Raw genomic sequence first — 42,373 nt, 5'->3', positions numbered from 1 at the left:
CAGTCGCTCACTCAAAGCTGACAGGTTCTGAATAAATTCAAAAACCTGACTTACTTTAGTGTGAGACTCTTGATACTTTCGCTACTCCCGACTTCATTCCGAAGAACAAGGTCAGGCCGCGCCACCGCATCAAGCGCCCACACTTATCGGCTGTAAATTTTTAAAGATCGATCGCGAAGTTGCCGTTAGAACTGCTTGACTACCGGCTTCTTTCTGCGTTGCTGCGTCAGCAGCAGAGAAACGAGATTATGAAGACTGCCGGGCGATCTGTCAACAGGTTTTTTTACTTCGCTTAACCTGCCGCTTAACTTCGAACCGCCCGCAGACCCAGTCGCCACAAGGCTTTCGCCTGGGCTTCCCGTCTCCCCGCGCCTTCATCGAAAGCGCGAAAGACCGGAATTCTAGTCACGCAAGTGACATCTTGCAAGCGGTTTTTTGACGCCGCCGAAATTCGGAGAAACGCGTAAGCGCCTCCCCCTCAGGCGTGACGTTCCATCACGCGTTCGACGAGCTGTAGATAGTGATCGAGATCCGGCGTCGGCTTGCCCGCCACCTTGGCGAGATCGTCCCAGCGGCGCAGGCGCACCGCGTCTTCGGCGTGGGGACGCGCCGCGAAATCGCGCGCTTCGTCTGCATTAAAGATGCCGCCCTGCAATTCGAGGCTTCGTACCGAGTCGGCGGAAAGGCGGCCGAAATACGCTTCATCGACCGCACACAGGTAACGCTTGGCGTCGACGTGCAGGCGGATCGGTTCCAGCACGCTATCGGGCAACACGGGCCGCAGAAACGGCAGCGCATAGTACTGGTGTAGATCGTCGATGCCGCGCTCGGTCGGCGTTTCGCCCTGACGATTCAGCAGATGGCCCAGGTCGTGCAGAAACGCCGCCGCTGTCAACTCTTCGCTCGCGCCCTCTTCCTCCGCCAAGGCGCCGCTTTGCAGTGCGTGCTCCAGTTGCGTGACCGGTTCGCCGCTATAGGCCAGCGCGCCGTACGTCTCGAACAACCCACGAATATCCGCGAGGCTCAGTGCCATCTTTCGCTACTCCCTTGCAAACCCGTTACATACCTGGAAAAGGCGGCCGCCCCGAGCCGCCGCCCATCATTCCTGTTGTGCATCATCGCCGCAGGACAGGCGCATGCGTCTCGCCGACTCATCGGCGTCACGCGACGCGAGCGCGTTCAGGAGCGTCCGATGCCCCGCATACGAAGCGTCCATTGCGCGATGCAGCGGCAACGCGCAGCGCGGCGAGAGCCGCAGTTCCCGCACGGCCCTCTCGTAGGCCTCGCGCAACCTGGCATTGCCCGCCGCCTCGACGAGCACCGTTCGGAACGCATCGCGCTCGCTCACGAAGGCTTCGCCGTTCTCGGCGACCACCGCATCGCGCATTGCATTGAGCTGATCGCGCAATTGCGCGACCTGAGCCGCGTCGATGCGCGCCGCCAGCATCCGGCAAGCCGCTTCGCGCAGCGCGGCGCAAACCTCGGCCAACTCCTGCGCCTCCGTCACGCCGACACTGCGCACGAACACGCCCCGATGTTTCTCGTTGCGCACAAGGCCCGCCTGCTCCAGCGCGCGAAACGCTTCCCGAACCGGCCCGCGCGAAACGGCGAGACGCGCCGCCCAATCGGCTTCGTTGAGCTTGTCGCCGGGCGCGAGCTGACCGGCCGCGATACGCCGCTCGATCTCGTCGCGCACCAGCGCAGTCAGCGAATGCTGGCGCACCATGGCGAGCGGCGTCGTCTCGGGTGACGCGTCCGCCGCCGCATCCGCGCGGCTGTCGTTCATCTCTTGCACGTCCGGTCCTGCCCGTCTGTTGTGCGCCCGCGGCGCATCGAACCGCATGGCATCCATCCGTTCAGTCCGCACGCCGGCGCGGCACGCGCGCCGCGATGAGGAGCAGCGCCGCCAGCGAGACGATCAGCAGGATCAGCGAGAGCGCCGATGCCGGCAGGTAGTACCCACGCTCCACCGCGCCCACCACGACGATCGGCACCGTTGCGAAGCCTGGTGGATACACCGTGAGCGTCGCGCCCAGTTCGCCGAGCGACAGCGCGAAGCCCAGCGCCAGACTCGCGCGGATGGCCGGCACGAGCTGCGGCAGCACCACGCGGCGCAGCACCATCGAAGGCGGCGCGCCGAGACTCGCGGCCGCTTCGCGCAGCACGGTCAACTCGGGACGCAGCGCCGCCGAGGCGCATCGATAGCAGAACGGCAGCACGAGTGCGAGCTGCACGAACACGACAATCGCAGCCGAGCTCGACAAATCCACAGGCGCCTTGTGATAAGCGATCAACACCGCGAGGCCGAGCACCACGCTCGGCACGCCGTTGGGCACCATCGCAAGCGTATCGACGATTGCACCCAGGCCGCGCCGGTCGCGTCCTTCGAGCGCGAGCGCAAGCCACAACCCCAGCGCCGTGCCGAGCACCGCCACGCCGAAGCCGACTTCGAGACTCGTTGCGAGTGCATCGAAATCGCTCGAACCGAGCCGCTCGAACCAGCGCGTGCTGAAACCGTCGGGCAGGATCGTGCCGGACCAGTGCGACGCCACGCTCGAAAGCGCGACGACGATCACCGGCAACACGAATAACCAGAAACACAGCAGCGCCGCGAAGCCGAGCAGCACCGCGCTGACGATGCGCGCAACGAGGCTGCGCTCCACGGGCCGCGCACGAAGATGCTTGGGCGGCAGCGCGATGCGGTCCGAACCCGCCGCGGGATTAGTTGACATTGCGCGCGCCTCCATGACTGCGGCGATTCACGCGCCGATAAAGCGCATACAGGGAAAGCGACATCGCAAGCATGACCACCGCGCCGGCGGCGGCCGTCGGCAGATCGAGATCGACCGTGGCCGAGCTGTAGATCGCGACCGGCAGCGTGATGAGGTGCGCGCTGCCGAGCACGAGCAGAATGCCGAACTCGTTGAACGTGAGCAGGAAACAGAGGATCGTGCCCGCCGCGATGCCGGGCCACGCGAGCGGCAGGATCACGCGCAGGGCGACCATGCGGCTGTTCGCGCCGAGACTGCGTGCGGCTTCGATCAGCCGCATGTCGAGCAGTGCGAACGCGGCGAGCGTCGGGCGCACGACGAACGGCGCGTAGAACACCACCTCCGCGAGCACCACGCCGCCAATGCCGAACAGGAAGTCGAGCGGCGGCGCCTGCAAATGAAAGAGCCGTTGCAGCCCGATGCTCACCGAGCCCTGCGAGCCGTACAGGAAGATCAGCGTGAACGCGACGAGGAACGACGGGAACGCCACGAACAGTTCGAGAAAGCGCGTGACGAGGCTCGCGCCCGGAAACGGCTTGAAGAACAGCAGCGCAGCGAGTGCGACGCCGAGCACGGAAGCGAGACCCGCACTGAGGAACAGAATCCACAGCGTCGTGGCGATCACGCCGCGCGAATCGGGATTGCCGAAGAAGGTCGCGTAGGCGTGGAAACTCAAGCCGTGCGCGTCCGAAAGACTCAGCAGCACGAGCCGCACGAGCGGATACACGACGAGCGGCCCCAGCACGAACACGAGCAGAAACGCGATGTGCCACTGCGCGCGCCGTTCGCGGCGGCGCACGGCGGCTGCGTGCGCGTCGGCGCCAGGCAACTTGAGCGCGGAATCAGGGGTTGATAAGGACGACATCGTCAGCCTCGTAACGCAGGGACACACGCATGCCTTTCGCCGGCGTCATGCCGTGGCCGCGCTGCATGGTGACGAGCACCGGTTCGTTCGGCATCGCGTCGAGCAGGACCGGCACCGAGAGCACCGAGCCGTACCATTCGACCGATTCGATCGTGCCGTGCAGCGAGCCTTCGCCAAGCGGCACGATGCGCAGGCTTTCGGGGCGCAGGCACGCGAGCTTGTCGCGCACGTCGTGGCGCGCATCGCCCACCGGGAACGCGACGCCCGGCGGAAGCAGGTTCGCCGCGCCCAGATAACGGGCCACGTAGGCGTCGTTAGGCGTGTCGTAGAGTTCCTGCGGCGTGCCGAGTTGCGCGATGTGACCGTCGCGCATGAGCAGCGTGCGGTCGGAGAGCACGAGCGCGTCGTCCTGATCGTGCGTCACGCACACGATCGTGAGATCGGGCAGGCGCTCGTGCAGCGCCTTGAGTTCGGAGCGCACCGATGCGCGCAGATTGGCGTCGAGCGCCGACAGCGGTTCGTCGAGCAGGAGCACGTCCGGCTCGATCACGAGCGCACGCGCGAGCGCCACGCGCTGCTGCATGCCGCCCGAGAGCTGCGCGGGCATGACATGGCCCGCGTCGCCGAGCTGCACGAGCTTGAGCGCATCGGCCACGCGCCGCGCGATGTCGCGCGACGGCACGCGGCGCGCCTTGAGCCCGAACGCGACGTTCTCGAACACCGAGAGATGCGGAAAGAGCGCATAGCTCTGGAACAACAGACCCAGGTTGCGCTGATGCGGCGGCACGTGGGTCAGGTCGCGGCCCGCCACCGTGAGCGAGCCCGCGAGTCCATCGGCTTCGATGAACCCGGCGATGAAACGCAGCAAGGTCGTCTTGCCGCAGCCGCTGCGGCCCAGCACGGTCAACAATTCGCCGCGGCGGATCGTGAGCGACAGATCGTCGAGCACCGTGCGTGCGCCGAAGCGCACGCTCAGGTGGTCGATCTGCACACCCGCGGCGCCGGGCGCGTCCGTGGCATCGGTCAGTCCGGACACATCCGGCAGCGCGCGGGCCATGCCGGCCGGCGCGAGGCTTGCGGTATTCACCGGGTTCATCTCCTGCAAGTTGCTATGACTGACCGATTTACTTCGGCTTCACGACTTCAAGCTGCTTGCCCGACGAGCCGATCACTTCGTTCTTCCAGCGCGTCGTCCAGTCGGCCTTCTTCGCCATCACCTGGTTCCAGTCCACCGGAATCAGCTTTACGCCCTTGATGGCCTGCTTGACCGCTTCGCCGTTCTTGCCCGTAAGCGCCACGTCCGTACGGCCCGGAATCCCGAAGATGTCCGGCACCTTCGACTGAACGTCCGTCGACATCAGGTAGTCGATCAGCTTCTTGCCTTCGGCCTGGTTCGGGCCGTTCTTGATCAGGCCGATCGCGTACGGCAACTGGAACGTGGTGGGATGGCCGCCTGCGTCTGCTGCGAGGAAGATCGGCTTGAGCGAGAGGCCGCCGTTGGCTGCGTCGTCGAGGTCCATTTGCAGGTCACCGTTGGCCACCGAAATCTCGTTGCGCGAGAGCAGCACGTCGAGGTAGCCCGTGCCCTTGGTGTGGAACTTCGCGCTCTGTTCGAGCTTCTTGAGGTAGTCGAACGCCTTGTCTTCGCCCATCAGCGAGGTCGTGAGAATGATCACTGCCATGCCGTCGCCGGCCGTGGCCGGGTTCGAGTAGGCGACCTTGCCCGTGTAGTCCGGGTGCAGCAGGTCAGCAAACGTCTTGGGCTCGTTCTTCACGACTTCCGGGTTGATCGCGAACGAGAAGTAGTTGTTCACGAACGTCGCCCACGAACCGTCCGTCGCCTTCGCGATGGCCGGCACATTCTTGTAGTTCACGCTCTGGTACGGCTGGAGCAGACCGCTTTGCTGCGCCTGCTGAATGAACGGCGGCAGCGTCACGATCACGTCGGCCTTCGGCGAGTCCTTTTCGACGTTCGCGCGGTTCACCACTTCGCCGCTGCCCGCCGTCACGATGTTCACCTTCACGCCTTCCTTCTTTTCGAAGGCCGGCAGCACGTCCTTGTAGAGATTTTCGAGGCCGTCTGCCGTGTACAGCACAACGGCGTCGGCGGCGTGCGCGTTCACTGCTGCGCCCAGCAGCGCCGCGGCGGCCGCCATCGGCAGCAGCTTGCGTGCAAAACCCGCGCGATGGATTTTCGTGTGGCTCATGTCACTCTCCGAAGGCAAAACCAGTGGCTCGGGGATACCCGATGCGTTTGTGATTGAATGGATCGAACTTTTCGAACTTCGGCGGACTGCGCGCCGCCTGCCATTGCCCGCTTGGCGTAACACCGTCGCGTGACGGATTGCAGATTGTCTGCAATCCGACGCTTCTCGCCTGAACCGGCCGGTGCGGCGAAGGCGCGGAATTGCCGTCCGCCTCGCCTGCTGGCCCGTCTGGACGGGCCCCGCAAGAATCACAGGTTTTGATGACACCGGCATGACGATTGTGGCGTTTGTCAAAAAATTCCACAATTCGCCAATATTCGACACGTCACGGCACGAAGTGAACCCCTGCCGGTGCGCGGGAAGCCGGCATGCAGACGGTCTGCGGGGAACGCGGCGAACGCCGCGCGGAAGGAACGATCAGGCGATCACGAGCTCGGGCCCGCGAGCGGCGATGGCGCGCGCCACGCTCTTTTCAGGCGCAAGCTCGGTGACGACGTAACGCGCGTGTTCGAAGCCGTTGATGCGCACGGGCGTGACGCGTCCGAACTTCGAATGGTCGGCGACGATGATCGCGCAGGCCGTGGCCGCGAGCATGCGGCTGCGCACCTCGGCCACCATGCGCGAGTAGTCGGTGAGCCAGCCGTCGGCGGTGATGCCGCCCGCGCCGACGAACGCGAAGTCGGCGTGGTACTGGGCGAGCTGCTGCACGGTATCGAGGCCGAAGGTCGCTTCCTCGTGGTCGGAAAGCTCACCGCCGAGCAGCGTCACGCGGTTCTCGTTGCGGCGACCGAGCAGGAGCGCGATGCGCCAGTCGTTGGTATAGACCGTGAGCCGATGACGGTCGGTGAGCGCGCGCGCGAGCGCATGCGTGGTGCTGCCCGAATCGATGATGACGGAGGCGCCGTCGGGCACGAACTCCGCCGCACGCTCGCCGATCGCGAGCTTGGCGCTCGCGTTGGCGGCTTCGCGCACGTCGAGATCGGGCTCGCGGCGGTCGCTGGAGAGCGCGCCGCCGTGGGTCGTGACGAGCAGGCCGCGCGCGGCGAGCGTATTGAGGTCGCGCCGGATCGTCTCGCGCGACACGCGCAGCTCGCGCACGAGATCCGCCACCGAGAGCGCCCCCGTCCGGTTCACTTGCGACAGGATGTATTGGTGACGTTGTTCTGCAAGCATCTCGGTGGGCGGGTCGTGCGTGGAAATCGTGTGGATACGGAAGGCCGCCGTATTGTATTACGCATGGCCCCAAGCCACGCGACACGCGCGCGCCGAACCATACCGCCCTGCCATCGCGCGCACATCCCTGCTAATCTCGTGGTGACCGCGCTCGCGCGGCGCCCGCTTTGCCGAACCGCTTTTTGCCGAACCGCGCTTTACCGACCCGTTTAGCAACCCTTGGGCCGACCACTGGAATTCATGCGTTCACGACTTCGTCAATTGCGTTTGCTGTTTTGTGCGCTGCGTTATGGCTTCAGGCTGATCTGGCTCGCGGCGCCCGAGCACCACAAGCTGCACTGGTTCGTCACGCTCGCTTCGAGCCTGCATGGAGACCGGCGTCTCGCCTCGCGCCTTCACAGTTCGCTGCCGCGTCTCGCGCCGCTCGCGGCGGCTTTTGCGCAAACGCTCGCCACGCGCCCCGAACTCGCGGGCGCGACCTTGCATGACGCCATCGACGCCGTCGAGCATTTCGAAGATCCGCTCTCGGGCGAAGCCCTCACAACGACGCTGCGCACCGCGCTCGGCAAGCCGCCCGAAACGCTCTTCACGTGGATCGACCCCAAACCCGCACACAACGGCTGGTGCGAGCAAACCCATGTCGCGCGCCTCGCGCTGCCCGTGAACGGTCACCAGACGATCACGCTGCGCGTGCTGCGCGCGCAGCAGGTGCAGGAAGTCGATGACGACGCCGCGCTCCTGTGCGCCGTGGCGCGCTGGATGGAGCGCTTCTCGCGCGCCGCGCGCAAGCTGCAACTGCGCGCGCTCGCGCAGGCGCTGCGCGAGGACCTGCAACGCCGCTTCGATCTGCGCGCCCAGGCCGCGAATCTGAGCCAGAGCGGCCACCACCTCGGCGAGGACCCGCGCATCGTCGTGCCCGACGTGATCTGGGACCTTTGCACGCCGCAAACGCTCGCCGTACAGCATATCGACACCGTGCCCGCCACCGACCTCATCGGCCTGGCCGAGCACCACATCAACGTCACGCAGGTGGCGGCGCATCTCGTCGAAGTGGTCACACGACAGGCGTTCGAGCACGGCTTCTTTCACGCGGCATTCGACGCGCGGCGCGTGGCCGTGAGCGTCGAGCCCGAGACGCGAGGCCGCCTCGTGCTGGCAGGCGCCTCGCTCATGACAAGCCTCTCGTCGCCCGAGCGCGAATTCTTCGTGCACGGCGCAACGGCGCTGTTCGAACAGGACTATGGGCGGCTTGCCACGCTGCATCACGTGGCGGGTCACGTTCCCGCGCACGCGCGCACCGAGCAGATCGAGGCGGAGCTGCGCACGCGCAGCGAAGCGCATTTCGCAAGCGATTCCGATGAGCGCAGCGCAGGCGCACTGTTCCATCATCTGCTGCACGCGGTGCAGCCGTTCGGCGGCGAGGTTTCGCCGCGCCTTGTGGCGGCGCAGCGATCGTTTGGCCAGGCCGAGGCGCTCGCGCGTTCGATTCATCCCGGCGTCGACGCGTGGAGCATCGCACGCGACACGCTCGCCGACATCGCACGGCGCGATCTCGGTCACCACGGCTGGATCCGCCGCCTGTCGCAGGAACTGCCCCATCTCGCGCAAATCGCGCCGCGCGTGCCGCAAATGCTGTTCCGCTTCTTCGAGCATCACGCAGCGCTCTCGCAGGGCCACCCAGGCGGGCACGCCGCGCAAGCGACCATGCTCGAAGCCTGGCGCCGCGAACATCGGCGCACGCGTGCGCTACTGCTTGCGTGCGCGGTGTGCGGCGGCGTGATCGGCGTGACGGCGGTGTTGTTCGCCGGCTAGATCGCTCGCGCCGCTGTCCCTGCCTCGCTCTCGCCAACCTTTATCCCTTGGCGATGCTTGCATTTGCGCGAGATGGCTGGGCTTGGCGGTTAGTTGCGTTCGCATCGTGAGTCGGCGACCCCGCCTCGCGTCGCCACTGCCTCGGCCATTGCAGTCCTGAACAAGACCGCCGCCCTCGCACCGCGCGATACTCCGAGCCTTTCGCGCTATTCGGGGCGCAGCGCCTGCGCACGCCCCCCTTCGACATCGATGCTCGCCACGTTCGCCCCCGCTCTTTTCGTCGCCCTCTGGTCGACGGGTTTCGTCGTCGCCCGCGCCATTGCGCCCTACGCCGATCCCAATCTGTTCCTGCTCGCGCGCTTCGGCGGCACGGCCGCGCTATTCGCCATCGTCGCGCTCGCCGCGCGCGCGCCCTGGCCGCGCGGGGGCGAAATCGCCAAGCACCTTTTCGCGGGCGCGCTGCTCCAGGGCGTCTATCTCGGCGCGGGCTACTGGGCGGTGGCGCAAGGACTGAGCGCGGGCGTGATGGCGCTGCTCGGCGCGCTCCAGCCGCTGCTGACCGCCGCAATTGCGGCGCGCGTATTCGGCGAGCGCCTGCCGCCGCGGCGCTGGACCGGGATGTCGCTCGGTCTCGCGGGCGTCGTGCTCGTGCTGAGCCCCAAGCTGCTGGCCGTCACGCACGCCGCGGGCGGCGCGCTCGCCCAGGCCGCCGCGCATGGCCATGCGAATCCGCTGCTCGTGGTGATCGTCGCGGTGGCGGCCGTCGGGTCGATCACGGCGGGGACGCTCTACCAGAAAACCTCGCTGGCCCAAGCCGACATTCGCAGTGCGAGCGCCGTGCAGAACGCCGGCGCGGCCATCGTCGCCGTGGTGCTTGCGCTCGCGCTCGGCGAAACGCGCTGGATCCCGTCGCCGACCTTGTGGTTCTCGCTCGCATGGGGCATTGCGATGCTTTCGGGCGCGGGCGTGACGCTGCTGGTCTGGATGGTGCGCCACGGCGACGCCGCCCGCGCCACGGCGCTGCTCTTTCTCGCGCCGCCGCTCGCGGCGCTCGAAAGCTGGCTGCTGTTCGGCGAAACGCTCACGCCCGTGCAGATGGCGGGCTTCGGCGTCGCGCTCGCGGGCGTGCTGATCGCGCGACGCGCGTAGCCGTTGCGCGACGCGCGGGCGGGGCATGGCCGCCGCGCCCGCCGCCTGCTCAGGTGTTCAAGCGCTCAAGAGCTCAAGTGCTCAATCGGCGGTATCGGCGCCGGCCGGCACTTTCGCGCGCACCTTGCTGCCGGGCGCGGGCGACCATGCGGGGCGCGTCTTGCGCTCCGAATCGACCACCACGATGAAGCGGCCCGCCCAGGGCGTGATCTCGCGATCCGAGTGCAGCACCCACAGCGACCTGCCCGAGTCGACCAGCGCCTGGTACTCGGCGTCGAGAATCCCGTAGTGGTCGATGAACGCGTTGAGCGTGGACGGAATCCGCACGCAGCCCTTCGAGTGACGAATGCCGAGCAGCGGCTCGAGACGGTCGGGGTCGGTGGCGTGCATCTGGAAGCGCATCTGCGAATAGCCACCCTTGCCCCAGCCGCGCTCGCCGTCCACCCAGCCCAGGTCGTAGATGCGCATGTCGCGCCGCCCGTAGCCGCGGATGTTGTTCTGGTTCATGGTGCCTTCCGCGCGGAAGTCCATGTTCATCGGCGTGTGCTCGAACACGCCAAGCGGCGTGAGGAAGTGGTCGAACTCGCCAGGGCGGCCCGTCGCGACCGGCGAGGCGCCGATCATCAGCCACGGGTCTTGGGGCAACGCGCGGAAGTAGATGAAGAGCGCCTGCACGTTCGCGCTGCGATCGACGAGAACCACGAATTCGCCCGCCAGGGCGCCAAGATCCTTTTCTTCGAGCGCGGCTTGCAGGCGCACGCCGTAGGCGCGCTGCTCGGCGGGCGGCACACGCAGACGCCGGTTGACGTCGCGAGCGAAGACCTTGCGCATTTCGAGCGCGCGGCGCGTTGCTTCGGTGGCCTCTTCGGGCGTGAGCGCAGGATGGACAGGCAGCGTGAGCACGGGAGGCCCGGAGGCGGCCAGCGCGGCTGAGGCGGACGGAGCGGACGGAGCGGACGACGCGGCCGGAGCGCCAGAAGCGCCCGCAACGCCCGATGCCGCTGAAGCCACCGAGGCATGCACGGGCGCGGAAGCGGCCGAAGCCGCCACGGTCGAGGCCGCCTGCGAAGCCGCATGCGAAGGCGCGGCGCCCAAGGCGGCGGAAGCGCCGGAAGCCGCAGGCTTCGACGCAGGATGCACCGGCGCGCGCTGCACGGCCCCTGAGGCCACGTGCGCACCGGAAGCCGGCGCGACGTCGGCGGCCCATGCGCCGCTCGCCGCCCACCATGCGCACAGCGCGCCTACCAGTGCGCGGCGCACCGGCGCCGCAAGCCGCAGCACTTTAAGATGCGAGAGATGCAGGGCGCCTCCCCGGACGCCGCCGTGCACGCGAGCGCCCATGCGCCGCGAAAAATTGTCGTTCATCGTAAGTCCGGCTGATTGTGCGTCTTGTCTGAAGTCGGATAGGTCGGGCGCCGTCCAGTGCGGCGTCGCCGTCGGTGCAACGACCACCCGACATTAGACCAGACATCCGAAGATGCGCGCACTTGTCGCGCACACCGCAAAGGAACCGCCCATGTCCCAGCATCCCGCCGCCCCACCCGCAGAGCGCCTCGCCCGCCAGCAGGCAATCATCGCCGAACTCAACGTCGCAGCCGGCTTCGACGCGCCAGCCGAGATCGAGCGCCGCGTGCGCTTCCTCGCGCAGCGCCTGCTGGCAAGCGGCTTGCGCACGCTCGTGCTCGGCATCAGCGGCGGCGTGGACTCCGCAACGGCGGGCCGCCTCGCGCAATTGACCGTGGAAAACCTGCGCGCGCAGGGCCACGGCACGGCACGCTTCGTCGCCATGCGCCTGCCCTACGGCACGCAGCGCGACGAAGCGGACGCCGCCGCGGCGCTCGCTTTCATCGCCCCGGACGAAACCCTGAGCGTCGACATGCGGCCCGCCGCCGACGCGATGCTCGCCTCGCTCAAAGCCGGTGGCCTCGTCATCGCGGACGAGAGCGAGCAGGACAAGGTCCACGGCAACATCAAGGCGCGCGAGCGGATGATCGCGCAATACGCCGTAGCCGGCGCGCGCTCGGGCCTCGTGATCGGCACGGATCACGCAGCGGAGTCGTTGATGGGGTTTTTCACGAAGTTCGGCGACGGTGGCGCCGACGTGCTGCCGCTCGCGGGCCTGAACAAACGCCGCGTGCGCGCGCTCGCGCGAGCGCTGGGCGCGAGCCCGGCGCTCGTCGACAAAACGCCGACGGCGGATCTGGAGACGCTGCGCCCGCTGCATCCGGACGAAGACGCCTACGGAATCGGCTACGACGAAATCGACGACTTTCTGGAGGGCAAGCCGGTGAGCGACGTGGCGTACGAAACGATCTTTCGCTTTTACGACGCGACCCGCCACAAGCGGGCGCTGCCCATCACGCCTTACGACGCGGCCTAACCGCGTTGCGGCTGCGGCTCGTCGTCGAACGGGGTGGCGCTCACTCTCAGCGCGACCCCGGCGAGGCGGCGGGTTTGAAGCTCGCGCGCGACGGCGTCGGCTACGTAAGGCACTTCGGAATCGAGTTCGAGATCCGCGTGCGCGTTCGGCGTGCCCACGTCATAAACGGTGACGCCCTTGGCGTAATGGCCAAGTTCGCGCTCGAAAAAACTGCGGACATCCTGTTCGCTACAGGTCTCTGGAACGTTCCAGACGGTCAGATGCATGGCTGCTACCAGGCGAAAGAAAGCGGAAGAGTCGGAATCGGTGCGTAGTTGCGGCGAAATTCCAGGCGGCGAAATCTCAGCGGAACCGGCGGGGCGGATTCGCGCGCACGCGTACGGGTTGCAGGCTCGCGCGAGCGCGCGAGCGGGTCCACGCCACCTGACCAAGCAGGGCCGCGACAGCAAGCAGCAAAAGGGTGGACGTAAGCATCTTCGTTACTCCTCTTCTTGTTGATGAATGTCAGCATAGTCGCATTTGATGGAAGGCGTGCTGCGGCATATTGTCTGTCAGACGCGCACCCGCGACCGGACTCGCAACGGGCATACCCAATAAGGGGAAGATGCCTTCAAATCGCGCTTCAGGAGCCGTCGTCGCTGCTTGCCGAGGTCGTTTCGTCCGCCTGAGCGCCGCATTCCATGCGTGTCAGGCTTTCGTACTGGTGCGCCCAGTTGCCGGTGATCGCCGCCTGCGCTTGCGCAAGCGTCATGCGCCCCGCGCACACGCAGCGCTTCAGGCGCACCGTGAGCAGCGACTTGCGGCGCTCGCCGGCGTGGCCGCCCCACGGCAGCAGGTCGAAATTGGCGGTGGCGTCCGGCGAGCCGCCCAGGACGATCGGCACGTGCCGGTCGAGCGCGTAGCGAACCCCGTCGTCGGCGTCGATGCCGCGCGCCGCGAGCATGCGGTCCTTGAGCGCCATGGTGTCGTCGAACGGCGGCGCCACGGTATCGGCATACCCCGGGCGGCAAATCGTATCCGCCACCGACTCCTGTGTGACGCGCGTATCGAGCAGTTGCTGATCCTGCGCGCACGCGGCCTGCGCCGCGCCGCCCGCGGCCAGCGCCAGCAGCGCCACGCGCAGCACATGAGCACGCGAGCGAGGGACGCCGCCCCAACAAGCAAAACCTTCTGCCATGCGGCGCGCGATGCGGCTTCTTGCTGCCTTTTCTGCGTTCATGGTTGAGCGCATCGCGCCTGCTGCACGATGCGGAATGGATGGTTGGTGCGGAGTTATTAGACCACATTCGAAATTTGTCGGGGCAATTGAGCGCACCCCCTCGATCACACGCTCACACGGCCTCGATTCGGGCCATGCGCGCGGCGCGCAACGCCTCGCACGGCTCGCCCGCAACTCCGTGGTTTCGCAGGGAATTTTTATTACGGATGACGAAACGATTCGCACGCGCGCCAAAACATCCAGCCGCCCCCGCTCACACTCTGCCCTCCGGCCGATGGCGACGCGCGACCCGATAGCGCATAATGGGCCGCCCGGTCAGCTCCGTCACGGAGCGCATCGCGCGCATTCGAAGAAACGAGGAAACCCCATGTCCATTTCCATGTATCAAGCATCGGTGCCCGTGCTGGTGCGCGGTCTCACCAATCTTCAAAACATCATCGGCAAGGCGCAGGCACACGCGGCCGAGAAGCAGATCGACCCTTCAGTGCTGACGGGCGCGCGCCTCTTCCCCGACATGCTGCCGCTCCTGCGCCAGATCCACATCGCCACCGACACGGCAAAGGGCTGCGCTGCGCGCCTCGCCGCCGTGGAGGCGCCGAAATTCGAGGACGTCGAGGTCACGTTCGACGAACTGCACGCACGCATCCAGAAGACCATCGACTATCTGAAGACGTTCAAGCCGGAGCAGATCGACGGCACGGAAGAACGCGCCATCACGCTCAAGATGCGCAGCGGCCCGATCGAATTCACGGGCCAGAGCTATCTGCTGGGCTTCGTGCTGCCCAACTTCTTCTTCCACGTCACGACCGCCTACGACATCCTGCGCCACAACGGCGTGGAGCTGGGCAAGCTCGACTATCTGGGCGCCCGCTAAGCGCGCCGGCGTCCAAAAAGCATGCGGCGCCTTAAGCGCCGCATGAGGTCACATCCGTGTCATTCACGAAGGCTGTCAATCGAGCGACAGCCGCAGCGCGAAACCGATCAACGCCGAAGAGAACGCCCACTTCTGCACCGTCTGCGCGAGCGGATGCCGGCGCAGCCACACGGCGATGCGCGCCGCGCCCAGCACATAGATCACGTCGAACAACGCGCACACGGCAACGAGCACCACGCCCAGCACGGAAACCTGCAACCAGACCGAGCCCGCCTCGGGCCGGATGAACTGCGGCAGCAGCACCGAGCAGAACAGCAGCGCCTTGGGGTTCAGCAAGTTCGTGAGCAGGCCCTTGGCGAAATCGGCGCGGCGCGGCCGCGCCACGGCCACGCCCGCCTGTTCGGGCATGGCGAACTCCGGCGCGCGGAAAATCTGCACGGCGATCCAGGTGAGATACGCCGCCCCCACGTAGCGCACGACTTCGTAAAGCCAGGGCGCATTGCGCAGCAGGGCCGCGAGACCGCAGGCGGAAAGCGTCACATGCGTGGCGCGCGCAAGGCCGAGCCCGCACGCCGCCGCAAAACCGCTGCGCGTGCCGCGGTTCATGCTGGTCTGCATCACGAGCGCCATGTCGGCGCCGGGCAGCGCGCACACGATGATCAGGGCGACGATGAACATCAACAGCAGGTGGGCGGAAATCATGATGGCCTCGCGTGAAAGAGGCTCTATGATGCCGCTCCATGCAGAGCGATTTCTGGCGTTTTTCGCACATCATTCTCCACTGATTAGCGGAATACGCTAGGATTCTGAAATTCCCAAGAGCATTCCCCTCACCGCCATGAGCGACCTCGACAAACTCGACCGGGCGATACTCGGCGCGCTGCAAGCCGACGGGCGCATGCCCAACGCCCGCCTCGCCGAAACCGTGGGCCTGAGTGAGACGCCCTGCGCGCGGCGCCTCAAGCGCCTGGAGCAGGAGGGCTATATCGAGCGCTATCGCGCCGTGCTCTCGCGCCGCGCGCTCGGCTACGGCGTGGTGGGCTTCGTCTCGGTGCGCTTCGCCGTGCACGACCGCGCGCTCGCCGACCGCTTCGAGCGCGAGGTGCTCGCCATCGAGCGCATTCTTTCCTGTCACAACGTGTCCGGCACGGCGGACTATATTCTGCAAGTAGTGGCCCGCGACCTCGACGACTACGGCACCTTCATGCGCGACCAGTTGCGCAGCCTGCCCGGTGTCACGTCGGTCGAATCGGCGCTGTCGCTGCGCGAAGTCAAAGCCGAGGGCGGCCTGCCGCTGCCCTGAGCCGCCCCCCTCAACAGCATCAACAGCATTCACTCAATACGGAGCTTTCAATGACCCCAGAACAGGCACGAGCCGAAGAAGCCGCCGCAATGGAACGCGTGCTCACCGCCACGCTACGCGTCAAGGCGGCGTTCACCTCGCTGCAATCGCAGTTTCCGCCCGAAGGCGAAGGCAAGCCGTCACAGTTCGCCTTGCAAACCTTCGACGCAGCACTCCAGGAACTGGAAGACGCCCAGGCCGCCTTCGACGAGTTGCTCAACGATCTGCTGGACGGCGAGCGCTAGACCCTGCCGCGCCTGTCCCGCGCAGCGGCGCTTGTGCTTGAGCGGCGCGCGGACACGATCGATTTTTAATTTGCTTCGGCATCCGTATCAATATCGGAAGACTTCGGGAAAGCATGAGCCAGGATGCAAACTCTCCAGTGACCGTGCTAGGCGTGGGCGTCGTCGTGCGCAATGGCGAAGCCTGGTTGCTCGGGCTGCGCAAAAGCGCGTGGGGGCGTGACACGTGGGCCTTTCCGGGCGGCAAGGCCGACCCCGGCGAAGATCCGCTCGTCACCGCCGCGCGCGAACTGCGCGAGGAAACCGGTCTCGAACTGAGCCGCGCGCAGGCAGCCGGCTGGGCGAGCGGCTGGCTCGAAAACGGCCGCGTGCGCCATGTGACGCTGTTCGTGGAGGCCAGCGCATCCGGCGAGCCGGTCGTCACCGAACCCGACAAGTGCGCGCGCTGGGCGTGGTTCACGAAAGAGGCACTGCCCGCTAACCTCTTCGAGCCTACCCGCCTCTACTTCGAAACACGCTAGCGCGGCGCGGGCACGCGCGCCCTGGCGAACGCCGCGATGCGCTCGCACGCCTCGACGAGCCGTGGCTCGTCCACAACGAAGCCGAGCCGCACGAAGCCATTGGCGGTTTCGCCGAACGCGCTCGCATCGAGCACGGAAACCTTCTGCGCCTCGAAAAGCTGCCAGGTGAACGCCTGGGTGTCGAGACCCGTGCCGCGAATATCGATCATCATGAACATGCCCGCTTCCGGCAGCAGACACTTCAGGCCGGGCACGTTCGCCAGCCGCGCGTAGACGATGTCGCGGCGGCGGCGATAGATCTCGCGCATCTCCGAGACGATCTGCGCGCGCTGGTTCAACGCCGTGAGCGCCGCCTCCTGGATGAAGCCGGGCAGGCCGTAGAGCATGCAGAGCGTGAGCCGCGCGAGGTGCGCGATCATCGTTTCCGGCGCGATCACCCAGCCAAGCCGCCAGCCCGGCATGGCATGCGACTTCGAAAGGCTGCCCAGCGTGACGGTGCGTTCGGCCATGCCTTCGAGCGCCGCGATGCTCACGTGCTCGCGCTCGAACGTGAGGTCGGCATAAACCTCGTCGGAGAGCACCCACAGATCGTGCCGCCGCGCCAGTTGCGCGATGCGTTCCAGATGTTCGCGCGGCATCACCGCGCCCGTGGGGTTGCACGGCGTGGCGAAGAAAATCGCGCGCGTGCGCGGCGTGACGGCCGCCTCCAGTGCGTCGCAGTCGAGATGAAAGCCGCTCGCAGGATCGACGGGCACCGGCACGAGCGTGGCGCCCGAGGCGCGAATCGCGGCCTCGTAGGTCAGGTACATCGGCTCGGGCACGAGCACCTCGTCGCCGGCCTCGCACAAGCACAGCGAGGAGGCGAACAGGCCGTTCTGCGCACCCGCGCTGAGGATCACGTTCTGCGCGCCGACCGTGCGCCCGCTTTGCAGCGCATGCTCGCGCGCGATCGCCTCGCGCAGCGGCTCGCGGCCCATGATGGCCGTGTAATGCGTGTCGCCTTCGCGCAGCGCGGCCACGGCGCGCTCGACGATGGGCGCGGGCGTGGCGAAGTCGGGGTCGCCCACGCTCAGCACGATCACGTCTTCGCCGCGCGCCGCCGCCTGCACCGCTGCGTGATGGATCTCCCATGCCGTCGTACGACGGCCCTGCAACCGCTCGACCAGATTCGAATACCTCATCTTGCGCGACTCCCCCGGACTCGTGTGTGCATGCGCCGCATCATGGCGCGTGCTCAACGATACCAAGGAACGCGGCCGCATCGATGGGCGCACCGCACTGTCCAACATGATGTTAGTATTTCCAGCCTGTTGGATCACTCTTCCGGCGGCAACCCCGCGCGCAGTGCCATGTCCTCACCGTATGAAGTTCCCGCGCTGCGGCGCATACACGACATTCTCGACGTGCTCGCCCAGGCGCCGGGCCCGGTGCGCGCCGCGGCCATCGCGCAGGCCACCGGGCTCTCGCGCAGCACGCTCTATTTGATGCTCGACTCGCTGGAGCGCCGGCGCTGGATCGAAAAGCGCGCCGACGGCTATATCGTCGGCCTCACGCTGTTCGAGCTGGGTAGCGCCTACGTGCGGCACGACCGGCTTCAGGAAGTGTTCCGGCAGGAAGCCACGGTGTTTGTCGCGCAGCATAACGAGGTCGTTCAACTGGCCGTGCTCGACGGCGCACAAGTCGTCTACCTCGCGCGCGAAGACCCGGCGCGGCCCGTGCGCCTCGTCTCCGATCTCGGCTCGCGACTGCCCGCGCATTGCTGCGCGCTGGGCAAGGCACTGCTCGCCAGCCTGTCCGACGACGAAGTCAACGCGATCCTGCCGCGCCAGCTTCCCGCCGTCACGGCCCATACGATCACGCGCAAGCCGGACCTGCTCGCGGCGCTCGCCGCGATACGCCGCTCGGGTCTCGCGCACGAGCGGGAAGAAGTGACGGCGGGCATCACGTGTTTCGCGGCGTTCGTCGGCGTGACTGCGCTCGGCAAGCGCGTGGCGGTCAGCACGAGCCTGCCGCTCGAGCGGCTCGACGCGCGCCGTGAAAAGCGCCTCGCCATCGCCGTGGTCGAGATGGCGCAGCGCATCGGCAAGGCACTCTGATCGTCGGCAGTCCGGATCACTTCCGCCGTATCGAGCGTGACATCATGCGCTCTCGCGCGGCACGACCGTGTACTGAATGCGCGTTTTGGCGGGATGCCGCGTCCCCTCGCCGTCTTCGGCCAGGAGCGCGGCGACGATGGCCTCGCCCGTGCGCTGGCCGATGCCGTAGGCGTCCACCGAAACCGTGGTGATGGCCGGATGGCAGCACGCCGCGATCTCGAAGTTGCCGAAGCCCGCAATCGCAATGTCGCGCGGCACGTTCAGGCCGCGCCGCTGACACTCCATGATCGCGCCGAACGCCGACATGTCGCTCACGCACATCACGGCCTGCGTGTCGGGCCAGCGCTCCAGCAGTTCGGCCATGGCCGGGCCGCCGTGGCTCATCGTGACCGGCGACTCGCCAAGTCGCACCACGCGATGGCGGTCGAACCCGAGCGCCTTCATCTCCGCCTGGTAGCCCTTGAAACGGTCGAGGCCGCGCCGGTCGAGTTCGCTTGCGCCGCCAAGAAAACCGATGCGCTGATAACCCTTGTGCGCAAGGTAGCGCACCATCTCGCGCGACGCGCTCACGTTGGAAAAGCCCACGGCCATGTCGATCGGCTCCGTGGGCAGGTCCCACATCTCGACCACGGGCACGCCCGAGCGCTGCAACAGCGCGCGCGTGGCGTCCGTGTGCTGCGAGCCGGTCAGCGCGATGCAGCGCGGCTGATGGCGCAGCATCTGGCGCACGAGGCGCTCCTCGCGTTCGGGCAGATAGTCGGTGTCGCCGATCAGCAGTTCGAGGCCTTGCGGTTCGAGCACGGCCGTGAGGCCGCCCACGGTATCGGAGAAGTTCGAGCTCGACAGCGACGGCACCAGCACCGCGACGAACGACGAGCGCCCCGAGGACAGCGCGCCGGCAGCCGCGTCCGCCACATAGCCGAGTTCCTCGATCGCGCGCTGCACGCGCTCGCGCGTCGCCTCCGACGCGCTGCGCCCCGCCATCACGCGCGACACCGTCATCTTCGAGACACCCGCGAGACGGGCGACATCCGACATGCGGGGCGGCGTGGCTTTCGGAGGCGTGATTCTGGACATCGTTGGTTGGGCGTCGAGATGAAAACAGCGCATATGATAACGGCAGCGCCCTGCTTTCTCTTCGATTTGCGTTGGCGGAATGCGCGGGCCATCGGCGGATTCGACGTAGGCGGTCGCTTAATTCGACATCCTGATTAAATGCCAGCCCCGGGCGTATTCACACGCCAACTGATCGCGCGGTCGAAAATTCAGTCACAATCCGGTTGCAAAGCCGGATTCAAAGCCGGATTCCGCAGCACCGCTGCACCACCACTCACGAGCCCCAAGGAGACGAACCATGCCAGCATCCCAGCGCACCATCGCCGAAATACGCGCCGACTTTCGCGCGCTGCATGCCGCCGGATGCTTCGTGCTGCCCAACCCGTGGGACGCGGGCAGCGCGCGCTATCTCCAGGGGCTCGGCTTCAAGGCGCTGGCAACCACGAGTTCGGGCTTCGCATGGTCGCGCGGCCATGCCGACAACACCTTGCCGCTCGAAGCGATCCTCGCGCACCTGCGCGAGATCGTGGCCGCCACCGACCTGCCCGTCAACGCCGACTTCGAAAACGGCTTCGGCACGAACCCGGCGCAGGTCGAGCGCAGCGTGGGCCTCGCGGTCGAGACCGGCGTGGCGGGACTTTCCGTCGAGGATTCGACCGGCGACGCCGCGGCCCCGCTGCTGCCGGTCGAGGTTGCCGTGGAACGCCTGCGCGCGGCGCGGCGCGCGATCGACGACCGCGGCGGCGACACCCTGCTCGTCGGCCGCGCGGAAAACTTCGTGGCCGGCGTGCCCGACCTCGACGACGCGATCACCCGCTTGCGGGCCTACGCCCAGGCGGGCGCCGATTGCCTCTACGCCCCCGGCATCCAGACGCGCGAGCAGATCGCGGCCGTCGTGGCGGCCGTCGCGCCCAAGCCCGTGAACGTGCTGATCGGCGCACAGTCGGCCTTCACGCTGGACGAGCTGGCCGCGCTCGGCGTGCGCCGCGTGAGCGTGGGCGGCGCGCTCGCCCGCAGCGCGTGGGGCGGCTTCATGCACGCGGCGCAGCGGCTGCGCGAGGGACGCTTCGACGGCTTCGAGGGCGCGGCGCCCGGCGCGACGCTCAACAGCCTGTTTACAAACGCGAAATAACCTCGCCCGGCCGGTGCGTGTTTCACACGCGCGGCTTGCGCGCCGACGACCGCTCACGCGGCGTCTTCGTCGGCGACTTCCTCTTCGGCCCGGCCGGGGCCGCCGCGCCAAAGCGCGCCAACGCCCATTCCACGAACGCGCGCTGCTTGGGCGCCTGCGCGCGGCGATCCACGTAGAGAAGATGCATGGGTCGCATGGGCGCGGCGTAGCCCTCCAGAATCGGCACGAGCCGCCCCGCCGCCACCGACTGCGCCACATTCGGTTCGCCCGCGAGCACGATCCCCAGACCCGCCTCGGCCGCCGCGATCAATGCGCGGCCGTCGTTGCAGCGCAGCTGGCTGCGCGGCTCGACCTCGATCTTCGTTGCGCCGTCCATGAAGGCCCACGCGTAGGGCGCCGGAAAACTCTCGAACGCGTAATCGAGGCACACGTGCTGCGCAAGCTCGCGCGGATGCGTTGGCGTGCCGAAAGCCGCGAGGTAGGCGGGCGCGGCGCACGGCACGAGCCGGTACGGTGCGAGCGGGCGCGCAACGAGTTGCGAATCGGCCAGCGCGCCGATGCGAAACGCGACGTCGAAACCGTCCTGGAGCAGGTCGATCTGCCGGTCGCCCAGCACGAGATCGATCTTCACGTCGGGAAACTCGGCCAGAAACGCCTTGATTTCGTGCGCGAGGCGATATGTGCCGAAGGCGACGGGCGCCGTCACGCGCAAGGTGCCGCGCGGATGACCGGTTTGCGCGAGCGCGACGGCGTCGGCGGCGGCGGCTTCTTCCAGCACGCGGCGGCACGCTTCGAAGTAGGCGCGGCCCGCCTCCGTGAGCGCGTGCTTGCGCGTGGAGCGATGGAGCAGGCGCACGCCAAGCTCCTTTTCCAGTGCGTCGACATGCTTGCCCGCCATCTGCGGCGTCATGGCGAGCAGACGCGCCGCCGCCGTGAACGACCCGGATTCCGCGGTCTTTACAAACACGGTCATGCTGGTCAGTTTGTCCACGGCTTGTCCACGATTAGAAACCCCCGGTTTCAGGTATTTTCCCCAATGGGCCGATTATCGCATGATGGTTTCAGCGCTACGCTCGGGATTCCATTGTGAAACACGGGGGATTCCCATGAACGAACCACGGTTATCTGTCGGCATTCTGGGTGCGGGCGAGATCGGCGCCGCGCTCGGCGAGTTGCTCGCGCAGGCGGGCCATGAAGTCATGCTCTCTTCGCGTCACCCCGAAGCACGCGCGGGTCAGGCGGCCGCGCTCGGTTGCCGGATCGGCACGCTCGATGAGGCCGCCACATTCGGCGATGTCGTGATCGCCGCGCTGCCGCTCAACGCGCTCGACGAGATACCGGCGAGCGCGCTGGCCGGCAAGGTCGTCATCGACACCATGAACTACTACGCGGCGCGCGACGGCGCCATTGCCGCGTTCGACGAGCACCGCGAGACCACGAGCGGGCGCGTGGCGCAACGCTTGAGCGGCGCGCGCGTGGTCAAGGCGTTCAACGCGATCCTCGCCTACGACCTGCCCCGCGGCGAGCGGCCGCCGATCGAAGGCGGCCGGCGCGCGCTGCCCGTTGCGGGCGACGACGGCGAGGCGAAGGCGCTGGTGGCCGCGTTGCACGCGCAACTCGATTTCGACGCGATCGACGCGGGTCCGCTCGCAGAAAGCTGGCGCTTCGAGCGCGCGAAACCGGCCTACTGCATCCCGTTGAATCCCACGCAACTGCGCGCAGCCCTAGCCGCCGCCGAGCGCGACAAAGAGTTGCCGCACGGCTCGTGGCGTCGCAAGCCGCGGCCCGATTGACGCGTTGCGTCGCTGGCATGCAGCGGGGAAATCACCTGGCGGATTGAAGCATGCCGAACAAGGTCGGCCGGGAACGCAGGGCGAAGGAATTCGCGTGTGCGGAATTGGCGCGCGGGCCCATGCGGTCCGGCATGCCCGGCAGTTTGCGCCGGATGCGGCGCAAGGAATCGAGGCGGAGCGGCGCGCGGCCGCTCCGCCTGGCAAGCGGTGCTTAGTCGTAGTGACGGTGCTTGTTGTGGTGATGCTTGCCGTGATAGCCGCGCGAGTAGTCGTCGGCATACGAGTTCGAGCGCGAGATGTTGCCGCCCAGCGCCGAGCCCGCGCCGCCGCCCACGGCCGCGCCGATCAGGCCGCCCGTACGGCCGCCCATGGCGTTGCCCGCCGCCGTACCCGCGCCGCCGCCCAGCGCGCCGCCGATAATGGCGCCCGTGCGCTCGCGACGATTCGAGGTGACCGCGCCGCCGGCGCCGCCGCCCACCGCGCCACCGATCACCGCGCCGGTGCTGCCGCCCACGGCGCCGCCCACGGCTGCGCCCGCGACGCCGCCCAGCGCGCCACCCAGTGCGTTGTTCATATCGCCGGCGAACGCCGGCAGCGAAGCCGCCGCGGTCAATGCAGCAACGGCAACCATCTGGATGATTTTCTTCGACATAGTTGTGCTCTTACGTTTTAAGACGGCCCTGAGTATAGCGGGCAAAGTGAAAGCACCTTGTAACGCCACACAGCGACCTCCGTAAGAGGTGTAACAAAATAGACCGACGGCATGATCTGTCGGGGTCGCGCCCCAAAAGCCGCGCAAGCGCCGCTCAATCGAGCCGGAAGACCTTCACCGCGCTGGCGAGCAACGCCGTTTGATGATGCTGGCGCCTGACCTGCTCGACCGTGTCGGCGACATGCGCCGCGTTTTCGCGTATCGCCGCGTCGATCCCGGCGACGTTCTCACCCATCTGGTCGATGCCCGCCCTCTGCGCACCCGTAGCCGCCGCGATCTCGTGCACGATGGCCGAAAGCTGCGTGACGCTCTCCATCACCTCGCCCACCGTATTGCCGGCGCTCTCCACGAGACCGTTGCCCGTGCGGGCGCGCTCGACCGATTCGCCGATGAGCGCGCGGATCTCCTTGGCCGCCGCCGCGCTGCGCTGGGCGAGCGTGCGGACCTCCGACGCCACCACGGCGAATCCCCGTCCCTGATCGCCCGCGCGCGCGGCTTCGACCGACGCGTTGAGCGCGAGGATGTTGGTCTGGAACGCGATGCCGTCGATCACGCCGATGATGTCGGTGATGCGCTCGCACGAACGATAGATGTCGCCCATCGTGTCGACCACCGCCTTGATGGCCGTGCGACCGTGCGTCGCGACTTCGCTCGCCGAGCCGGCCAGCGCGCTCGCGGCCGTGGCGTGATCGGCGTTCTCGTGCACGCTCTGCCTGAGTTGCTCCATGGCCGCGACCATGCCTTCGAGCGAGCGGCGCTGCTGTTCGGTCCGCTCGGAAAGGACGGCGTTGCGCGCGCTGGTCCCGGCCACCGAAGCGCCGACCTCGCCCACGCTGTCGCGCACTTGCAGCAGCGTCGTGCGCACCGCTGCGAGCGTCGCGTGAAACGCGCGGGCCACTTCGCTCGACGGCAGCGCCGCTTGCCCGCGTTGCCCGGTTTGCTCGCACAGCGTGATGAAGCCGGACGCCTGCCCCATGCCCGCGGACATCTCGGCGAGTTCGCCCGCGATATGCGCGTCGCGCTCCTGGCGCGCGGAAATGGCGGCGATGAACAAAGTCTGTAGCCAGAGAAACGCCCAGTGCCGCAGCACCACGTCGAAGCCGCTTTGCGCAAAGACCTTCACCGGCCAGCCGCATTCCTGAAGCACGTTGAAGACGAGCTGCTGCGCCGAGATGAAAACGCTGGCCGCCAGCACCACGCGAACGTCGCGATAGGCCAGCAGCAGCGAGAGCAGGATGAACACGACAAAATGAAACTCGTCTTGGCCGCCGCCTACGTCGATCAGCAAGGCCGCGCCGCCCATGAAGGTGAACGCGGAGCCGAGCCTCGTGACCAGCCGGCCCGGCAGCGCGAGCGCGAGGACGGTCGAGACGAGCGCGAGCGGCACGCCGACGACGAACACCGGGCCGAGCGCGTCGAAGCGCCAGCCGACACCGAACGACCCCGCCAGAAGGATCCAGTTGACCAGCGCGCAGGCCCGGTCGGCCCGTTTGCGCGCGTTCATCAGCGGGCTTTCGACGGCCGCCGCGGCGCGCGCGACGTTGGCTACGGCGTCCGCACCGGCGTACCGGGCTTCTGCAAAACGGCTACTGGACATGAATTCCCCACTCCTGATTGACGACTGACCCGTGGTGGCGGCCGGACGTGGCCGGCTGCGCACTTTGGAGTTATCGGCAAGCCGTCAGGCATCTTCATAAGGGTAATCCATTGAATATTTAGATTGATTTATCAACTAATTAATGACGCACTGACGCTTAAATTTGAATTCATACGCATAGAAATAGAGGATATTTCAACCTTATAACAATGCCACGCCGGTCAATCCGGCACTCGTTTCGTCGCAATACACCCGACCGGCCGATCGGTCGCCTCACGGCCAACAACCCTCTTGAAATGAGTGTCATCGCCCATATCGTACAATTCCGATATATGATTCGGACAGTCACGATGCATCAGCGATGAAGAAAACCCAGCCCACCGCCCCACTCGACGTCGACGCGATCTGCAAAGCGCTCGCCAACCCCGTGCGCCGCGAGATCCTCACGTGCCTGCGCGAGCCGCAGGCGCACTTCGCCGACCAGGAACTTCCGCTCGACCACGGCGTCTGCGCGGGCCGGATCGACGCGCATTGCGAACTTTCGCAATCCACGGTGTCCGCGCACCTGGCCGTGTTGCAGAAGGCCGGGCTCGTCACGTCCAAACGCGTGGGCCAATGGGTGTTCTTCAAACGCAACGAGCCGGTCATCGAGGCGTTTCTCGCCCATATGAACGCGCAGTTGTGATCGAGGCGCGCGGCAAGCCGCGTCGTCCGTTTCGATTCCCGTATCCCTTTTCAGCCCGCGGGCCGCTCCCGCAGACGAGGTGAACTCATGGCAACGCTTTTCGACCCCATCCAGATCGGCGACCTCACGCTGCCGAACCGCATCATCATGGCCCCGCTCACGCGCCAGCGCGCCGGCGAGGAACGCCTGCCCAACGCGCTGATGGCCCAGTACTACGCCGAGCGCGCAACGGCCGGCCTTATCCTCAGCGAGGCGACCTCGGTCACGCCGCAGGGCCTGGGCTATGCCGAAACGCCGGGCATCTGGTCGCAGGAGCAAGTGGCAGGCTGGAAGATCGTGACCGACGCCGTGCATGCGGCGGGCGGACGCATCTTCCTGCAACTGTGGCACGTGGGCCGCATTTCCGACCCGATCTTCCTGAACGGCGACCTGCCCGTGGCGCCGAGCGCGATCGCGGCGCAAGGTCACGTGAGCCACGTCCGCCCCCAGCGCGCCTATGTCACGCCCCGCGCGCTCGAAACCGATGAAATCCCCGGCGTGATCGCCGCGTTCCGCCAGGGCGCGCTCAACGCGAAGGCAGCGGGCTTCGACGGCGTGGAAATCCACGGCGCGAACGGCTACCTGATCGACCAGTTCCTGCAAGACAGCACCAACCATCGCACCGACGCGTATGGCGGCCCGATCGAAAACCGTGCGCGCCTGCTGCTCGAAATCACCGACGCGTGCATCGACGTCTGGGGCGCCAACCGCGTGGGCGTGCACATCGCGCCGCGCGGCGACGCCCACACGATGGGCGACTCGAACCCGTCGGCCACGTTCGGCTATGTGGCGCGCGAGCTCGGCAAGCGCAAGATCGCGTTCCTCTTCGCGCGCGAATCGCTCGGCGACAACCGCCTCGGGCCGCAACTGAAGGCCGAATTCGGCGGCCCGTACATCGCGAACGAAAAGTTCACGCTGGATTCGGCGCAAGCGGTACTCGCGGCCGGCGAAGCCGACGCGGTCGCGTGGGGCCAGTTGTTCATCGCGAACCCCGATCTGCCGCGCCGCTTCGAACTGAACGCGCCGCTCAACGCGCCGAATCCGTCGACGTATTACGCACGCGGTGAAACGGGATACACCGATTACCCGGGGCTGGAAAACGCGGCGTAATCGGTGGCAGACGCGTCAGCGTCAGCGTTGGCATAAGCGCGGGCGACGAACGTCATGCGCGTGCGGCCTGTGGACGCACGCCATCGAGCGGCCACGGTGTGGGCATGGCGCCCCGCCGCGGCCGCTTTTTGCTGAAAGGCCTGTAAATACAGGCCTTTCGCGCGAATGGGCGGCCATTCCCGGACAGATCGCGCGATCGCGGCGCCCCCGGCGAGATACCGCGATAGTCGGATTCAATTGGTATCCCGCGCGCGCATAGCCTTGAATTCAAACCCTGCCAACCACCCCTTTTTCGCTGACCGGAGCCAAGTCATGCCGAAAGCTGACCTCAGCAAGATCGTCCATACCATCGCCGAAGAAACCAACACGCCCGAGGAAACCGTGGCGCGCATTTACGCCGACACCCTCGACGCCTATCGCGCGGAAGCCCGCATCCAGGACTATCTGCCCTTGTTCGCCGAGCGCAAGGTGCGCGCGACATTGCGGCAAAACAGCACAAAACCGCATTAATCAGCAAGCGTCAGCCAACACAGCCCATGTTTTCGCGCCAGCCGCAACGGGCTGGCCGCTTCTACCGCTTCCTCCCCGCTTCCTGTTTTCCGCGCGGCGCGCGCCCGCCTCGGGCCCGTGCCGCGATCGTCATTGCGCGCGTCGGCGCCCCTGCGGCGCCCTCTCTTAAGGTTGGTTTAATTCTTTGCTGCAACCATAAGCTCAACCCCTGTTGAGCCGCCGGAACATCGGCGGCGTTTTTTTGCGCAGCAAACCGAGGAGCGAGGTCATGGTGGAAGACGACGTGCTGGTGCACCTACAGTCCCTGCTGCGCGACGGCGCGGCGTCGACAGTCGCGTCATGCCGGGTTTCGACGCCGCTCCAGCCCCCCTGGGGCCGCGCCTACCGGCTGGTCGAATGGACGACGCCGCTCGACGACGGCGCACGCCGCCAGGTCGTGCCCGCCGAGAGCACGGCGCTCGAAATCGCCCGCCTCGTCGCCCAGCACGTGCCCGGCCGCCGCATCCTGCTCAACGGCGAGCCCGCCGCGGCCGAACGCCCGCGCACGCGCCGCCGCCGGGCGCGCAGCACGGCAAACGCGCACGCGGCGCGCTAACCGCGCGGCTTTCCTGCCGCGCGCCAGGCGCGTATCCGTCGCTCACCCGTCGCCTGACCGGCGTCAAACCACGAGCCGCGCGAGCGCTTCTTCCAGCTCGCCGCTCACGCGCGTCATCGGCGCGCGCAGCTCGTTGCGGATCAAACCGCACGCGGCAAGCCCCGCCTTCACCGGCCCCGGATTCGGTTCCTCGAACGCTGCCCGCACTAGCGGCACCAGCGTATGCCAGATCGCGCGCGCGTCGGCCAGACGCCCTTCGCGCAACGCCCGCGCCATACCCACGAAACGCTCCGGCCGCAAATGCGCCGACGCCGCGATTGCCCCGCTCGCCCCCGCGCACATGGCGCCGAACATCTCGATGTCCTCGCCGCACAGCACCTGCAAACGGCCGTCGAGAATGAGCGCGAGCGTCTTGTCGAGCGAGCCGCCGCAGTCCTTCACCGCGACGATGCGCTCGTGCCCGGCGAGTTCGAGCAGGCTCGGCAGCTCGATGCGCACGCCCGTGCGCGCGGGAATGTCATAGACGATCAAGGGCTTGCGGCTCGCGTGCGCGAGCGCGGCGAAATGGCCGATCACGCCCGCCTGCGAGGGCCGGATGTAGTAAGGCGCGGCCGCCAGGACGCCCGCGACGGGCTGCGCGTTGAGCGCCTCGATGCGCTCGCGCACCGCCCCCGCGTGATTGCCGCTCACGCCCGCCACGACGGGCAGAGCACCGGCCGCCGCCAGCACCGTGGCGAGCACGGCGTCCTGCTCGCGCTCGTCGAGCGCGGCGGGCTCGCCGGTCGTGCCGAGCGCGACGAAGCCGGCCACACCGGCCTCGGCGTAGTGGCGCACGAGCGCGTCGAGCGCCGCATGATCGACGGCGCCCGCATGAAACGGCGTAATGAGCGGAATCCAGATACCCGAAAACTCAGACATGACTTTCCCTTGAACTCGACCGTATGGAAGGTCCGTGCAGCGGTGCGCGGGAGGGAAGCTAGCCGGGGATGAAGCGAGAGGCGAGACGCCGTCGACTGGCTGTTCCGTCGCACATCTGACGGAACAGCAGACTCCGGTCAGATGAGCGGCTGTTTTTTGGCTTTGACTTTCACCCACACCGACGGGGCCTGCGCGAGCGACGTCACCGCGCGCGTGGCGGCGGTGCAATTCGGCAGGTCGTGATAGAGCGGGTTGCGTGGCATGTCGCGCAGTGTACCCGAGATCGCACGATCGCGAGCCAATGTACGCACGCGGCGAATGCTCACTCGCGCGGCAGGATCTCGGTGATTTCCATTCCGGGCGAGTCGAGCAGCAGGTTCGGCGCGTCGTTGGGATCGCGCTTGGTGAGCTTGCCGTCCACCGAAGCCCCGCAGTCCATCTGCAACTGCTGGTAGTAGATGTTGCCGACCACGTGCGCATTGGCCTGGAGCTCGACGAAGTGATCGGCGATCACGTCGCCCTGGATGCGCCCGTTCACTACGATGTCGTAGCCGTGCACATTGCCCTCGATCGCGCCGCGCTCGCTCAGCACGAGCAGCGTTTTCGCGCCGGGCTTGCCGGCCACATTGCCGTGCACGCGGCCGTCGAGGCGCAGGCCGTCGGCGTATTCGAGGTTGCCCGTGATCACGATGTCCTGCGCGATCAGCGTCGCCAGCTTGGTTTGCTCGATGCCGGGCTGCGGCTTCTTTTTGTTGTTGAACATGGAAGGCTACCGTGTGGTGTGGGTGGTGTCGACGAGTGTCGATCAGTGTGGGAACGCGTCGCTCAGGCGGCGCGTCAACGCGAACGTGCGCCGTGGGCGCGCAGGAACAGCAGCTCGGATTGCAGCTTCGCGATCGTGGCTTGCGCGCCTTCCGCCGTGCTCTGGAGCATGGCGCGCGCGGCGCGCTCCTGTTCGAGCCGCAGTTGCGTGTCGCCGAGTTCGCGGCTCAGGGCGTCCGGCGCGACCACGGGGCAGCGCAACGCTTCCTTCGGTGCGAGCCGCCACGCGGTGATGCCCGCGCCCGCCGCCGCCGCGCACGCGGCCCACAGCATCACGCCGCCCACGCGCCAGGCGCGCGAGCGCACCGGCTGCAATTCGTAGGCGAGGTCGGCATTCGTATGCACCCGGGCGGTGCGGCGCGTATCAGCCATCGGTGGGAGTCGCGAAAAGCGCGAGGTAGTCGGCGGGGTTGACGGGCTGTCCGCCCACGAGCACCTCGAAATGCAGATGCGGTCCGGTCGAGCGCCCGGTCGAACCCACGTCCGCGATATGCTCGCGCGGCAGCACGATCTGGCCCACCTCCACGTCGATCTTCGAGGCGTGGCCGTAACGCGTGACGAAGCCGTTGCCATGGTCGATCTCGACGGCGTTGCCGTAACCGGCCTTCGGCCCCGCGAAAATCACGCGGCCGCCCGCGGCGGCGAGAATGGGCGTGCCGGTCGGCGCGACCAGATCCATGCCCGGATGAAAGCTCAAATGGTGCGTGAACGGGTCGATGCGGTTGCCATACGGCGAACCGTTGCGCCCGCCCTGGAGTGGCCGGCGGCCAGGGAATGCGTTCCAGGCCACTTCGTGCTCCGCCGTAGCTTGTTCGAGCGCGGAAAGCGTGGCGCTCATGCAATCGAGCTCACCGTTGACGCTCCGGGCATTGGCCCGCGCGGCGGACGCCTCCATGCAACGGCGCGGCGCGAGCGCGGGCCCGCCTTCGCCGTCGCCGTCGTTGCCGGACGCCTCGCCGTCATCGCCCGAATGCGCGGGCGCGGCCGCCGGCGTGGCCCCGGCCCCGCGCGGCGGTTGCGCGCGCAGGCGCTGGTCGAACTGGCGCAACTCCGCGAGCTGCGCGGAAAGGCGCGCGATACGGGGATCGAGCAAGGCGATCGACGCGTCCATGCGGCCGATTTCGCCAACCACGTAGTGATGCTGGTTCGGGCCTGCGGCAGCGGCGGCGACGCCTGGCGACGCCGTGAAGTGGCCGATCGCGACGCCGCCGCCCAGCGCGAGCGCGGCCGCCGCGCACGCGGAAACGATCGCCGTGCGGCGCGCGGCGCCGTGGGTCACGAAGCGGATATCGCCTTTCGTCAGGTCTTCGGCAGCGCCGGACCACGGCAATTTCATGGCTGACTCCCTGCGCGCCGCGCGCCTTGCAAGGGCACGCGCCGGGAGCGGGATGGCTGGGGTGACACGAACATGCTTCGGCAAGGAAGGCCGGCGCGCGCCAGCCTGAAAAAATTCGAAGCGGCGATTATGGTGGCGTCTCAGAAAGCGCCATCCCAATATATCGGCATCGTTCACGGGGAGCGCCTTCCCTCGAACAAGCGAAGCGGCGACGGTGCGCCACGCGTGTCAGGGTGCTGCGATGCGTTGTCGCACCGCGTTCGGCCGGCCCCTGGCGCACGCTCCCGACAAAAGAGCTTGACTTCTCGCGCCGCCGAACTAATATACGCACCGCGTACATCAACCAGAAATCACGGGTGCCAGCATGAGCGTTCCGCAACAAGCCTTTCTCCGTGACGCCATGCGGCGTCTGAACATGACCCGCGACGCATTCGCGAGCCGCATCGGCGTATCGCGCCGGGCGCTCGACACGTGGCTGCTCCCCGAGGAGTCGCAGGAATCGCGCGCCATGCCGGAGATCGTCGAGCGCTTCGTGTCGGAAATCGTCGGTGGCGGCGAGCCGCGCGAAGGCTATACGCAAAGCGTAGATTCGCAGTCGCTCGCCAGCCAGATGCAATTCGAAGGCAAGCCGCAGCTGCTTTCGGTGGATCAGTTCTCGCGCGACTCCGTCGAGAAGCTGTTCCGCGTGGCCGACATCATGCAGCCCATCGCGCGCCGCCGGAAAATCTCGCGCGTGCTCGAAGGCGCGGTGCTCGGCAACCTGTTCTTCGAGGCCAGCACGCGTACCCGCGTGAGCTTCGGCTCCGCGTTCTGCCGCCTGGGCGGTTCGGTGTGCGACACGACCGGCTTCACGTTTTCTTCGATGGCGAAGGGCGAATCGATCTACGACACGAGCCGCGTGATGGCGGGCTACGTGGATGCGATGGTGATTCGGCATCCTGATCAAGGCTCGGTGGCCGAATTCGCGCGCGCCGTGAACATCCCCGTGATCAACGGCGGCGACGGCCCCGGCGAGCACCCGAGCCAGGCGCTGCTCGACCTCTACACGATCCAGCGCGAGTTCTCGCGGCTGGGCAAAATCGTCGACGGCGCGCATATCGCGCTCGTGGGCGACCTCAAGTACGGCCGCACGGTGCACTCGCTCGTGAAGCTGCTCGCGCTGTATCGCGGCATCAAGTTCACGCTCATTTCGCCGCCGCAGCTCGAAATGCCGGCCTACATCGTCGACAAGATTTCGACCAACGGCCACGTGGTCGAGCAAACGAACGACCTGCGCGCAGGCCTGCGCGGCGCGGACGTGGTGTACGCCACGCGCATCCAGAAGGAGCGCTTCGCCGACGAGTCGTTCGAAGGCTACACGCCCGAATTCCAGATCAACCAGGCGCTGATGGACGAATGTTGCAGCCCCGAAACGCTCGTGATGCACCCGCTGCCGCGCGACAGCCGCCCGGGCGCGAACGATCTTTCGACCGATCTGAATCACGACCCGCGTCTGGCGATCTTCCGCCAGACCGACAACGGCATTCCGGTGCGCATGGCGATCTTCGCGGTGCTGCTCGGCGTGGAGAATCTCGTGCAGCATTCGATGCGCGACGCGGTATGGCGTCCGCCCGCCTACCTCGGCCCGGACGACGCGGTGTTCCACGGCATCGACTAACACTCGTTGCGCTCGCAACGTAATCGGCCCGCAAGCGTCTGTCGCGCTTGCGGGCCGATTTGTTTATTGCGCGTTCGTCAGCTTGACGACGTGCACACCGTCACGCACGTCAGCCCCTGCGCCTTTTCCGCGGCATCGATCGCGGCCTCCAGCGCGTCGAACGCATGGCGCTCCACTTCGATCGCATCGAGCGGCACCTGCCCCGACTGCACGAGTGCGATCAGCGCGCGATAGTCCGCGCCGCTGTACATAAAGTGGCCCATCAGCTCCCAGTTGTTGAGGAGCATCTCCCCATACTTGATCGGCAAATCCACCTCCATGCTGCCCATGAGCACCATCCGGCCGTTGCGGCGCAGGCTGCGCAGCGCGGCGAGCGTGGCGTTCGGATCGGTGGCGTGGCCGACCATGTCGAAGGCGAGATCGACGGCGCCGTTCGCTGCCGCGCGGATCGCCTCGGTGTCGCGCGCCGCCTCGCCGGTGAGCGCGACCGTCGCCACACGAGCGCCACCCAGCTTCGCGAGCGGGGCCAGCGCCGCCGCGCGCCGCCCGAGCGCCACCACCCGGCTCGCGCCGAGCGCCAGCGCACCGAGCACGGCCGCCGAGCCGAACGCCCCCGCCGCGCCGTTCACGACCACCGCTTCGCCCGCCGCGAGCCGGCCGCGCCGCAGGCCGCCAAACGGCACCACGAGCTTGCCGAGCACCGCGAGTTGCGCCGACGACAAGTGATCGAGACCGTCGAGCGGAAACACCGTCGCGGCAGGAAATTCGACCACCTCGCGCAGCGTGCCGTGCGGGAAATCGGCGAGCATCGGCGCACTGTCCGGGCTGATCGCGGTAAGCCCCAGCAGCGCCTGGGCGGGCTCGCGCAGGGCCTCGTCGGCAATCCAGTAAGGGCTCAGCGCCACGCGCTGCCCCACGCGGTAGCCGTACACGCCTGCGCCGATCGCAAGCACGCGGCCAATGCCGTTGGTGCCCGGCGAGAACGGCCCCGGCGGGTAGCCGTAGGGCAGCTTGCCTTGCACGTACTGGCGCGTGTAGCTCAGCAGCGGCACGGCCTCCACGCCCACCACCAGCGCCCCGCGGCGCGGTTCGGGTTGCGGTACGTCGCGCAGCGCGAGCGGCTGGCCGGGTTGATCGAGCATCCAGGCTTTCATGGCGTCTCCTTGAGGAAAGGGCTTTCGCGGTTCATCCGATGGATTGAACGATGGATTGAACTCTAGGCGACCCGGACGTATTCTTGAAATCAATTCCCAGAATTGCACCTATCACTGTGATCGATCTCTCCGGCGTCGACCTGAACCTGCTCGTCTCGCTCGACGCCCTGCTCGCCGAGTCGAACGTCACGCGCGCCGCGACGCGCCTGAACCTTTCGCAGTCGGCCGTATCGGCGCAGCTCGCGCGGCTGCGCCAGGTGTTCGACGACCCGCTGCTCATTCCCGCCGCCACCGGTCGCGGCATGACGCCCACGGCGCGCGCGCTCGAACTCACGCAGCCGCTGCACGCGGCGCTCAAGACGCTCGAAGCCGTGGTGCGCCGCCGGCCCGTGTTCGATCCGCACACCGACTCGCGGCGTTTCGTCATCGCCGCGAGCGACCAGTGCGTGGCCGTGCTGGGCCTGCCGCTGATGATCGAATGGGCGCGCCTTGCCGGGCCGGGCCTGCAACTCGCGTTTATCGCCATCGAATCGGGCTCGCTCGCGCAGCGCTTCGAGCGCGGCGAAATCGATTTGCTGCTCGGTTCCGCGCAGCAGGTTCCGCCCACGCTCAAGGCCAGAAAGCTCTATGACGAGCGCTTCGTGGTGGCGCAGCGCAAAGCGCACCCGCGCGGCACGGCCGCGCTCGACCTCGACAGCTATTGCGCGCTCGAACACGTGCTGGTTTCGACGAGCGGCGGCAGCTTCTTCGGCTTCATGGACGAGCATCTCGAAGCGCTCGGGCGGCGGCGGCGCGTGGCGCTTTCGGTGCAGCACTTCACGCTCGTGCCCGATGTGCTCGCGAGCACCGACTACCTCGCCACCTTGCCGAGGCGGCTCATCGCACGCGATGAGGATCGCGTGGACCTGTTCGAGCTGCCGTTCGAAGCGCGCGGCTTCTCGATGCATGCAGCGTGGCATCCACGCAATCACGCCGACCCTGCACTCGTGTGGTTGCGCGAGACCGTGTCCGGGCTGGCGCTCCGCACGACGCAGGCAGGTTGAATCGTTAGCGATCCTCTTTTTTGAGGAGCGCATTTCATTCGTCAGTCGATTGGTTCACCGGGCACTCACGCGCGCGCCGCCTATACTCCATGAAACGCCGCGCCGAGCGGCCAAAAAGCCCACGCCTCATCGTCGTCTCCCGCTTGCCCGCCACCCTGCGAAGCCATGCTGACCCAAGACGAAATCCGCGCGATTCCGCTGTTCTCCACGCTCCCCGAGGCCGAACTCGACCGCCTCGCCCAAACCTCGGCGGATCTGCATCTGAGCCCAGGCGAATATGCCGTGCATGAAGGCGGCGAACGCGCGCTCTACGCCGTGCTGTCCGGCAAGATGGAGGTCGTCAAGCTGTTCGACGGCGTCGAGCGCACGCTGGGTTGGCGCCTGCCGGGCACCATCTTCGGCGAGGTGCCGCTCGCGCTCAGTTCACCGTTTCCGGGCGCCTACCGCGCCGCCGAAGCCTCGCGCGTGATGCGCGTGGACGCGCAGCACTATTACACGCTCGCCGCCGCCTCGTCCGACGTCGCCACGCGCATGGGCGCGCTCGCGCGCGAACGCATAGGCGGCTTGCAGGGCCTTTCCGCCGAGCCGCCGAAAACGCGCGTGACCCTGATCGGCGCGCGCTGGGACGCGACCTGCGCGAACCTGCGCCAATTTCTCGCGCGCAACCAGATCAGCTGCGAATGGATCACGCCCGACGCGCCGGAGTTGCAAAGCCGCTGGAGCGGCCCCTGTCCGCAGGAGCAGGACTGCCCCACGCTACGCCTCGCCGACGGCACGCTGCTGAGCCGACCCGCCACGCGCGAGCTGGCCGAACGGCTCGGCCTGCAAACGCAGCCGCATCTCGATGCCTACGACACGCTCATCATCGGCGGCGGACCCGCCGGGCTCGCCGCCGCCGTCTACGGCGCATCTGAAGGACTCCGTACCATTGTGGTCGAACGCGAGGCACCCGGCGGCCAGGCCGGCACGTCATCGCGCATTGAAAACTATCTGGGCTTTCCCGGCGGCATTTCCGGCGACGAACTCGCCAGCCGCGCGCTGCAACAGGCAAGGCGGCTCGGCGCGGAAATCCTCGTCACGCGCGCCGTTGCGCGCGTGGACACCGCCACGCGCGAAGTGCATCTGGACGGCGGCGACGTGGTGCGCGCGCACACGCTCATCCTCGCAACGGGCGTAACGTGGCGGCGCCTGGCGATCGAAGGCTTCGACCGCTTCATCGGCAAGGGCATCTATTATGGCTCGGCGCGCAGCGAGGCGAGCGGCACGCACGGACTCGACGTCTACCTGATCGGCGGCGGCAACTCGTCGGGGCAAGCCGCGCTGTACTTCGCGAACCATGCGCGCGCCGTCACGCTCGTCGTGCGCGGCGATTCGCTGGAGAAAAAGATGTCGCGCTATCTCGTCGAACAGCTTGCCGGCAAGACGAACGTTACCGTCGCGTTGAATTCCGAAGTCGTGGGCGTGCACGGCGACACGCATCTGAGCGCCATCGACGTGCTCGATACCGCAAGCGCAAGCGTGAGCCGCCGCGAGTGTGGCGGCCTCTTCGTCTTCATCGGCGCCGACGCGGAAACGGGCTGGCTGCCGCCCGAGATCGCCTGCGACAAGCGCGGCTACGTGCTTACCGGCGACGATATCGTGAAAGCGGGACGCTGGTCGCACAAGCGCGACCCGTATCTGCTCGAATCGAGCATACCCGGCGTGTTCGCGTGCGGCGACGTGCGTCTGAGCCCCGTGAAACGTGTGGCCTCGGCGGTGGGCGAAGGCAGCATGGCGATCGCCTTCGTGCATCGTTACCTCCAGGAAGACCGCGCGTAGCGCGAGCGCTTGACCGCGCTGCTCTCACCCTCCTTCGCGCGCGGCTGACACGCCGCTTTCGACCGCGCTCGTCACGGCGCACGGGCGCGATTCTGTCCGCCACGCCAGCTTCGCGACGGCCTGGCGTCAGCGCTGCGACAGCGTTGCGCCAGCCAACAATCCGCCCTGCAAAATTCACACGTTTGCACTTTACTTTCGTGGTCCGAAAGTGCAACTTGCTGTTCTGGTCGGGCATGCTCGGTTCGCGAATAACCGCATGACGCGGCATCGGAATTGCTGCACACGATGCGCCGACTTACGTTCTTTACGTTCCGTCTTCGCCCTGGAGTCCGCCGAACGCCATGTCAAACGAACGTCCTCTCGATGCGCCGCGCGAATCAGGCGACGCGTCCCAAGCTCCCGCCGACGTCAAGCGCCGCCGTTTCCTGCAATCCGCCGCCGCTGCCGCCGCGCTGGGCGCGACGCCGCATCTGCACGCGCAGAACGCACCGCCCGCCGCCGAACCCGAAGCGCCGTCGCCCGCGCCCGCCCAGGCGGTCAGGCTCGACATCAACGGTCGCGAATACGTGCTCCATATCGAGCCGCGCGTGACACTGCTCGACGCCTTGCGCGACTATGCGGGCCTCACCGGCACGAAAAAAGGCTGCGACCGTGGCCAATGCGGCGCCTGCACGGTGCTGGTGGAGGGCCGCCGCATCAACAGTTGCCTCACGCTCGCCGTGATGCACGAAGGCCAGCGCATCACCACGGTCGAAGGCCTCGCGAGCCCGAGTGCGTTGAGCCCCGTGCAGCGCGCCTTCATCGCGCGCGACGCCTTCCAGTGCGGGTTCTGCACACCGGGCCAGTTGTGTTCGGCCACGGCGTGCCTCAGCGAATTCGCGGCGGGCGCGGCCAGCGCCGCGACGCCCGACGTGCGCACGCGCCCCGCGCAACTGAGCGACGCCGAAATACGCGAGCGCATGAGCGGCAACCTCTGCCGCTGCGGCGCCTACGTCAACATCGTGGCGGCCGTGCGCGACGCGCACACGGCCGGCGCATGAGCGCGGGGAGACGGCCATGGATGCCATTTCCTACCAGCGCGCTACCGACGTGAACAGCGCGATCGCAGCCGCGCAGCGCCCCGGTGCGATGTTCATCGGCGGCGGCACGAATCTGCTCGATCTCATGAAAGGCGGGCTCACGCATCCGGTGACGCTCGTCGACATCACGCGCATCGAAGCGCTGGATAAAGTCGAAACCCTCCCCAACGGCGGCCTGCGGATCGGCGCGCTCGTGCGCAACAGCGACGCCGCCAATCACACGCTCGTGCGCACGCGTTATCCGCTGCTTTCGCAGGCGTTGCTCGCGGGCGCTTCGCCGCAACTGCGCAACATGGCGACCGTGGGCGGCAATCTCATGCAGCGCACGCGCTGCCCGTACTTCTACGACACCGCCTTCACCCAGTGCAACAAGCGCGCGCCGGGCAGCGGCTGCGCGGCCATTGGCGGCTTCAACCGCATGCACGCCATTCTCGGCGCGAGCGCGCAGTGCGTGGCCGTGAATCCGTCCGATATGAGCGTCGCGCTCGCGGCGCTCGACGCCACGGTGCAGGTGAGCGGCCCGCGCGGCGCGCGCACGATCGCGTTCTCCGCGTTCCATCGCTTGCCCGGCGATCGCCCCGATCTCGATACGACGCTTCAATCAGGTGAACTGATTACTTCGGTCGACTTGCCACCGCCCATCTTCAGCGAGCACGCGCACTACCTCAAGGTGCGCGATCGCGCGAGCTATGCGTTCGCGCTCGTTTCCGTGGCAAGCGCGCTGCAACTCGACGGGCATCGCGTGCGCACCGCGCACATCGCGCTGGGCGGCGTCGCCCATCGGCCGTGGCGTGCGAGCGTGGCCGAGCAGCACCTCACGGGACGCACGCTGAGCGCGGCGGCGCTGCGCGAAGCCGCCGCGGCGGAACTCGCGCAAGCAAAGCCGCTCGATGGCAACCGCTTCAAGGTCGGGCTCGCGCAGCGCGCGATCGTTCGCGCAACGCTGCTCGCCGCCGGCGGCACGGGAGACTTCACATGAGCACGCTGACCGGACAACCAATGGACCGCATCGACGGCGTGCTCAAGGTCACGGGCGGCGCGCTCTACGCGAGCGACTTCCCCGAAGCACGGCTCGCTCACGCGGTGCTCGTCACCAGCACGATTGCGAGCGGCACGATCGCGTCGATCGACACGAGCCGCGCGCAGTCCATGCCGGGCGTGCTGCTCGTCATGACGTACCAGAACGCGATGCGCCTGCCCAACGGCGGACGCACACCGCTCAAGCCGCCAGCCGGCCGCCATCTCACGCTGCTCCAGGACAACGCGGTGCGCTACAGCAACGAGCCCGTCGCGGTAGTGGTGGCCGACACGCTGGAACACGCCACCGACGCCGCGCGCCACGTCGACATCGCGTACGCGCCCGCGCAGGCCACGCTTGACTTCGACCGCGCGAAGGGTGACGCGCACGCGCCGCCCAGCCCGATGGGCCGCCCCGTCGAATCCACACGCGGCAACGTCGAAGCGGGCCTGCAAGAGGGCGCGGTGCGCATCGACGCGGTCTACACCACGCCCACGCAATTCCACAATCCCATGGAGCCGCACGCGACGATGGCGCACTGGGACGGCCCCGACCTCACGCTCTACGACGCCACCCAGGGCGTGAGCGGCGCGCGCACCGCGGTCGCAGCCGTGTTCGGCATCGCGCCCGAGAACGTGCGCGTGATCTCGCCGTTTCTCGGCGGCGGGTTTGGCTGCAAGGGGTCGTCGTGGTCGCACGTGAGCCTGTGCGCGATGGCCGCGAAGCAAACGGGGCGGCCCGTGCGGCTCGCGCTCGCGCGGCCGCAGATGTTCGGGCCAGTGGGCTCGCGCCCGCATACCGAGCAGCACGTGTCGCTGGCTGCGCGGGCGGACGGCACGCTCACGGCCATCCGCCACGACACGCTCGCGCACACCTCCACGTTTGAGGACTGGCTGGAGATGTGCGGCCTCGTCACGCGCATGATGTACGCGGCGCCGAATTGCAGCACGAGCCATCGTGTCGTACCCCTGAACGTCGGCACGCCGACCTTCATGCGGGCGCCGGGCGAAACGACGGGCTCGTTCGCGCTCGAATCGGCCATGGACGAACTGGCGTGGCGGCTGAAGATGGACCCCGTCGCCTTGCGTCTGAAGAACTATGCGCAAAGCGAGCCTCAGGACGGCAAACCGTGGTCCTCGAACGCGCTGCGCCAATGCTACGAAACGGCCGCGCAGCGCTTCGACTGGTCGCGGCGCGTGGCCACGCCGCGCGCGATGCGCGACGGCAACCTGCTCGTGGGGCTCGGCATGGCGAGCGCGACCTATCCCGCGAACCGCAGCGAGGCGGGCGCGGTGGCGCGCATTCTGCCCGACGGCACCGCGATGGTGGCCTCGGGCACCCAGGACATCGGCACGGGCACCTACACGGTGATGACCCAGGTGGCCGCCGACGCGCTCGGCTTTCCGCCCGATCGCATCCACTTCGCGCTCGGCGACTCGACCTTGCCGCCCGCGCCGGTCTCGGGCGGCTCGCAGTCGGCGGCGAGCGTCTCGCCTGCGGTGCAGGCCGCCGCCACGGCCGCGCGCGACAAGCTGATCGCGCTCGCGCGCGCCGATCGCGGCTCGCCTGTCTACGGCCTCGCCCCCGAGGACGTGACCGTGCAGGACGGCTGGGTCGTGAGCCGGGCCGACAACTCGCGCCGCGACCCCGCCGCCGCCGTCATCGCGCGCGCGGGCGGCAAGCCGATCGAGGCGCAGGTCTCGACGAAGCCGGGCGCGGAAAAGCAGCAGTACGCGTTTCACTCGTTTGGCGCGGTGTTTGCCGAAGTGCACGTCGATCCCGATCTCGGCACGATTCGCGTCGCGCGCATCGTCGGGGCGTACGACGTGGGGCGCGTGCTCAACGAAAAGACTGCGCACAGCCAGTTGATGGGCGGCATGGTGTGGGGCGTGGGCACGGCCCTGCACGAAGAAGGGCAGTTCGACACGCGCATGGGCCGCATCGCGAACAACAATCTCGCGGAATATCACGTGCCCGTGAATGCGGACATCGGCGAGCTGGACGTGCAGTTCGTCGGCGAGCCGGATTTGCGCTTCAATCCGCTCGGCGTGCGTGGCATTGGCGAGATCGGCATCACCGGTGTGCCCGCGGCCATTGCCAACGCCGTGTATCACGCCACCGGCGTGCGCGTACGCGACCTGCCGATCACGCTCGACAAGGTCATGCCGCCAATGCGCGCGTTCGCCTGATGCCCGCGACGGAGCCGGCCATACAGCCGGCGCACCCGGCTGGTGCATGAACGGTCTGCAAACGCCGCAGGAATGGCGCGCGCGGGGCTTGCCTCGCGCGCGCTTGCGCCGCACAATCAGCGCTTCCCCTCCTCGCGAGCGCGACACCCCATGGCCTATGCATCGTTCGCCACCGGCGTGTTACTCGCCGCCGGCACCGGTTCGCGCTTCGATCCCAACGGTCTGCGCAACAAGCTCCTCGCCCCGCTCCCAGAAGGCACGTGCGTGGCGCGCGAGTCCGCCCAGCGCTTGCTGCGCGTCGTCCCGAAAGTGATTGCCGTGGTGCGTCCCGGCGCGGAAACGTTGGCCCACGTGCTCAACGACGCGGGCTGCGACGTGGTGTTCGCCCCCGACGCCGCGCGCGGCATGGGCGCGAGCCTCGCCGCCGGCGTCGACACCGACCACGAAGCGGAAAGCTGGATCGTCGCGCTCGCCGACATGCCGTGCATCGCGGTCGAGTCGATCGAAGCGGTGGCGCGTGCGCTGGACGATGGCGCATCGCTCGTCGCGCCGTTCTATCGCGGGCAACGCGGGCATCCGGTGGGCTTCAGCTACACGCATCGCGAGGCGCTCGTCGCGCTCGACGGCGACGCGGGCGCCCGTGCGCTGCTCAGTTCGCACCCGCTCATGCGCATTGACGTGGACGACCCCGGCATCCTGCGCGACATCGACACGCCGGCCGATCTCAACGGAATTTGAACGCAGGCACGGCGCCTTACGGCTGTTCGGTCGCGGCGGCCTCGCTGCTGCCTGTATCGGAGGTATCCGGGGCTTCCGGATTATTGACGCCTGGCGCGGGAGTTTGCGCCGAGGCCACTTGTTGTGCCGGAGCGTGCGCCGCTTCATGGGTGAAAAGCGTCGGTATGCCGATTAAACCCGCTACGAACACCACCGCGACAATCGCCAGACCCATGACTCCACTCCGCAAGAACGACCGGGGCGCTTTGGCTTCGCCCCAATTTTGAGAAAGCCGCAAGTCTAAGGTTTGGCCACAAAGAGAGAAACGCCGCCCCCCTATAAACAGCGTTTCGCTGACCGCAATAATGCGCCACGAGGCCCACTCGATCGCGCTCGACTAACGTCAAAAACGCGGGCAATCGCGATGAGAGTCGGGACGACGGCGGAGACGACTGCGGCACACGCGAAACTCCGCAGGCATGACATCGATCAACTACGCTATAAAGGCACGCGCGCCACCTGGCCCGCCGTTGCAGCGCAAGAGGACTTCGCGATGATCTGCTCGCATACGACCCCGCTTCCCGATCCACTCGCCGATCCAACGCGGGACCCTGAACGCGACCCGCTCACCCCGCCTTCGCCGGGCCACCACAACGACGAGCCGCAACAACCCGAAGGCCCGCCGGACAAGGACCCCGTCTGAGCGCGCGCCCGGCGCGAGTCCGGGCGCCGCAGTCCGCAA

Annotated in this window: 44 protein-coding genes and 1 pseudogene; 21 read left to right on the top strand and 24 right to left on the bottom strand. The window is 67.5% G+C overall.

Annotated features, from left to right (window positions below; genetic code table 11):
* Nucleotides 1–478: 478 nt before the first annotated feature.
* The 7 genes from C7401_RS09450 to C7401_RS09420 all read right to left on the bottom strand — a co-directional run bounded on the left by C7401_RS09450 (nucleotide 479) and on the right by C7401_RS09420 (nucleotide 7,016).
* Nucleotides 479–1,033: a phosphonate degradation HD-domain oxygenase gene (locus C7401_RS09450; RefSeq protein ID WP_112171097.1), complete on the bottom strand. Its 555-nt coding sequence runs from the start codon at nucleotides 1,031–1,033 to the stop codon at nucleotides 479–481.
* A 66-nt stretch (nucleotides 1,034–1,099) separates the two neighbouring features.
* Nucleotides 1,100–1,786: a GntR family transcriptional regulator gene (locus C7401_RS09445; protein ID WP_112171136.1), complete on the bottom strand. Its 687-nt coding sequence runs from the start codon at nucleotides 1,784–1,786 to the stop codon at nucleotides 1,100–1,102.
* Nucleotides 1,787–1,856: 70 nt separating this feature from the next.
* Complete coding sequence (gene phnV, locus C7401_RS09440; RefSeq protein WP_112171096.1) at nucleotides 1,857–2,732, bottom strand: 2-aminoethylphosphonate ABC transport system, membrane component PhnV; 876 nt, start codon at nucleotides 2,730–2,732, stop codon at nucleotides 1,857–1,859.
* Nucleotides 2,722–3,636: a 2-aminoethylphosphonate ABC transporter permease subunit gene (locus C7401_RS09435; protein ID WP_112171095.1), complete on the bottom strand. Its 915-nt coding sequence runs from the start codon at nucleotides 3,634–3,636 to the stop codon at nucleotides 2,722–2,724. Before C7401_RS09435 ends, phnV begins: the two co-directional genes overlap by 11 nt.
* Complete coding sequence (gene phnT, locus C7401_RS09430) at nucleotides 3,614–4,723, bottom strand: 2-aminoethylphosphonate ABC transport system ATP-binding subunit PhnT (protein WP_112171135.1); 1,110 nt, start codon at nucleotides 4,721–4,723, stop codon at nucleotides 3,614–3,616. The genes C7401_RS09435 and phnT overlap by 23 nt, the downstream gene beginning before the upstream one ends.
* A gap of 37 nt (nucleotides 4,724–4,760) precedes the next feature.
* A complete protein-coding gene (phnS, locus tag C7401_RS09425) occupies nucleotides 4,761–5,843 on the bottom strand; it encodes a 2-aminoethylphosphonate ABC transporter substrate-binding protein (protein ID WP_112171094.1) in 1,083 nt (360 codons plus the stop codon).
* A gap of 417 nt (nucleotides 5,844–6,260) precedes the next feature.
* Nucleotides 6,261–7,016 (bottom strand): DeoR/GlpR family DNA-binding transcription regulator, encoded by a 756-nt coding sequence (locus C7401_RS09420; RefSeq protein ID WP_112171093.1) that lies wholly within the window; start codon nucleotides 7,014–7,016, stop codon nucleotides 6,261–6,263.
* 240 nt (nucleotides 7,017–7,256) lie between these two features.
* On the opposite strand from C7401_RS09420, the gene C7401_RS09415 reads away from it, so the two are divergent.
* The gene (locus C7401_RS09415) at nucleotides 7,257–8,828 is read left to right on the top strand and encodes an ABC1 kinase family protein (protein ID WP_112171092.1); all 1,572 of its coding nucleotides are present in this window, start codon (nucleotides 7,257–7,259) and stop codon (nucleotides 8,826–8,828) included.
* Nucleotides 8,829–9,077: 249 nt separating this feature from the next.
* Nucleotides 9,078–9,977, top strand: coding sequence for a DMT family transporter (locus tag C7401_RS09410; protein ID WP_112171091.1), 900 nt, complete (start codon nucleotides 9,078–9,080; stop codon nucleotides 9,975–9,977).
* 81 nt (nucleotides 9,978–10,058) lie between these two features.
* Here C7401_RS09410 and C7401_RS09405 read toward each other — a convergent pair whose 3' ends face one another.
* Nucleotides 10,059–11,318 carry a L,D-transpeptidase gene (locus tag C7401_RS09405; RefSeq protein WP_373864429.1) on the bottom strand — a complete coding sequence of 420 codons (1,260 nt, stop codon included), beginning with the start codon at nucleotides 11,316–11,318 and terminating at the stop codon, nucleotides 10,059–10,061.
* Between the two features lie 175 nt (nucleotides 11,319–11,493).
* Here C7401_RS09405 and nadE point away from each other — a divergent pair, with 175 nt between their 5' ends.
* Entirely contained in the window at nucleotides 11,494–12,357 is an 864-nt protein-coding gene (nadE, locus tag C7401_RS09400) for an NAD(+) synthase (RefSeq protein WP_112171090.1), read from the top strand.
* Here nadE and C7401_RS09395 read toward each other — a convergent pair.
* The 3 genes from C7401_RS09395 to C7401_RS09390 form a co-directional block, all read right to left on the bottom strand.
* Nucleotides 12,354–12,623, bottom strand: a complete 270-nt coding sequence (locus tag C7401_RS09395) for an RNA-binding protein (RefSeq protein ID WP_112171089.1) — start codon at nucleotides 12,621–12,623, stop codon at nucleotides 12,354–12,356. The genes nadE and C7401_RS09395 overlap by 4 nt on opposite strands.
* 76 nt (nucleotides 12,624–12,699) lie before the next feature.
* Nucleotides 12,700–12,831, bottom strand: a complete 132-nt coding sequence (locus C7401_RS45520) for a hypothetical protein (protein ID WP_258396947.1) — start codon at nucleotides 12,829–12,831, stop codon at nucleotides 12,700–12,702.
* 148 nt (nucleotides 12,832–12,979) lie between these two features.
* Complete coding sequence (locus tag C7401_RS09390) at nucleotides 12,980–13,534, bottom strand: hypothetical protein (protein ID WP_224045080.1); 555 nt, start codon at nucleotides 13,532–13,534, stop codon at nucleotides 12,980–12,982.
* Between the two features lie 409 nt (nucleotides 13,535–13,943).
* Between C7401_RS09390 and C7401_RS09385 the strand changes: the two genes are divergently transcribed.
* Nucleotides 13,944–14,450: a DUF1993 domain-containing protein gene (locus tag C7401_RS09385; RefSeq protein ID WP_112171088.1), complete on the top strand. Its 507-nt coding sequence runs from the start codon at nucleotides 13,944–13,946 to the stop codon at nucleotides 14,448–14,450.
* Nucleotides 14,451–14,525: 75 nt separating this feature from the next.
* Here the strand turns inward: C7401_RS09385 and C7401_RS09380 are convergent, their stop codons facing one another.
* Entirely contained in the window at nucleotides 14,526–15,152 is a 627-nt protein-coding gene (locus C7401_RS09380) for a LysE family translocator (protein ID WP_112171087.1), read from the bottom strand.
* A 136-nt stretch (nucleotides 15,153–15,288) separates the two neighbouring features.
* Between C7401_RS09380 and C7401_RS09375 the strand changes: the two genes are divergently transcribed.
* The 3 genes from C7401_RS09375 to C7401_RS09365 all read left to right on the top strand — a co-directional run bounded on the left by C7401_RS09375 (nucleotide 15,289) and on the right by C7401_RS09365 (nucleotide 16,555).
* The gene (locus C7401_RS09375) at nucleotides 15,289–15,753 is read left to right on the top strand and encodes an Lrp/AsnC family transcriptional regulator (protein ID WP_112171086.1); all 465 of its coding nucleotides are present in this window, start codon (nucleotides 15,289–15,291) and stop codon (nucleotides 15,751–15,753) included.
* A 50-nt stretch (nucleotides 15,754–15,803) separates the two neighbouring features.
* Nucleotides 15,804–16,037, top strand: coding sequence for a hypothetical protein (locus C7401_RS09370; RefSeq protein WP_112171085.1), 234 nt, complete (start codon nucleotides 15,804–15,806; stop codon nucleotides 16,035–16,037).
* Between the two features lie 113 nt (nucleotides 16,038–16,150).
* The gene (locus tag C7401_RS09365) at nucleotides 16,151–16,555 is read left to right on the top strand and encodes a nucleotide triphosphate diphosphatase NUDT15 (RefSeq protein WP_112171084.1); all 405 of its coding nucleotides are present in this window, start codon (nucleotides 16,151–16,153) and stop codon (nucleotides 16,553–16,555) included.
* On the opposite strand, the gene C7401_RS09360 is transcribed toward C7401_RS09365, so the two are convergent.
* Nucleotides 16,552–17,736 carry a pyridoxal phosphate-dependent aminotransferase gene (locus tag C7401_RS09360; protein WP_112171083.1) on the bottom strand — a complete coding sequence of 395 codons (1,185 nt, stop codon included), beginning with the start codon at nucleotides 17,734–17,736 and terminating at the stop codon, nucleotides 16,552–16,554. The two genes, C7401_RS09365 and C7401_RS09360, sit on opposite strands and share 4 nt — an antisense overlap.
* 168 nt (nucleotides 17,737–17,904) lie before the next feature.
* Here C7401_RS09360 and C7401_RS09355 point away from each other — a divergent pair, with 168 nt between their 5' ends.
* Entirely contained in the window at nucleotides 17,905–18,651 is a 747-nt protein-coding gene (locus C7401_RS09355) for an IclR family transcriptional regulator (RefSeq protein WP_112171082.1), read from the top strand.
* Between the two features lie 42 nt (nucleotides 18,652–18,693).
* Here C7401_RS09355 and C7401_RS09350 read toward each other — a convergent pair whose 3' ends face one another.
* A complete protein-coding gene (locus C7401_RS09350) occupies nucleotides 18,694–19,689 on the bottom strand; it encodes a LacI family DNA-binding transcriptional regulator (protein WP_112171081.1) in 996 nt (331 codons plus the stop codon).
* A 316-nt stretch (nucleotides 19,690–20,005) separates the two neighbouring features.
* Here C7401_RS09350 and C7401_RS09345 point away from each other — a divergent pair, with 316 nt between their 5' ends.
* Nucleotides 20,006–20,839, top strand: a complete 834-nt coding sequence (locus C7401_RS09345) for an isocitrate lyase/PEP mutase family protein (RefSeq protein WP_112171080.1) — start codon at nucleotides 20,006–20,008, stop codon at nucleotides 20,837–20,839.
* A gap of 22 nt (nucleotides 20,840–20,861) precedes the next feature.
* On the opposite strand, the gene C7401_RS09340 is transcribed toward C7401_RS09345, so the two are convergent.
* Complete coding sequence (locus tag C7401_RS09340) at nucleotides 20,862–21,830, bottom strand: LysR family transcriptional regulator (protein WP_112171079.1); 969 nt, start codon at nucleotides 21,828–21,830, stop codon at nucleotides 20,862–20,864.
* A gap of 115 nt (nucleotides 21,831–21,945) precedes the next feature.
* On the opposite strand from C7401_RS09340, the gene C7401_RS09335 reads away from it, so the two are divergent.
* Nucleotides 21,946–22,632, top strand: a complete 687-nt coding sequence (locus C7401_RS09335; RefSeq protein WP_112171078.1) for an NADPH-dependent F420 reductase — start codon at nucleotides 21,946–21,948, stop codon at nucleotides 22,630–22,632.
* Nucleotides 22,633–22,843: 211 nt separating this feature from the next.
* On the opposite strand, the gene C7401_RS09330 is transcribed toward C7401_RS09335, so the two are convergent.
* Both C7401_RS09330 and C7401_RS45935 read right to left on the bottom strand, forming a co-directional pair.
* Entirely contained in the window at nucleotides 22,844–23,284 is a 441-nt protein-coding gene (locus C7401_RS09330; protein ID WP_112171077.1) for a YMGG-like glycine zipper-containing protein, read from the bottom strand.
* A 154-nt stretch (nucleotides 23,285–23,438) separates the two neighbouring features.
* On the bottom strand, nucleotides 23,439–24,941 hold the full coding sequence (locus C7401_RS45935; RefSeq protein ID WP_112171076.1) for a methyl-accepting chemotaxis protein: 1,503 nt from the start codon (nucleotides 24,939–24,941) through the stop codon (nucleotides 23,439–23,441).
* 361 nt (nucleotides 24,942–25,302) lie between these two features.
* On the opposite strand from C7401_RS45935, the gene C7401_RS09320 reads away from it, so the two are divergent.
* The 4 genes and pseudogenes from C7401_RS09320 to C7401_RS09305 form a co-directional block, all read left to right on the top strand.
* Nucleotides 25,303–25,626 carry an ArsR/SmtB family transcription factor gene (locus tag C7401_RS09320; RefSeq protein WP_112171075.1) on the top strand — a complete coding sequence of 108 codons (324 nt, stop codon included), beginning with the start codon at nucleotides 25,303–25,305 and terminating at the stop codon, nucleotides 25,624–25,626.
* A gap of 87 nt (nucleotides 25,627–25,713) precedes the next feature.
* Nucleotides 25,714–26,775, top strand: a complete 1,062-nt coding sequence (locus C7401_RS09315) for an alkene reductase (RefSeq protein WP_112171074.1) — start codon at nucleotides 25,714–25,716, stop codon at nucleotides 26,773–26,775.
* 312 nt (nucleotides 26,776–27,087) lie between these two features.
* Nucleotides 27,088–27,285: a DUF3562 domain-containing protein gene (locus C7401_RS09310; protein WP_112171073.1), complete on the top strand. Its 198-nt coding sequence runs from the start codon at nucleotides 27,088–27,090 to the stop codon at nucleotides 27,283–27,285.
* 268 nt (nucleotides 27,286–27,553) lie between these two features.
* Nucleotides 27,554–27,784: pseudogene (locus C7401_RS09305) on the top strand (DUF2866 domain-containing protein); the annotation flags it as partial.
* A 159-nt stretch (nucleotides 27,785–27,943) separates the two neighbouring features.
* On the opposite strand, the gene dapA reads toward C7401_RS09305, so the two are convergent.
* From dapA to C7401_RS09280, 5 genes are all read right to left on the bottom strand, one after another.
* Entirely contained in the window at nucleotides 27,944–28,798 is an 855-nt protein-coding gene (gene dapA, locus C7401_RS09300; RefSeq protein WP_112171071.1) for a 4-hydroxy-tetrahydrodipicolinate synthase, read from the bottom strand.
* Between the two features lie 137 nt (nucleotides 28,799–28,935).
* Entirely contained in the window at nucleotides 28,936–29,124 is a 189-nt protein-coding gene (locus C7401_RS09295; RefSeq protein WP_112171070.1) for a hypothetical protein, read from the bottom strand.
* The gene (locus C7401_RS09290) at nucleotides 29,121–29,561 is read right to left on the bottom strand and encodes a bactofilin family protein (protein ID WP_112171069.1); all 441 of its coding nucleotides are present in this window, start codon (nucleotides 29,559–29,561) and stop codon (nucleotides 29,121–29,123) included. Before C7401_RS09290 ends, C7401_RS09295 begins: the two co-directional genes overlap by 4 nt.
* A 74-nt stretch (nucleotides 29,562–29,635) precedes the next feature.
* Nucleotides 29,636–29,992 (bottom strand): hypothetical protein, encoded by a 357-nt coding sequence (locus C7401_RS09285; protein ID WP_112171068.1) that lies wholly within the window; start codon nucleotides 29,990–29,992, stop codon nucleotides 29,636–29,638.
* Nucleotides 29,985–30,956, bottom strand: coding sequence for a M23 family metallopeptidase (locus tag C7401_RS09280; RefSeq protein WP_112171067.1), 972 nt, complete (start codon nucleotides 30,954–30,956; stop codon nucleotides 29,985–29,987). Before C7401_RS09280 ends, C7401_RS09285 begins: the two co-directional genes overlap by 8 nt.
* 364 nt (nucleotides 30,957–31,320) lie before the next feature.
* Here C7401_RS09280 and C7401_RS09275 point away from each other — a divergent pair, with 364 nt between their 5' ends.
* Nucleotides 31,321–32,613 carry an aspartate carbamoyltransferase gene (locus C7401_RS09275; protein WP_112171066.1) on the top strand — a complete coding sequence of 431 codons (1,293 nt, stop codon included), beginning with the start codon at nucleotides 31,321–31,323 and terminating at the stop codon, nucleotides 32,611–32,613.
* 77 nt (nucleotides 32,614–32,690) lie between these two features.
* Here C7401_RS09275 and C7401_RS09270 read toward each other — a convergent pair whose 3' ends face one another.
* Entirely contained in the window at nucleotides 32,691–33,767 is a 1,077-nt protein-coding gene (locus C7401_RS09270; protein ID WP_112171065.1) for a zinc-binding dehydrogenase, read from the bottom strand.
* Nucleotides 33,768–33,850: 83 nt separating this feature from the next.
* On the opposite strand from C7401_RS09270, the gene C7401_RS09265 reads away from it, so the two are divergent.
* The 6 genes from C7401_RS09265 (at nucleotide 33,851) to C7401_RS09240 (ending at nucleotide 41,652) form a co-directional block, all read left to right on the top strand.
* Complete coding sequence (locus C7401_RS09265) at nucleotides 33,851–34,810, top strand: LysR family transcriptional regulator (protein ID WP_112171064.1); 960 nt, start codon at nucleotides 33,851–33,853, stop codon at nucleotides 34,808–34,810.
* A gap of 165 nt (nucleotides 34,811–34,975) precedes the next feature.
* On the top strand, nucleotides 34,976–36,628 hold the full coding sequence (locus C7401_RS09260; protein ID WP_112171063.1) for an FAD-dependent oxidoreductase: 1,653 nt from the start codon (nucleotides 34,976–34,978) through the stop codon (nucleotides 36,626–36,628).
* Nucleotides 36,629–36,969: 341 nt separating this feature from the next.
* Nucleotides 36,970–37,668: a (2Fe-2S)-binding protein gene (locus C7401_RS09255; protein ID WP_112171062.1), complete on the top strand. Its 699-nt coding sequence runs from the start codon at nucleotides 36,970–36,972 to the stop codon at nucleotides 37,666–37,668.
* A gap of 16 nt (nucleotides 37,669–37,684) precedes the next feature.
* On the top strand, nucleotides 37,685–38,686 hold the full coding sequence (locus C7401_RS09250) for an FAD binding domain-containing protein (RefSeq protein WP_112171061.1): 1,002 nt from the start codon (nucleotides 37,685–37,687) through the stop codon (nucleotides 38,684–38,686).
* Nucleotides 38,683–40,914 carry a xanthine dehydrogenase family protein molybdopterin-binding subunit gene (locus tag C7401_RS09245; protein ID WP_112171060.1) on the top strand — a complete coding sequence of 744 codons (2,232 nt, stop codon included), beginning with the start codon at nucleotides 38,683–38,685 and terminating at the stop codon, nucleotides 40,912–40,914. The genes C7401_RS09250 and C7401_RS09245 overlap by 4 nt, the downstream gene beginning before the upstream one ends.
* Nucleotides 40,915–41,064: 150 nt before the next feature.
* Nucleotides 41,065–41,652 carry a nucleotidyltransferase family protein gene (locus C7401_RS09240; protein WP_112171133.1) on the top strand — a complete coding sequence of 196 codons (588 nt, stop codon included), beginning with the start codon at nucleotides 41,065–41,067 and terminating at the stop codon, nucleotides 41,650–41,652.
* 16 nt (nucleotides 41,653–41,668) lie between these two features.
* Here the strand turns inward: C7401_RS09240 and C7401_RS44305 are convergent, their stop codons facing one another.
* Complete coding sequence (locus tag C7401_RS44305) at nucleotides 41,669–41,866, bottom strand: hypothetical protein (RefSeq protein WP_146757895.1); 198 nt, start codon at nucleotides 41,864–41,866, stop codon at nucleotides 41,669–41,671.
* Nucleotides 41,867–42,373: the final 507 nt, after the last annotated feature.

Origin of the sequence: Paraburkholderia unamae, assembly GCF_003268775.1 — a bacterium.
GTDB lineage: Bacteria > Pseudomonadota > Gammaproteobacteria > Burkholderiales > Burkholderiaceae > Paraburkholderia > Paraburkholderia unamae.
Note: the sequence above shows the minus strand (reverse complement) of the source record. Positions and strands in the feature narration are given on the sequence as shown.

Bases quoted from the DNA above. Each gene is read 5' to 3' on its own strand.
- C7401_RS09310 (WP_112171073.1), top strand. From the start codon at position 27,088: ATGCCGAAAGCTGACCTCAGCAAGATCGTCCATACCATCGCCGAAGAA.
- C7401_RS09445 (WP_112171136.1), bottom strand. From the start codon at position 1,786: ATGAACGACAGCCGCGCGGATGCGGCGGCGGACGCGTCACCCGAGACG.
- C7401_RS09245 (WP_112171060.1), top strand. From the start codon at position 38,683: ATGAGCACGCTGACCGGACAACCAATGGACCGCATCGACGGCGTGCTC.
- C7401_RS09435 (WP_112171095.1), bottom strand. From the start codon at position 3,636: ATGTCGTCCTTATCAACCCCTGATTCCGCGCTCAAGTTGCCTGGCGCC.
- C7401_RS09250 (WP_112171061.1), top strand. From the start codon at position 37,685: ATGGATGCCATTTCCTACCAGCGCGCTACCGACGTGAACAGCGCGATC.
- C7401_RS09370 (WP_112171085.1), top strand. From the start codon at position 15,804: ATGACCCCAGAACAGGCACGAGCCGAAGAAGCCGCCGCAATGGAACGC.
- C7401_RS09375 (WP_112171086.1), top strand. From the start codon at position 15,289: ATGAGCGACCTCGACAAACTCGACCGGGCGATACTCGGCGCGCTGCAA.
- C7401_RS09390 (WP_224045080.1), bottom strand. From the start codon at position 13,534: ATGGCAGAAGGTTTTGCTTGTTGGGGCGGCGTCCCTCGCTCGCGTGCT.
- C7401_RS09385 (WP_112171088.1), top strand. From the start codon at position 13,944: ATGTCCATTTCCATGTATCAAGCATCGGTGCCCGTGCTGGTGCGCGGT.
- C7401_RS09450 (WP_112171097.1), bottom strand. From the start codon at position 1,033: ATGGCACTGAGCCTCGCGGATATTCGTGGGTTGTTCGAGACGTACGGC.
- dapA (WP_112171071.1), bottom strand. From the start codon at position 28,798: ATGTCTGAGTTTTCGGGTATCTGGATTCCGCTCATTACGCCGTTTCAT.
- C7401_RS09275 (WP_112171066.1), top strand. From the start codon at position 31,321: ATGAGCGTTCCGCAACAAGCCTTTCTCCGTGACGCCATGCGGCGTCTG.
- C7401_RS09415 (WP_112171092.1), top strand. From the start codon at position 7,257: ATGCGTTCACGACTTCGTCAATTGCGTTTGCTGTTTTGTGCGCTGCGT.
- C7401_RS45520 (WP_258396947.1), bottom strand. From the start codon at position 12,831: ATGCTTACGTCCACCCTTTTGCTGCTTGCTGTCGCGGCCCTGCTTGGT.
- C7401_RS09260 (WP_112171063.1), top strand. From the start codon at position 34,976: ATGCTGACCCAAGACGAAATCCGCGCGATTCCGCTGTTCTCCACGCTC.
- C7401_RS09360 (WP_112171083.1), bottom strand. From the start codon at position 17,736: ATGAGGTATTCGAATCTGGTCGAGCGGTTGCAGGGCCGTCGTACGACG.
- C7401_RS09410 (WP_112171091.1), top strand. From the start codon at position 9,078: ATGCTCGCCACGTTCGCCCCCGCTCTTTTCGTCGCCCTCTGGTCGACG.
- C7401_RS09315 (WP_112171074.1), top strand. From the start codon at position 25,714: ATGGCAACGCTTTTCGACCCCATCCAGATCGGCGACCTCACGCTGCCG.
- C7401_RS09350 (WP_112171081.1), bottom strand. From the start codon at position 19,689: ATGTCGGATGTCGCCCGTCTCGCGGGTGTCTCGAAGATGACGGTGTCG.
- C7401_RS09240 (WP_112171133.1), top strand. From the start codon at position 41,065: ATGGCCTATGCATCGTTCGCCACCGGCGTGTTACTCGCCGCCGGCACC.
- C7401_RS09330 (WP_112171077.1), bottom strand. From the start codon at position 23,284: ATGTCGAAGAAAATCATCCAGATGGTTGCCGTTGCTGCATTGACCGCG.
- C7401_RS09365 (WP_112171084.1), top strand. From the start codon at position 16,151: ATGAGCCAGGATGCAAACTCTCCAGTGACCGTGCTAGGCGTGGGCGTC.
- phnS (WP_112171094.1), bottom strand. From the start codon at position 5,843: ATGAGCCACACGAAAATCCATCGCGCGGGTTTTGCACGCAAGCTGCTG.
- C7401_RS09420 (WP_112171093.1), bottom strand. From the start codon at position 7,016: ATGCTTGCAGAACAACGTCACCAATACATCCTGTCGCAAGTGAACCGG.
- C7401_RS09395 (WP_112171089.1), bottom strand. From the start codon at position 12,623: ATGCATCTGACCGTCTGGAACGTTCCAGAGACCTGTAGCGAACAGGAT.
- C7401_RS09270 (WP_112171065.1), bottom strand. From the start codon at position 33,767: ATGAAAGCCTGGATGCTCGATCAACCCGGCCAGCCGCTCGCGCTGCGC.
- C7401_RS09345 (WP_112171080.1), top strand. From the start codon at position 20,006: ATGCCAGCATCCCAGCGCACCATCGCCGAAATACGCGCCGACTTTCGC.
- C7401_RS09280 (WP_112171067.1), bottom strand. From the start codon at position 30,956: ATGAAATTGCCGTGGTCCGGCGCTGCCGAAGACCTGACGAAAGGCGAT.
- phnV (WP_112171096.1), bottom strand. From the start codon at position 2,732: ATGTCAACTAATCCCGCGGCGGGTTCGGACCGCATCGCGCTGCCGCCC.
- C7401_RS45935 (WP_112171076.1), bottom strand. From the start codon at position 24,941: ATGTCCAGTAGCCGTTTTGCAGAAGCCCGGTACGCCGGTGCGGACGCC.
- C7401_RS09380 (WP_112171087.1), bottom strand. From the start codon at position 15,152: ATGATTTCCGCCCACCTGCTGTTGATGTTCATCGTCGCCCTGATCATC.
- C7401_RS44305 (WP_146757895.1), bottom strand. From the start codon at position 41,866: ATGGGTCTGGCGATTGTCGCGGTGGTGTTCGTAGCGGGTTTAATCGGC.
- C7401_RS09335 (WP_112171078.1), top strand. From the start codon at position 21,946: ATGAACGAACCACGGTTATCTGTCGGCATTCTGGGTGCGGGCGAGATC.
- C7401_RS09255 (WP_112171062.1), top strand. From the start codon at position 36,970: ATGTCAAACGAACGTCCTCTCGATGCGCCGCGCGAATCAGGCGACGCG.
- C7401_RS09320 (WP_112171075.1), top strand. From the start codon at position 25,303: ATGAAGAAAACCCAGCCCACCGCCCCACTCGACGTCGACGCGATCTGC.
- C7401_RS09290 (WP_112171069.1), bottom strand. From the start codon at position 29,561: ATGTTCAACAACAAAAAGAAGCCGCAGCCCGGCATCGAGCAAACCAAG.
- C7401_RS09285 (WP_112171068.1), bottom strand. From the start codon at position 29,992: ATGGCTGATACGCGCCGCACCGCCCGGGTGCATACGAATGCCGACCTC.
- C7401_RS09355 (WP_112171082.1), top strand. From the start codon at position 17,905: ATGTCCTCACCGTATGAAGTTCCCGCGCTGCGGCGCATACACGACATT.
- nadE (WP_112171090.1), top strand. From the start codon at position 11,494: ATGTCCCAGCATCCCGCCGCCCCACCCGCAGAGCGCCTCGCCCGCCAG.
- C7401_RS09405 (WP_373864429.1), bottom strand. From the start codon at position 11,318: ATGGGCGCTCGCGTGCACGGCGGCGTCCGGGGAGGCGCCCTGCATCTC.